57 protein-coding genes, 1 pseudogene and 1 other annotated feature (2 of these 59 cut by a window edge) are annotated in these 56204 nt (G+C 57.0%); of the genes and pseudogenes, 35 read left to right on the top strand and 23 right to left on the bottom strand.

Annotated features, from left to right (window positions below; genetic code table 11):
* The 4 genes in view from yidC to rpmH are tightly spaced (at most 16 nt apart) and all read right to left on the bottom strand, a layout consistent with a single transcriptional unit that may run on beyond the window.
* On the bottom strand, positions 1 to 1452 hold the 5' portion of the coding sequence (gene yidC, locus SK47_RS01385) for a membrane protein insertase YidC (RefSeq protein ID WP_003861138.1). 192 nt of this gene lie to the left of the window's left edge; only the first 1452 of its 1644 coding nucleotides appear in the window; it begins with the start codon at positions 1450 to 1452; the stop codon falls past the left edge of the window.
* Positions 1453 to 1454: 2 nt separating this feature from the next.
* Positions 1455 to 1712: a membrane protein insertion efficiency factor YidD gene (yidD, locus tag SK47_RS22805; protein ID WP_001307474.1), complete on the bottom strand. Its 258-nt coding sequence runs from the start codon at positions 1710 to 1712 to the stop codon at positions 1455 to 1457.
* Positions 1676 to 2035: a ribonuclease P protein component gene (gene rnpA, locus SK47_RS01380; RefSeq protein WP_003861126.1), complete on the bottom strand. Its 360-nt coding sequence runs from the start codon at positions 2033 to 2035 to the stop codon at positions 1676 to 1678. The genes yidD and rnpA overlap by 37 nt, the downstream gene beginning before the upstream one ends.
* 16 nt (positions 2036 to 2051) lie before the next feature.
* Positions 2052 to 2192 (bottom strand): 50S ribosomal protein L34, encoded by a 141-nt coding sequence (rpmH, locus tag SK47_RS01375; protein ID WP_000831330.1) that lies wholly within the window; start codon positions 2190 to 2192, stop codon positions 2052 to 2054.
* Positions 2193 to 2829: 637 nt separating this feature from the next.
* Here rpmH and dnaA point away from each other — a divergent pair.
* The 4 genes from dnaA to gyrB are packed head-to-tail and all read left to right on the top strand — an operon-like array spanning position 2830 to position 8842.
* Positions 2830 to 4224 (top strand): chromosomal replication initiator protein DnaA, encoded by a 1395-nt coding sequence (gene dnaA, locus SK47_RS01370; RefSeq protein WP_003861124.1) that lies wholly within the window; start codon positions 2830 to 2832, stop codon positions 4222 to 4224.
* A gap of 4 nt (positions 4225 to 4228) precedes the next feature.
* Positions 4229 to 5329, top strand: a complete 1101-nt coding sequence (gene dnaN / locus SK47_RS01365; protein WP_048243374.1) for a DNA polymerase III subunit beta — start codon at positions 4229 to 4231, stop codon at positions 5327 to 5329.
* On the top strand, positions 5329 to 6402 hold the full coding sequence (gene recF, locus SK47_RS01360; protein ID WP_022646527.1) for a DNA replication/repair protein RecF: 1074 nt from the start codon (positions 5329 to 5331) through the stop codon (positions 6400 to 6402). Before dnaN ends, recF begins: the two co-directional genes overlap by 1 nt.
* 28 nt (positions 6403 to 6430) lie before the next feature.
* Entirely contained in the window at positions 6431 to 8842 is a 2412-nt protein-coding gene (gene gyrB, locus SK47_RS01355; RefSeq protein ID WP_045336045.1) for a DNA topoisomerase (ATP-hydrolyzing) subunit B, read from the top strand.
* Between the two features lie 33 nt (positions 8843 to 8875).
* Here gyrB and SK47_RS01350 read toward each other — a convergent pair whose 3' ends face one another.
* Positions 8876 to 9811 (bottom strand): LysR family transcriptional regulator, encoded by a 936-nt coding sequence (locus SK47_RS01350; protein ID WP_003861115.1) that lies wholly within the window; start codon positions 9809 to 9811, stop codon positions 8876 to 8878.
* A 113-nt stretch (positions 9812 to 9924) separates the two neighbouring features.
* On the opposite strand from SK47_RS01350, the gene SK47_RS01345 reads away from it, so the two are divergent.
* The 8 genes from SK47_RS01345 to SK47_RS01310 all read left to right on the top strand — a co-directional run bounded on the left by SK47_RS01345 (position 9925) and on the right by SK47_RS01310 (position 18213).
* A complete protein-coding gene (locus tag SK47_RS01345) occupies positions 9925 to 10950 on the top strand; it encodes a zinc-dependent alcohol dehydrogenase family protein (protein ID WP_048243372.1) in 1026 nt (341 codons plus the stop codon).
* 113 nt (positions 10951 to 11063) lie between these two features.
* Positions 11064 to 11876, top strand: a complete 813-nt coding sequence (gene yidA / locus SK47_RS01340; RefSeq protein WP_023295661.1) for a sugar-phosphatase — start codon at positions 11064 to 11066, stop codon at positions 11874 to 11876.
* 226 nt (positions 11877 to 12102) lie between these two features.
* Positions 12103 to 12792, top strand: coding sequence for a D-galactonate utilization transcriptional regulator DgoR (dgoR, locus tag SK47_RS01335; RefSeq protein WP_003861109.1), 690 nt, complete (start codon positions 12103 to 12105; stop codon positions 12790 to 12792).
* The gene (locus SK47_RS01330) at positions 12789 to 13667 is read left to right on the top strand and encodes a 2-dehydro-3-deoxygalactonokinase (protein ID WP_048243370.1); all 879 of its coding nucleotides are present in this window, start codon (positions 12789 to 12791) and stop codon (positions 13665 to 13667) included. The genes dgoR and SK47_RS01330 overlap by 4 nt, the downstream gene beginning before the upstream one ends.
* A complete protein-coding gene (locus tag SK47_RS01325) occupies positions 13651 to 14268 on the top strand; it encodes a 2-dehydro-3-deoxy-6-phosphogalactonate aldolase (RefSeq protein ID WP_048243368.1) in 618 nt (205 codons plus the stop codon). The genes SK47_RS01330 and SK47_RS01325 overlap by 17 nt, the downstream gene beginning before the upstream one ends.
* On the top strand, positions 14265 to 15413 hold the full coding sequence (dgoD, locus tag SK47_RS01320; RefSeq protein ID WP_003861103.1) for a galactonate dehydratase: 1149 nt from the start codon (positions 14265 to 14267) through the stop codon (positions 15411 to 15413). Before SK47_RS01325 ends, dgoD begins: the two co-directional genes overlap by 4 nt.
* 181 nt (positions 15414 to 15594) lie before the next feature.
* The gene (locus tag SK47_RS01315) at positions 15595 to 16932 is read left to right on the top strand and encodes an MFS transporter (protein WP_162184034.1); all 1338 of its coding nucleotides are present in this window, start codon (positions 15595 to 15597) and stop codon (positions 16930 to 16932) included.
* A 51-nt stretch (positions 16933 to 16983) separates the two neighbouring features.
* A complete protein-coding gene (locus SK47_RS01310) occupies positions 16984 to 18213 on the top strand; it encodes a DUF3748 domain-containing protein (RefSeq protein WP_072203066.1) in 1230 nt (409 codons plus the stop codon).
* Here SK47_RS01310 and SK47_RS01305 read toward each other — a convergent pair.
* Complete coding sequence (locus SK47_RS01305) at positions 18210 to 18542, bottom strand: YceK/YidQ family lipoprotein (RefSeq protein ID WP_003861096.1); 333 nt, start codon at positions 18540 to 18542, stop codon at positions 18210 to 18212. The genes SK47_RS01310 and SK47_RS01305 overlap by 4 nt on opposite strands.
* 247 nt (positions 18543 to 18789) lie before the next feature.
* Positions 18790 to 18864, top strand: a sequence feature (ROSE (Repression Of Heat Shock gene Expression) occurs in the 5'-region of heat shock genes and acts as an RNA thermometer to modulate expression.).
* Here SK47_RS01305 and ibpA point away from each other — a divergent pair.
* The 3 genes from ibpA to SK47_RS01290 all read left to right on the top strand — a co-directional run bounded on the left by ibpA (position 18858) and on the right by SK47_RS01290 (position 21684).
* A complete protein-coding gene (gene ibpA / locus SK47_RS01300) occupies positions 18858 to 19268 on the top strand; it encodes a small heat shock chaperone IbpA (RefSeq protein WP_003861094.1) in 411 nt (136 codons plus the stop codon). (Overlaps the previous feature by 7 nt.)
* A gap of 136 nt (positions 19269 to 19404) precedes the next feature.
* Entirely contained in the window at positions 19405 to 19833 is a 429-nt protein-coding gene (gene ibpB, locus SK47_RS01295) for a small heat shock chaperone IbpB (protein ID WP_003861091.1), read from the top strand.
* A 189-nt stretch (positions 19834 to 20022) separates the two neighbouring features.
* A complete protein-coding gene (locus SK47_RS01290) occupies positions 20023 to 21684 on the top strand; it encodes a putative transporter (RefSeq protein ID WP_032608144.1) in 1662 nt (553 codons plus the stop codon).
* Here the strand turns inward: SK47_RS01290 and SK47_RS01285 are convergent.
* Positions 21664 to 22398, bottom strand: a complete 735-nt coding sequence (locus SK47_RS01285; protein WP_003861087.1) for a GntR family transcriptional regulator — start codon at positions 22396 to 22398, stop codon at positions 21664 to 21666. The two genes, SK47_RS01290 and SK47_RS01285, sit on opposite strands and share 21 nt — an antisense overlap.
* 222 nt (positions 22399 to 22620) lie before the next feature.
* Here SK47_RS01285 and SK47_RS01280 point away from each other — a divergent pair, with 222 nt between their 5' ends.
* The 4 genes from SK47_RS01280 to SK47_RS01265 all read left to right on the top strand — a co-directional run bounded on the left by SK47_RS01280 (position 22621) and on the right by SK47_RS01265 (position 26339).
* On the top strand, positions 22621 to 24243 hold the full coding sequence (locus tag SK47_RS01280) for an alpha-glucoside-specific PTS transporter subunit IIBC (protein ID WP_022650091.1): 1623 nt from the start codon (positions 22621 to 22623) through the stop codon (positions 24241 to 24243).
* Complete coding sequence (locus SK47_RS01275) at positions 24240 to 25562, top strand: 6-phospho-alpha-glucosidase (RefSeq protein WP_003861082.1); 1323 nt, start codon at positions 24240 to 24242, stop codon at positions 25560 to 25562. The genes SK47_RS01280 and SK47_RS01275 overlap by 4 nt, the downstream gene beginning before the upstream one ends.
* A gap of 92 nt (positions 25563 to 25654) precedes the next feature.
* Positions 25655 to 26002, top strand: coding sequence for a YidH family protein (locus SK47_RS01270; RefSeq protein WP_003861080.1), 348 nt, complete (start codon positions 25655 to 25657; stop codon positions 26000 to 26002).
* Positions 25992 to 26339 carry a DUF202 domain-containing protein gene (locus SK47_RS01265; RefSeq protein ID WP_022650092.1) on the top strand — a complete coding sequence of 116 codons (348 nt, stop codon included), beginning with the start codon at positions 25992 to 25994 and terminating at the stop codon, positions 26337 to 26339. Before SK47_RS01270 ends, SK47_RS01265 begins: the two co-directional genes overlap by 11 nt.
* 32 nt (positions 26340 to 26371) lie before the next feature.
* Here the strand turns inward: SK47_RS01265 and dsdA are convergent, their stop codons facing one another.
* Positions 26372 to 27658 (bottom strand): D-serine ammonia-lyase, encoded by a 1287-nt coding sequence (gene dsdA / locus SK47_RS01260; protein WP_048243366.1) that lies wholly within the window; start codon positions 27656 to 27658, stop codon positions 26372 to 26374.
* A 17-nt stretch (positions 27659 to 27675) separates the two neighbouring features.
* The gene (dsdX, locus tag SK47_RS01255; RefSeq protein ID WP_032660886.1) at positions 27676 to 29013 is read right to left on the bottom strand and encodes a D-serine transporter DsdX; all 1338 of its coding nucleotides are present in this window, start codon (positions 29011 to 29013) and stop codon (positions 27676 to 27678) included.
* A 204-nt stretch (positions 29014 to 29217) separates the two neighbouring features.
* Between dsdX and dsdC the strand changes: the two genes are divergently transcribed.
* Together dsdC and SK47_RS22790 are read left to right on the top strand one after the other, a co-directional pair.
* Entirely contained in the window at positions 29218 to 30144 is a 927-nt protein-coding gene (gene dsdC / locus SK47_RS01250) for a DNA-binding transcriptional regulator DsdC (protein WP_048241919.1), read from the top strand.
* An 84-nt stretch (positions 30145 to 30228) separates the two neighbouring features.
* Positions 30229 to 31314, top strand: a pseudogene (locus tag SK47_RS22790) (cellulase family glycosylhydrolase); the annotation flags it as partial.
* Here SK47_RS22790 and emrD read toward each other — a convergent pair.
* The 4 genes from emrD to tisB form a co-directional block, all read right to left on the bottom strand.
* Complete coding sequence (gene emrD / locus SK47_RS01245) at positions 31220 to 32404, bottom strand: multidrug efflux MFS transporter EmrD (RefSeq protein WP_048245027.1); 1185 nt, start codon at positions 32402 to 32404, stop codon at positions 31220 to 31222. The pseudogene SK47_RS22790 and the gene emrD sit on opposite strands and share 95 nt — an antisense overlap.
* 175 nt (positions 32405 to 32579) lie before the next feature.
* Positions 32580 to 33413: a DMT family transporter gene (locus SK47_RS01240; RefSeq protein ID WP_048243364.1), complete on the bottom strand. Its 834-nt coding sequence runs from the start codon at positions 33411 to 33413 to the stop codon at positions 32580 to 32582.
* A gap of 62 nt (positions 33414 to 33475) precedes the next feature.
* Positions 33476 to 33922, bottom strand: a complete 447-nt coding sequence (locus SK47_RS01235) for a GNAT family N-acetyltransferase (protein WP_003861064.1) — start codon at positions 33920 to 33922, stop codon at positions 33476 to 33478.
* Between the two features lie 64 nt (positions 33923 to 33986).
* On the bottom strand, positions 33987 to 34076 hold the full coding sequence (gene tisB, locus SK47_RS22785; protein WP_022646551.1) for a type I toxin-antitoxin system toxin TisB: 90 nt from the start codon (positions 34074 to 34076) through the stop codon (positions 33987 to 33989).
* 486 nt (positions 34077 to 34562) lie between these two features.
* On the opposite strand from tisB, the gene SK47_RS01225 reads away from it, so the two are divergent.
* The 10 genes from SK47_RS01225 (at position 34563) to SK47_RS01185 (ending at position 43918) form a co-directional block, all read left to right on the top strand.
* Positions 34563 to 34877, top strand: a complete 315-nt coding sequence (locus SK47_RS01225; protein WP_023302825.1) for a type II toxin-antitoxin system HigB family toxin — start codon at positions 34563 to 34565, stop codon at positions 34875 to 34877.
* Positions 34874 to 35293: a helix-turn-helix domain-containing protein gene (locus SK47_RS01220; protein ID WP_156172551.1), complete on the top strand. Its 420-nt coding sequence runs from the start codon at positions 34874 to 34876 to the stop codon at positions 35291 to 35293. The genes SK47_RS01225 and SK47_RS01220 overlap by 4 nt, the downstream gene beginning before the upstream one ends.
* Before the next feature lie 146 nt (positions 35294 to 35439).
* Positions 35440 to 35538: an ilvB operon leader peptide IvbL gene (gene ivbL / locus SK47_RS23810; protein WP_057979964.1), complete on the top strand. Its 99-nt coding sequence runs from the start codon at positions 35440 to 35442 to the stop codon at positions 35536 to 35538.
* Positions 35539 to 35767: 229 nt separating this feature from the next.
* Complete coding sequence (gene ilvB, locus SK47_RS01215; RefSeq protein WP_003861056.1) at positions 35768 to 37456, top strand: acetolactate synthase large subunit; 1689 nt, start codon at positions 35768 to 35770, stop codon at positions 37454 to 37456.
* 3 nt (positions 37457 to 37459) lie between these two features.
* Entirely contained in the window at positions 37460 to 37747 is a 288-nt protein-coding gene (gene ilvN / locus SK47_RS01210; RefSeq protein WP_003861055.1) for an acetolactate synthase small subunit, read from the top strand.
* An 82-nt stretch (positions 37748 to 37829) separates the two neighbouring features.
* A complete protein-coding gene (uhpA, locus tag SK47_RS01205; protein WP_003861054.1) occupies positions 37830 to 38423 on the top strand; it encodes a transcriptional regulator UhpA in 594 nt (197 codons plus the stop codon).
* The gene (uhpB, locus tag SK47_RS01200) at positions 38420 to 39925 is read left to right on the top strand and encodes a signal transduction histidine-protein kinase/phosphatase UhpB (RefSeq protein WP_003861052.1); all 1506 of its coding nucleotides are present in this window, start codon (positions 38420 to 38422) and stop codon (positions 39923 to 39925) included. The genes uhpA and uhpB overlap by 4 nt, the downstream gene beginning before the upstream one ends.
* The gene (locus SK47_RS01195; RefSeq protein WP_045342659.1) at positions 39918 to 41228 is read left to right on the top strand and encodes an MFS transporter; all 1311 of its coding nucleotides are present in this window, start codon (positions 39918 to 39920) and stop codon (positions 41226 to 41228) included. The genes uhpB and SK47_RS01195 overlap by 8 nt, the downstream gene beginning before the upstream one ends.
* Before the next feature lie 132 nt (positions 41229 to 41360).
* The gene (gene uhpT / locus SK47_RS01190; RefSeq protein ID WP_023315092.1) at positions 41361 to 42752 is read left to right on the top strand and encodes a hexose-6-phosphate:phosphate antiporter; all 1392 of its coding nucleotides are present in this window, start codon (positions 41361 to 41363) and stop codon (positions 42750 to 42752) included.
* 161 nt (positions 42753 to 42913) lie between these two features.
* On the top strand, positions 42914 to 43918 hold the full coding sequence (locus SK47_RS01185) for an alpha/beta fold hydrolase (RefSeq protein ID WP_048209834.1): 1005 nt from the start codon (positions 42914 to 42916) through the stop codon (positions 43916 to 43918).
* Here SK47_RS01185 and SK47_RS01180 read toward each other — a convergent pair.
* Entirely contained in the window at positions 43906 to 44808 is a 903-nt protein-coding gene (locus SK47_RS01180; RefSeq protein WP_003861044.1) for a LysR family transcriptional regulator, read from the bottom strand. The two genes, SK47_RS01185 and SK47_RS01180, sit on opposite strands and share 13 nt — an antisense overlap.
* 99 nt (positions 44809 to 44907) lie before the next feature.
* Between SK47_RS01180 and SK47_RS01175 the strand changes: the two genes are divergently transcribed.
* The 3 genes from SK47_RS01175 to nepI all read left to right on the top strand — a co-directional run bounded on the left by SK47_RS01175 (position 44908) and on the right by nepI (position 47241).
* Entirely contained in the window at positions 44908 to 45360 is a 453-nt protein-coding gene (locus tag SK47_RS01175; protein WP_003861042.1) for a DUF1198 domain-containing protein, read from the top strand.
* Between the two features lie 97 nt (positions 45361 to 45457).
* Positions 45458 to 45985, top strand: coding sequence for an SRPBCC domain-containing protein (locus SK47_RS01170; RefSeq protein ID WP_003861040.1), 528 nt, complete (start codon positions 45458 to 45460; stop codon positions 45983 to 45985).
* A gap of 65 nt (positions 45986 to 46050) precedes the next feature.
* Positions 46051 to 47241, top strand: coding sequence for a purine ribonucleoside efflux pump NepI (nepI, locus tag SK47_RS01165; protein WP_048243362.1), 1191 nt, complete (start codon positions 46051 to 46053; stop codon positions 47239 to 47241).
* Between the two features lie 48 nt (positions 47242 to 47289).
* Here nepI and SK47_RS01160 read toward each other — a convergent pair whose 3' ends face one another.
* The 6 genes from SK47_RS01160 to SK47_RS01135 form a co-directional block, all read right to left on the bottom strand.
* A complete protein-coding gene (locus SK47_RS01160; RefSeq protein ID WP_023315096.1) occupies positions 47290 to 48195 on the bottom strand; it encodes an EamA family transporter in 906 nt (301 codons plus the stop codon).
* 144 nt (positions 48196 to 48339) lie between these two features.
* On the bottom strand, positions 48340 to 49719 hold the full coding sequence (locus SK47_RS01155) for a carbohydrate porin (RefSeq protein ID WP_022650103.1): 1380 nt from the start codon (positions 49717 to 49719) through the stop codon (positions 48340 to 48342).
* A gap of 138 nt (positions 49720 to 49857) precedes the next feature.
* Positions 49858 to 50160, bottom strand: a complete 303-nt coding sequence (locus SK47_RS01150; RefSeq protein WP_014168006.1) for a PTS lactose/cellobiose transporter subunit IIA — start codon at positions 50158 to 50160, stop codon at positions 49858 to 49860.
* A 5-nt stretch (positions 50161 to 50165) separates the two neighbouring features.
* Positions 50166 to 51542, bottom strand: a complete 1377-nt coding sequence (locus SK47_RS01145; RefSeq protein WP_022650104.1) for a glycoside hydrolase family 1 protein — start codon at positions 51540 to 51542, stop codon at positions 50166 to 50168.
* Between the two features lie 17 nt (positions 51543 to 51559).
* Entirely contained in the window at positions 51560 to 52888 is a 1329-nt protein-coding gene (locus tag SK47_RS01140; RefSeq protein ID WP_023293713.1) for a PTS sugar transporter subunit IIC, read from the bottom strand.
* 11 nt (positions 52889 to 52899) lie between these two features.
* Positions 52900 to 53214, bottom strand: coding sequence for a PTS sugar transporter subunit IIB (locus SK47_RS01135; RefSeq protein ID WP_003861034.1), 315 nt, complete (start codon positions 53212 to 53214; stop codon positions 52900 to 52902).
* Between the two features lie 293 nt (positions 53215 to 53507).
* Here SK47_RS01135 and SK47_RS01130 point away from each other — a divergent pair, with 293 nt between their 5' ends.
* Positions 53508 to 54458, top strand: coding sequence for a LacI family DNA-binding transcriptional regulator (locus SK47_RS01130; RefSeq protein WP_003861033.1), 951 nt, complete (start codon positions 53508 to 53510; stop codon positions 54456 to 54458).
* A 48-nt stretch (positions 54459 to 54506) separates the two neighbouring features.
* On the opposite strand, the gene SK47_RS01125 is transcribed toward SK47_RS01130, so the two are convergent.
* From SK47_RS01125 to SK47_RS01115, 3 genes are all read right to left on the bottom strand, one after another.
* A complete protein-coding gene (locus SK47_RS01125) occupies positions 54507 to 54803 on the bottom strand; it encodes a YicS family protein (protein WP_003861030.1) in 297 nt (98 codons plus the stop codon).
* An 82-nt stretch (positions 54804 to 54885) separates the two neighbouring features.
* Positions 54886 to 56043 carry a multidrug effflux MFS transporter gene (locus SK47_RS01120; protein WP_023315099.1) on the bottom strand — a complete coding sequence of 386 codons (1158 nt, stop codon included), beginning with the start codon at positions 56041 to 56043 and terminating at the stop codon, positions 54886 to 54888.
* 49 nt (positions 56044 to 56092) lie between these two features.
* Positions 56093 to 56204, bottom strand: the 3' end of a protein-coding gene (locus tag SK47_RS01115) for an efflux transporter outer membrane subunit (RefSeq protein WP_048243360.1). It continues 1253 nt past the right edge of the window; only the last 112 of its 1365 coding nucleotides appear in the window; its start codon lies beyond the right edge, outside the window — the gene reads right to left on this strand; it ends in the stop codon at positions 56093 to 56095.

The following is a 56204-nucleotide window of genomic DNA, read 5'->3' as shown; positions in this document are numbered from 1 at the left end:
GGTGGTCGGAGACATCTTCTGAATGAAGAACATCGTCACGCCCATCAGGATCGGCAGGATGTAGTACGGGTCCTGTGCGGACAGGTCATGGATCCACAGGGCGAACGGCGCGTGGCGCAGCTCAACGGAACCCATCAGCATGTAGTACAGCGCAAGGAAGATTGGCATCTGAATCAGCAGCGGGAAGCAACCACCCAGTGGGTTCACTTTCTCTGCTTTATACAGGGCCATCATCTCCTGGCTCTGACGCTGTTTGTCATCGCCCAGACGCTCACGCATAGCCTGAATCTTCGGCTGTAGCATACGCATCTTCGCCATGGAGGTGTACTGCGCTTTAGTCAGCGGGTACATGATGCCACGAACGATAAAGGTGATAACGATGATGGAGAAGCCCCAGTTACCCAGGAAGCTGTGGATGAACTTCAGCAGCTTAAACAGCGGCTGAGAGATGAACCACAACCAACCGTAATCCACGGTCAGATCCAGGTGCGGCGCAACGGCAGCCATTTTGTCCTGGATTTCCGGGCCAACCCACAGGGTGCTTGCCAGTTTACCGGTTTGACCCGGCTGCACCAGAACCGGCTGAGATTTGTAGCCGATGGCTGCAATACCGTTGCCGAGGTTCGCGGTGTAGAAGTTGTTGGTACCGTCGTTATTCGGTACCCACGCCGTCGCGAAATACTGTTGCAGCATTGCGACCCAACCGCCTTTAGAGCTGACGTTCAGGTTTTCGTTATCGGCAATGGTGTCGAATTTGTATTTCTCGTACTTGGTATCTGGCGTGGAGTAAGCCGCGCCACGGAAGGTATGCAGCGCAAAGTTGCTGCTTCCGGTATCACGGTGAGACGGCAGATTGATGGACTGCTTCAGCTGACCAAAGGTAGAGATTTCCAGCGGTTTCGCACCGGCGTTCTGTACGCTGTAGCCCACGTTCACCGCATACTCACCGCGTTTCAGGGTGAAGGTTTTGGTGAAGGTGTTGCCTGCCGCGTCGGTGTAGGTCATCGGGATAACCAGTTCGTTCTGACCATCAGCCAGTACAAACGTGTCATTCTCGACGTTATACAGTGGACGCGCACCGTTAGCCGGATTATCCGGGCCGTCACGACCGGTCAGGCCGCTCTGCGCCTGGTAGATAAATTCAGGCGTGGTTTCCAGTAACTGGAACGGTTCGGTAGACTTCAGTTCTTTCGGGTAGGTCAACAGCAGCGCCTGCTCAACATCACCACCACGGGTGTTGATAGTCAGCTCAAGCACATCGGTCTTAACCGTAATCTGTTTCCCCTGGCCACTGGCCGGTACGCCCTGGTCGGCGGCGCTACCCGCTGCGGTGGTCGTGGTCTGCGTGGTCTGCTGCTGGGGTTGAGGATTTTTATCCTGCTCCCATGCCTGCCAGATCATGAAAGACACGAACAACAAAGCGATGATAAGAAGATTGCGTTGCGAATCCATCGTTAGTGTTCTCTGGTATCAAAAGGTCCTGGAGGGACGGGGTCGTCTCCACCTGGGTGTAAAGGGTGGCATTTTAATACGCGTTTCACCGTCAACCAACTGCCTTTTATCACTCCAAACCTGCGCAATGCCTCAATTCCGTAGCTTGAGCATGTTGGCGTGAAACGGCAGTGTGGCCCGAGTAGCGGACTAATCAGGCGTTGATAGACCCGAATGAGGGCTATCAGGACCCGCGAGCCAGGCGACAGTGGCGGCGCCATAATTTTTCCAACGCTTCCGAGAGAGCACGGTTATCGAGGTCGGCAACCCCTTTTTTCGCCACCACCACGAAATCCATTGAAGGCAGTTCGTGCTGACGTAAACGGAAACTTTCACGCGTCAGACGTTTAATCCGGTTGCGTTCATGCGCACGCTTAACGTTTTTCTTGGCGACTGTGAGACCGATGCGGGGATGCCCCAGCGAATTTTGGCGGCCGAGGATGGTGATTTGCGGCGTGCCAGCCCGTTGTGGCTGCTGGAAGACGAAAGTGAAATGAGTGGGAGTTAACAAACGTAACTCCCTGGGAAATGCGAGCTTAACCACTCAGGGGTTAGCTTTATTACTTGGAAACGGTCAGACGAGCGCGGCCTTTAGCACGACGACGTGCCAGAACCTGACGACCATTTTTAGTAGCCATACGAGCACGGAAGCCGTGAGAACGGTTGCGCTTCAGTACAGACGGTTGAAAAGTGCGTTTCATGGCGATTTCTACCTAAACTTGAATAAATTCACTGACTTTTGCGTATACCCGAACGAGATTCGAACGACTAACGCCTCAGCGTGGGTGATTAAAGAGGCCGGATTGTAATAATTGTACACTCCGGAGTCAATTCTCTTTCCTTATTTCCCGCGTATTTCCGCACGATTTCGCGTGGAAAATGAGCAACGGACGACGCAGGAAGATGAGCATCACGCGCCGGGTCGAGGATTATACGGGCTCGCCAACAAAGCGCAAGGATCGTCCCGGATCTTCGTTAGATCATTTAAGCCAAAAATTGTCTGTGCTCATTAAATTTTCCAATATGCGGCCTAAATCGCGAGGCACTCGCGTCAGGATCGTTTACACTTACCCGATTCCGGATCTTCCTGTGGATAAATCGGGAAGAATCTGTGAGAAACAGAAGATCTCTGGCTCAGTTTAGGCTATGATCCGCGGTCCCGATCGGGATCCAGCGATCCTGGTCGGGCATAAACACAACATCGTTCAGGCTGTATCAACGATAGCGTGTATAACCGCAGATAGCGGTTCGCACATCACCCTGATGGGGTCATGTCGATGTGCGCCAACAATCATGAATATTCAATAGTTTTCTTTTATTGTTCGAGTGGAGTCCGCCGTGTCACTTTCGCTTTGGCAGCAGTGTCTTGCCCGATTGCAGGATGAGTTACCAGCCACAGAATTCAGTATGTGGATCCGCCCGTTGCAGGCGGAACTGAGCGATAACACGCTGGCTTTGTATGCGCCAAACCGTTTCGTGCTCGATTGGGTAAGGGATAAATACCTTAATAACATCAATGGACTGCTGAACGATTTCTGCGGGTCAGATGCCCCACAGCTGCGTTTTGAAGTGGGCACAAAGCCGGTCACCCAAACCGTTCGTGAAGTTGTCAATGTGGCAGCCCCTGCACAGGCGGCGCCCGCTCCAGCGCCTCGCGTTGCACCGGCTCGTCAGGGCTGGGATAACGTTCCGGCCCCCGCTGAGCCTACCTACCGCTCTAACGTTAACGTGAAACACACGTTCGATAACTTCGTTGAAGGTAAGTCGAACCAGCTGGCGCGCGCGGCGGCTCGCCAGGTTGCCGATAACCCCGGTGGCGCTTACAACCCGCTGTTCCTGTATGGCGGCACGGGTCTCGGTAAAACGCACCTGTTGCATGCGGTGGGCAACGGCATTATGGCGCGTAAGCCCAATGCCAAAGTAGTGTATATGCACTCCGAACGCTTCGTTCAGGACATGGTAAAAGCCCTGCAAAACAATGCGATCGAAGAGTTTAAACGCTACTACCGTTCCGTTGATGCGCTGCTGATCGATGACATTCAGTTCTTTGCCAATAAAGAACGATCGCAGGAAGAGTTTTTCCATACCTTTAACGCCCTGCTGGAAGGCAATCAGCAGATCATTCTGACCTCGGATCGTTATCCAAAAGAGATCAACGGCGTTGAAGATCGTCTCAAATCCCGCTTCGGCTGGGGCCTGACCGTGGCGATCGAGCCGCCGGAACTGGAAACCCGCGTCGCGATCCTGATGAAAAAAGCCGACGAGAACGACATTCGCCTGCCGGGTGAAGTGGCGTTCTTTATTGCCAAGCGCTTGCGTTCCAACGTGCGTGAGCTGGAAGGGGCGCTGAACCGCGTTATCGCTAACGCCAACTTCACCGGTCGTGCGATCACCATCGATTTTGTGCGTGAAGCGCTGCGCGATTTATTGGCTTTGCAGGAAAAACTGGTCACTATCGACAATATTCAGAAGACGGTGGCTGAGTACTACAAGATCAAAGTGGCAGATTTACTGTCTAAACGTCGTTCCCGCTCGGTGGCGCGTCCGCGTCAGATGGCGATGGCGCTGGCAAAAGAGCTCACCAACCACAGCCTGCCGGAAATCGGTGATGCGTTTGGTGGCCGTGACCATACGACCGTGCTGCACGCCTGTCGCAAGATCGAGCAGTTACGCGAAGAAAGCCACGACATAAAAGAAGATTTTTCCAATTTAATCAGAACATTATCATCGTGACGCTATGAAATTTACCGTTGAACGTGAACATTTATTAAAACCGCTGCAACAGGTGAGTGGCCCATTAGGCGGCCGCCCTACGCTGCCTATTCTTGGAAACCTGCTGCTTCAGGTCGCGGACGGTACGCTGTCGCTGACCGGCACAGATCTGGAAATGGAAATGATCGCGCGCGTTACGCTGACTCAGCCGCACGACGCGGGCGCGACCACGGTTCCGGCACGTAAATTCTTTGATATTTGCCGTGGGCTGCCGGAAGGCGCTGAAATCGCCGTGCAGCTGGAGGGCGACCGCATGCTGGTGCGCTCTGGCCGCAGCCGTTTCTCCCTCTCCACGCTGCCCGCTGCGGACTTCCCGAACCTGGACGACTGGCAGAGCGAAGTTGAATTTACCCTGCCGCAGGCGACGATGAAGCGTCTGATTGAAGCCACGCAGTTCTCCATGGCGCATCAGGACGTTCGTTACTACTTAAACGGCATGCTGTTCGAAACCGAAGGTGAAGAGCTGCGTACCGTGGCGACCGACGGTCACCGTCTGGCGGTCTGTTCCATGCCGATTGGCGATTCACTGCCAAACCATTCGGTGATCGTACCGCGTAAAGGCGTAATTGAACTGATGCGCATGCTCGACGGCGGCGATACCCCACTGCGCGTGCAGATTGGCAGCAACAATATTCGTGCCCACGTGGGCGATTTTGTCTTCACATCGAAGCTGGTAGACGGTCGTTTCCCGGATTATCGCCGCGTATTGCCGAAGAATCCGGACAAAATGCTGGAGGCGGGTTGCGACATCCTCAAGCAGGCGTTTGCGCGTGCCGCTATTCTCTCGAACGAGAAATTCCGCGGCGTACGTCTGTACGTGAGTGAAAACCAGATCAAAATCACCGCCAACAACCCGGAGCAGGAAGAGGCAGAAGAGATACTGGACGTCACCTACGCCGGGGCTGAGATGGAAATCGGCTTCAACGTCAGCTACGTGCTGGATGTGCTGAATGCACTGAAATGCGAGAACGTTCGCATCCTGCTGACTGACTCCGTTTCGAGCGTACAGATTGAAGATGCCGCATCACAGTCGGCTGCTTATGTTGTCATGCCAATGAGACTGTAATGTCGCTCACCCGTCTGTTGATCCGCGACTTTCGCAATATCGAAAGCGCGGATCTCGCTTTATCCCCTGGCTTTAACTTCCTGGTTGGCGCGAACGGCAGCGGCAAAACCAGCGTGCTGGAAGCCATCTATACGCTCGGCCACGGCCGGGCGTTTCGCAGTTTGCAGATTGGTCGCGTGATTCGCCACGAACAGGATGCGTTTGTGCTGCATGGGCGTTTGCAGGGCGCAGAGCGGGAAACCGCCATCGGCCTGACCAAAGACAAGCAGGGCGACAGCAAGGTGCGCATCGACGGCACCGATGGCCACAAGGTGGCGGAGCTGGCGCTGCTGATGCCGATGCAGCTGATTACGCCCGAGGGGTTTACTTTACTCAACGGCGGCCCCAAATACAGAAGAGCGTTCCTCGACTGGGGATGCTTTCACAATGAAGCCGGTTTCTTTAACGCCTGGAGCAACCTGAAGCGTCTGCTTAAACAGCGTAACGCCGCATTGCGCCAGGTCACGCGCTACGCCCAGCTGCGTCCGTGGGACATGGAACTCATCCCTCTAGCGGAACAAATCAGCCGCTGGCGTGCCGAATACAGCGCAGGTATCGCCGAAGACATGGCCGACACCTGCAAACAGTTTTTACCCGAGTTCTCTCTCACCTTCTCTTTCCAGCGTGGCTGGGAAAAAGAGACGGACTATGCCGAGGTGTTAGAGAGAAGCTTCGAGCGCGATCGCATGTTGACCTACACCGCGCACGGCCCGCACAAGGCGGATTTCCGCATTCGTGCCGACGGTGCGCCGGTGGAAGACACGCTGTCGCGCGGGCAGCTCAAGCTCCTGATGTGTGCGCTGCGCCTGGCGCAGGGGGAGTTCCTCACCCGCGAAAGTGGGCGACGCTGCCTGTACCTGATAGATGATTTTGCCTCGGAACTTGACGACGCGCGGCGCGGGCTGCTTGCCAGCCGCTTAAAAGCCACGCAGTCGCAGGTTTTCGTCAGCGCCATTAGCGCTGAACACGTTATGGACATGTCGGACGAAAATTCGAAGATGTTTACCGTGGAAAAGGGTAAAATAACGGATTAACCCAAGTTGAAATGAGCGAGAAACGTTGATGTCGAATTCTTATGACTCCTCCAGTATCAAAGTCCTGAAAGGGCTGGATGCGGTGCGTAAGCGCCCGGGTATGTATATCGGCGACACGGATGACGGCACCGGTCTGCACCACATGGTATTCGAGGTGGTAGATAACGCTATCGACGAAGCGCTCGCGGGTCACTGTAAAGACATCGTGGTCACCATCCATGCGGATAACTCCGTCTCCGTCACCGATGACGGCCGTGGCATCCCAACCGGTATTCACCCGGAAGAGGGCGTCTCCGCGGCGGAAGTCATCATGACCGTTCTGCACGCAGGCGGTAAGTTCGATGATAACTCCTATAAAGTTTCCGGCGGTCTGCACGGCGTAGGTGTATCCGTAGTAAACGCCCTGTCGCAGAAGCTGGAGCTGGTTATCCAGCGCGAAGGCAAAATTCACCGTCAGATCTACCAGCACGGCGTGCCTGAAGCGCCGCTGGCCGTCACGGGCGATACCGAGAAAACCGGTACCATGGTGCGTTTCTGGCCGAGCCTTGAAACCTTCACCAACGTCACCGAATTCGAGTACGACATTCTGGCGAAACGCCTGCGTGAACTGTCGTTCCTGAACTCCGGCGTGTCGATTCGTCTGCGCGACAAACGCGACAACAAAGAAGACCACTTCCATTACGAAGGTGGTATCAAGGCGTTCGTTGAGTATCTGAACAAGAACAAAACGCCAATTCACCCGAATATCTTCTACTTCTCTACTGAAAAAGACGGTATCGGCGTGGAAGTGGCCTTGCAGTGGAACGACGGTTTCCAGGAAAACATTTACTGCTTCACCAACAACATTCCACAGCGCGACGGCGGTACGCACCTTGCGGGCTTCCGCGCGGCGATGACCCGTACCCTGAACGCTTACATGGACAAAGAAGGCTACAGCAAAAAAGCGAAAGTCAGCGCCACCGGTGACGATGCCCGTGAAGGCCTGATTGCCGTGGTCTCCGTGAAGGTGCCGGATCCGAAGTTCTCCTCACAGACCAAAGACAAGCTGGTCTCTTCTGAGGTGAAATCGGCGGTTGAACAGCAGATGAACGAACTGCTGAGCGAATACCTGCTGGAAAACCCGTCCGACGCGAAAATCGTGGTGGGTAAAATTATCGATGCGGCGCGTGCCCGTGAAGCGGCGCGTAAAGCGCGTGAAATGACCCGTCGTAAAGGCGCGCTGGACCTGGCAGGCCTGCCGGGCAAACTGGCTGACTGTCAGGAACGCGACCCGGCGCTGTCTGAACTGTACCTTGTGGAAGGGGACTCCGCGGGCGGTTCTGCAAAGCAGGGCCGTAACCGCAAGAACCAGGCGATTCTGCCGCTGAAGGGTAAAATCCTCAACGTTGAGAAAGCGCGCTTCGACAAGATGCTCTCTTCTCAGGAAGTGGCGACGCTCATCACCGCGCTCGGCTGCGGCATTGGTCGCGACGAGTACAACCCGGACAAACTGCGTTATCACAGCATCATCATCATGACCGATGCGGACGTCGACGGCTCGCACATCCGTACGCTGCTGTTGACCTTCTTCTATCGTCAGATGCCGGAAATCGTTGAGCGCGGCCACGTCTACATTGCGCAGCCACCGCTGTACAAGGTGAAAAAAGGCAAGCAGGAACAGTACATTAAAGATGACGACGCGATGGATCAGTACCAAATCGCGATCGCCCTTGATGGTGCGACCCTGCACGCAAACTCCAGCGCGCCAGCGCTGGCCGGTGAGCCGCTGGAGCGTCTGGTCTCCGAGTTCAACGCCACGCAGAAAATGATTGGCCGTATGGAGCGTCGCTATCCGAAAGCGCTGCTGAAAGAGCTGATTTATCAGCCGACCCTGACCGAAGCCGATCTGAGCAACGAGCAGAACGTCACCCGCTGGGTGAACACCCTGGTGAGCGAGCTGAACGAGAAAGAGCAGCACGGCAGCCAGTGGAAGTTCGACGTTCAGCAGAACGCTGAGCAGCAGTTCGAGCCGATCGTGCGCGTGCGTACCCACGGCGTCGATACCGACTACCCGCTGGAGCACGAGTTTGTTACTGGTCCGGAATACCGCCGTATCTGCACCCTGGGCGAGAAGCTGCGCGGTCTGATCGAAGACGATGCGTTCATCGAACGTGGCGAGCGCCGTCAGCCGGTGGCAAGCTTCGAGCAGGCGCTGGAATGGCTGGTGAAAGAGTCCCGTCGCGGCCTCTCTATTCAGCGTTATAAAGGTCTGGGCGAAATGAACCCGGATCAGCTGTGGGAAACCACCATGGATCCGGAAAGCCGCCGCATGCTGCGCGTTACCGTTAAAGACGCGATTGCAGCGGATCAGCTGTTCACGACCCTGATGGGCGATGCGGTTGAACCACGTCGCGCCTTCATCGAAGAGAACGCCCTGAAGGCGGCGAATATCGATATTTAATCGTCGCTTTACGACAACATAACTGGCCGCGCTTTAGCGCGGCTTTTTTATGGACGCAGGAAACTCCAGCGACATCACTGCCGGTAAACGTTTGACCAGCATATCTATGGCAATTCTTACCCTTAGCGGCAGGTGTGGCGTCTGCTGCCAGACGGCATGAACGTCGAAGCGTACATCCGGGGCCTGCTTAAAGAGCGGGACAAGATTTCCCTGATGAATTTCTTTGATGACCATCCAGCAGGGTAACCATGCAATACCGTGGCCGGCCAGCGCCGCGTCGCAGATCGCCTGCAAATCATCCATATTGAGGGATGAGCGGGGAATAAACGTGCGCGACGTGCCATCGTAATCCATCAGCTGCCAGGGTAAGACTCTGCCCGCACGCGTGTAGTTAATGGCCGTATACTGGCGTAAATCATCAACGCTTTGCGGCTGGCCATTCTTAATCAGATAATCCGGCGCGGCACACAGAACCATTCGGTGCACCCCCAGCCTTCTGGCGACCAGCACGGCGCTGTCAGCCAGGGTGCCATTGCGCACCGCCATATCAAACCCTTCTTCCACAAGATCCACGATGCGGTCGCTAAAGGACATTTCAAGCTCAAGCCCGGGATGCTCCTGCGCCAGCTCTATTAGCAGCGGGGCGATACACTGGCGACCAAACAGCACCGGCATGGCAACACGCAGCCGACCGCTGACCTGATGTTTTCCGGTTTCAAGCTGCGATTCAGCGCCACGGATCTCTTCCAGCGCGCGCAGGCAGCGTTCATAAAAAAGCGCGCCGTTATCGGTCAGCCTCTGGCTGCGGGTGGTCCGATGAAACAGACGAACCCCCAGCCTCTCTTCAAGACGAGCAATGCTTTTTCCTACCGCCGAGCGCGACAAATGCAGACGGACGGCGGCCTGGGCAAAACTTCCTGCCTCAACGGAGGCAACGAAAACGGGAATATCTTTCAGCGTATCGGTCATGGATGAATTGTATCAATTTGGTCATCAATGATGGGAAAACTTATCGCCACTGGTGACGCTGAGTCAACGGTAGACTGTCAGAACTGAAAATCATCTGATGACAGGAGAAAAAAATGACAGCAACAATGCAACGCTGGTCAATGGATGCCCTTGGTCGTGAAAGCCTCAGGCTCGTTCAGGAGCCTGTTCCACAGCCAGGCCCGGGAGAGGTTCGCGTACGGGTAAATGCCGTTGCGCTCAACTACCGGGATAAAATGGTGATTGAAGGCACGATGCCGATTCCGCTTTCCTTCCCGTTTACCCCAGCATCTGACATGGCAGGCGTGGTGGACAGCATCGGTGAAGGCGTTACGCGTTTCAAACCCGGCGCACGCGTCATCTCAACCTTCTTCCCGGAATGGATCGACGGCAAGCCGCAGGCAGACGCGCGCGATTTGCCCTATAAAACGTCCGGTGGATACTTCCAGGGCATGCTGGCCGAATATGTGATTGTGAGTGAAAACGCGCTGGTGGCGTCCCCGGAAAGCCTGGATGACGCTGAGGCCAGTACGCTTCCTTGCGCGGGGCTTACCGCATGGTTCGCGCTGGTGGAGCGCGGTCATTTACGCGCCGGGCAATCGGTGCTGGTACAAGGGACGGGCGGTGTGGCGCTATTCGCTTTGCAGATAGCAAAAGCGCACGGCGCAGAGGTGTTTGTCTCCTCGGGAAGTGATGAAAAACTGGCGCGGGCCAAAAAGCTGGGGGCCAGCCATGGCATCAACCGACTGAAAGGCGACTGGGCTGAAAATACGCTGGCACTGACGCAGGATCGCGGCATCGACCATATTATCGAAACCGTGGGTGGGGAGAACCTGAGACATTCCCTGCGCGCCGTTGCCGTTCATGGGCGGATATCGGTCATTGGCGTGCTGGCCGGGACAGAAATTTCTCTGCCTGCAAGCGAGCTGTTGCTGAAATCCCCCGTCATTCAGGGGATTGGGGTTGGACACCGCCGGGCGCTGGAAGATTTTGTCCGTGCTGTTGATGTCACGGAGTTAAAACCGGTGATTGAGCATCGCTACCGCTTTGACGAGCTGGAACAGGCGCTTGAGCATCTGGATCGCGGTGCGTTTGGCAAAATCGTTCTCACCCGCGAGTGAGTTCCCGTTCCCGGGATAAACGTAAAAGGGGCTTTTTGTTGCGCAAGGTAGCTCTATTTTTGTGTGCTTAATCGCGTTAGCATGAGGTAGCACTCATTTATCCCGGGGACCCCATGGCCATCAAACTCATTGCAATCGATATGGACGGCACGCTGCTGCTGCCAGACCACACTATCTCTCCTGCCGTTAAAAATGCGATCGCCGCCGCACGCGAAAAAGGCGTGAACGTGGTGCTCACCACCGGACGCCCGTATGCCGGGGTGCACAGTTACCTGAAAGAGCTGCACATGAACCAGCCTGGTGATTACTGCATCACCTATAACGGCGCGCTGGTGCAAAAGGCAGCCGATGGCAGCACGGTGGCGCAAACGGCACTGAGCTATGATGACTACCGGTTCCTGGAAAAACTCTCCCGCGACGTGGGCTCTCACTTCCACGCGCTAGATCGCAATACGCTTTACACCGCCAACCGCGATATCAGCTACTACACGGTGCACGAGTCCTACGTTGCAACCATTCCACTGGTGTTCTGTGAAGCGGAGAAAATGGATCCGGCAACCCAGTTCCTGAAAGTGATGATGATTGATGAACCTGCGGTTCTCGACAAAGCCATTTCACGCATTCCGGCTGAGGTAAAAGAGAAATACACCGTGCTGAAAAGTGCGCCGTACTTCCTCGAAATCCTCGATAAACGCGTCAATAAAGGCACGGGCGTCAAATCGCTTGCCGATGCGCTGGGCATCAAGCCTGAGGAGATCATGGCGCTGGGCGACCAGGAAAACGATATTGCGATGATCGAATATGCTGGCATGGGCGTGGCGATGGATAACGCCATCCCGTCGGTAAAAGAAGTGGCGAACTTCGTGACCAAATCTAACCTGGAAGACGGCGTTGCCTGGGCGATCGAGAAATTTGTCCTCTCCTAGCAGCTGTCTGTAATCATCAGCCTCGGTTATCTACCGGGGCTTTTTTTGGCCCTGAATTTATCGAATTGTTCTTTTTGTGATCTGGATTGTAGTACAACATTAACTGATTGTACTACATTGTCGCCACGGCAAAGACGAAAGGCCTCACGTTTGTACTGCAAAAGTGAGGCGAAATTCAGCGGTCGCGGTAAAGTAGTGATGGACTTACAGAGCACAAGGACTCTCCATGACACTCAATAAAACCGATCGCATTGTCATCACGCTGGGCACTCAGATTGTGGGTGGCAAATACGTTCCCGGTTCGCCGCTGCCAGCAGAGGCGGAACTGTGCGAGGAGTTTGAAACCTCGCGCAACATCATCCGGGAAGTGTTCCGCTCGCTGATGGCGAAGCGGCTGATTGAAATGAAGCGCTATCGCGGCGCGTTTGTGGCGCCGCGTAACCAGTGGAACTACCTCGATACCGATGTTCTGCAATGGGTACTGGAAAACGACTACGACCCACGGCTTATCGGCGCGATGAGCGAAGTCCGAAATCTGGTGGAACCGGCCATTGCCCGCTGGGCGGCTGAGCGCGCAACGTCAGGTGACCTGGCACAGATTGAGTCGGCTTTAAACGACATGATCGCCAATAACCAGAATCGGGAGGCGTTCAACGAAGCGGACATTCGTTACCACGAAGCGGTATTGCAGTCGGTGCATAACCCGGTTTTACAGCAGCTTAGCGTGGCGATCAGCTCACTACAGCGAGCAGTATTTGAACGTACCTGGATGGGCGATGAGGCCAACATGCCGAAAACGCTTCAGGAACATAAAGCGCTGTTCGATGCGATACGGCATCAGGACGGCGATGCGGCAGAGCAGGCGGCGCTGACCATGATCGCCAGCTCGACACGAAGGTTGAAGGAAATCACATGACATCACGCTACATCGCAATTGACTGGGGATCGACCAATCTGCGCGCCTGGCTCTACCAGGGTGAGCAGTGCCTGGAAAGCAGGCAATCAGAAGCAGGTGTGACGCGCCTGAACGGTAAATCCCCAGCAGCGGTGTTAGCAGAGGTGACACAAAACTGGCGCGACGGTACTACGCCAGTGGTGATGGCCGGAATGGTCGGCAGTAACGTAGGCTGGAAGGTTGCGCCTTATCTGTCGGTTCCGGTGTATTTCACTGCCGTTGGCGAGCAGTTAACGTCCGTTGGCGACAATGTCTGGATTATCCCCGGTTTATGCGTCTCTCGCGACGATAACCATAACGTGATGCGCGGTGAAGAGACGCAACTGCTCGGGGCGCGCACGCTTTCTCCTTCTTCTGTCTACGTCATGCCCGGGACGCACTGCAAATGGGTCCAGGCGGATGCTGAGCAAATTCATGACTTTCGCACCGTAATGACCGGCGAATTGCACCACTTGCTGCTTAAGCACTCGCTGGTGGGGGCCGGTTTGCCGGAGCAGACCCCTTCGCCGGAAGCGTTTGCCGCCGGGCTGGAGCGCGGGATCGCATCCCCTGCCGTTTTGCCGCAACTTTTTGAGGTTCGCGCCTCGCACGTGCTGGGAAATCTTCCGCGCGAACAGGTCAGCGAATTTCTGTCCGGCCTGCTGATTGGCGCAGAGGTCGCCACCCTGAGCGACGCGTTCGCCGGGCAGCAGGCCATCACGCTCGTCGCGGGTTCATCGCTGACGTCTCGTTACCGCCAGGCGTTCCACGCTATCGGACGGGATGTTGCTGCGGTGGAAGGCGACACGGCATTTCAGGCAGGCATAAGGAGCATCGCTCATGCAGTGGCAAACTGAACTTCCCCTGATCGCGATTTTGCGCGGTATCACGCCCGGTGAGGCCTTAGCGCACGTTGGCGCGGTGATCGACGCCGGGTTCGACGCGGTGGAAATCCCGCTCAACTCCCCGGAGTGGGAAAAAAGCATTCCGGCAATTGTGAAGGCGTTTGGTGATAAGGCGCTGGTTGGCGCTGGTACCGTATTACAGCCGGAGCAGGTGGATGAACTGGCGAAGATGGGCTGCAAGCTTATCGTCACACCGAATATCAACCCCGAGGTGATCCGCCGGGCGGTGGAGTACGGCATGACCGTTTGCCCGGGTTGCGCCACGGCTACAGAAGCCTTTGCCGCCCTCGATGCAGGCGCACAGTCTCTCAAAATTTTCCCGTCGTCGGCCTTTGGTCCGGATTACATCAAAGCGCTGAAAGCGGTCTTACCCGCCAGCGTGCCGGTCTTTGCCGTGGGCGGCGTCACGCCGGAAAACCTGGTGCAGTGGATAAAAGCGGGCTGTGTGGGCGCCGGGCTGGGCAGCGATCTCTATCGTGCCGGACAGCCCGTTGAGCGTACCGCACAGCAGGCGGCAGCATTTGTGAAAGCGTATCGAGAGGCAGTGCAATGAAAATAACCAAACTCACCACGTACCGTTTACCCCCGCGTTGGATGTTCCTGAAAATCGAAACCGACGAAGGCGTGGTTGGCTGGGGCGAGCCGGTGATTGAAGGCCGTGCGCGCACCGTTGAAGCCGCGGTTCACGAGCTGGGCGAATACCTGATTGGCCAGGATCCGGCGCGCATCAACGACCTGTGGCAGGTCATGTACCGGGCGGGATTTTACCGTGGCGGTCCGATCCTGATGAGCGCCATCGCCGGTATTGATCAGGCGCTGTGGGATATCAAAGGCAAAGTGCTGAATGCCCCGGTCTGGCAATTAATGGGCGGCCTGGTGCGCGACAAAATCAAAGCCTACAGCTGGGTGGGCGGTGACCGCCCTGCGGAAGTGATCGACGGTATCCGGCAACTGCGCAACATCGGTTTTGACACCTTCAAACTCAACGGCTGCGAAGAGATGGGCGTTATCGACAACTCGCGCGCGGTAGACCGGGCGGTGAACACCGTGGCGCAAATCCGCGAGGCTTTCGGCAACGAGATTGAGTTTGGCCTGGATTTCCACGGCCGCGTCAGCGCGCCAATGGCCAAAGTGCTGATTAAAGAGCTGGAGCCGTATCGCCCGCTGTTTATCGAAGAGCCGGTGCTGGCCGAGCAGGCGGAATACTATCCGAAACTGGCTGAACAGACGCACATTCCCATCGCGGCGGGTGAACGCATGTTCTCGCGCTTCGAGTTTAAACGCGTGCTGGAAGCGGGCGGCATTGCGATCCTGCAACCGGACCTCTCCCACGCGGGTGGCATCACCGAATGCTACAAAATTGCCGGAATGGCAGAAGCCTACGATGTGGCGCTGGCCCCGCACTGTCCGCTTGGGCCAATTGCGCTTGCGGCCTGTCTGCACGTCGACTTCGTCTCGCGCAATGCGGTGTTCCAGGAACAAAGCATGGGCATTCACTATAACAAGGGCGCGGAGCTGCTCGACTTTGTGAAAAACAAGGAAGACTTCAGCATGGAAGGCGGTTTCTTTAAACCGTTAACGAAGCCGGGCCTTGGCGTGGAGATCGACGAAGCCAAAGTCATTGAGCTGAGTAAAAGTGCGCCGGACTGGCGTAACCCACTGTGGCGTCATGAAGACGGTTCCGTAGCCGAGTGGTAAATGCGCGTCATACTTCGCGCTGGTGATGCGTTGGCTGCGTTTTCTTACCCCGGTCACATACTTTTGTATGCTCCCGGGGATGCGAAAACTTGCCGCCTTCCCCCAGCACGAATTATTTAGCGTATTCCGTTTACGTTTTTAATTAAAAAAAACCAAATACACCCTCTGTAAATTACAGGGCATGGTGAGCGGCTTCGCTATGCCCAAAATCTGGAGACAGATTGCGATGGATATTCCAGTTACTGCTGCAAAAACCGGGCGTCGTCGTTACCTGACGCTGATCATGATCTTTATTACCGTGGTCATCTGTTATGTCGACCGCGCCAACCTTGCCGTGGCATCGGCTCATATTCAGGAAGAGTTTGGCATCACCAAAGCGGAAATGGGCTACGTCTTCTCGGCGTTTGCCTGGCTGTATACGCTCTGCCAGATCCCGGGCGGCTGGTTCCTTGACCGCGTGGGGTCGCGTCTGACCTACTTTATCGCTATTTTTGGCTGGTCCATGGCGACCCTGTTCCAGGGCTTCGCCACCGGGCTGATGTCACTGATTGGCCTGCGCGCCATCACCGGGGTGTTTGAAGCGCCCGCGTTTCCGACCAACAACCGCATGGTGACCAGCTGGTTCCCGGAACACGAACGCGCTTCCGCTGTTGGTTTTTACACCTCCGGGCAGTTTGTTGGCCTGGCATTTCTGACGCCGCTGTTAATCTGGATCCAGGAGCTACTGAGCTGGCACTGGGTGTTCATCGTCACCGGCGGGATCGGCATTATCTGGTCGTTAATCTGGTTTAAGGTTTATCAGCCGCCGCGCCTGACCAAAAGCATCACCAAAGCCGAACTGGACTACATCCGCGACGGCGGTGGCCTGGTGGACGGCGATGCGCCCGTGAAAAAAGAGGCGCGCCAGCCGCTGACCAGAGCGGACTGGAAGCTGGTCTTCCACCGTAAGCTGGTGGGCGTTTATCTGGGTCAGTTCGCGGTGACTTCCACGCTGTGGTTCTTCCTCACCTGGTTCCCGAACTATCTGACCCAGGAAAAAGGGATTACCGCGCTGAAGGCGGGCTTTATGACCACCGTACCCTTCCTTGCGGCGTTTTTCGGCGTCCTGCTCTCGGGCTGGCTGGCGGACAAACTGGTGAAAAAAGGCTTCTCACTGGGCGTTGCGCGTAAAACGCCTATTATCTGCGGCCTACTGATCTCTACCTGCATCATGGGAGCGAACTACACCAACGATCCGGTGTGGATCATGACCTTGATGGCGGTAGCGTTCTTCGGGAACGGTTTTGCCTCCATCACCTGGTCGCTGGTGTCGTCGCTGGCGCCGATGCGTCTGATTGGCCTGACCGGCGGCGTGTTTAACTTCGTTGGCGGCCTAGGCGGGATCACCGTGCCGCTGGTCATCGGTTACCTGGCGCAGGACTACGGCTTTGGTCCGGCGCTGGTGTATATCTCTGCCGTGGCGCTGATCGGGGCGCTCTCCTATATCCTGCTGGTCGGCGACGTGAAACGAGTAGGCTAATCCCTTCGGATGTTTTACCCTGATGCGATAACCGCGCATCAGGGTATTTTCATGAAACAAATCACCTTCGCTTCCCGCAACCACCAGCTCACCAACATCAACACCTGGACGCCAGACAGCCAGTGGCTTGTCTATGATGTCCGCCCGTCCGGCGCGTCGTTTACCGGTGAAACCATTGAGCGGGTCAATGTTAGTACGGGCGAGGTTGAGGCGATCTACCGTGCGACTGACGGCGCGCATGTTGGCGTGGTAACCGTTCATCCGGCGCAGGACAAATATGTTTTTATCCACGGCCCGAAAAACCCGGATGCAGACTGGCAGTATGATTTTCACCATCGTCAGGGGGTGATTGCGCACAATGGTCAGGTGAGCAATCTTGATGCGATGGATATCACCGCGCCTTACACGGCAGGTGCGCTGCGTGGCGGCACCCACGTTCACGTTTTTAGCCCGAACGGGCAGTTCGTCAGCTTTACCTATAACGACCATGTGCTGCACGCGCGCGATCCGCAGCTGGATTTGCGTAACGTCGGGGTGGCGGCGCCTTGTGGTCCGGTAAACCCACAGGGGAACCATCCGCGGGAATATGCCGGAACCTTCTGGAGCGTACTGGTAAGCCGGACAACGCCGAACCCGAAACCGGGCAGCGATGAGATCAACCGCGCCTATGAAGAGGGCTGGGTGGGCAACGACAGGCTGGCGTTTATCGGCGATACGGTGTCTGCGAAAGGCGAGAAAGTGCCCGAACTGTTTATTGTCGATCTTCCCAAAGACGAGCAGGGCTGGAAACGAGCGGGCGATGCGCCGTTGCAGGGAACGCCGGATACAATGCCCGCGCCGCCTGCGGGCGTCATGCAACGCCGCCTTACCTTCACCCATCAGAAGGCGTATCCGGGGCTGGTGAACGTGCCGCGCCACTGGGTGCGCAGCAATCCACAGGGGACGCAGGTCGCGTTTTTAATGCGGGACGATAACGGCGTTGTGCAGCTGTGGCTTATCTCCCCTGAGGGCGGCGAGCCGCGCCAGCTGACCCACACTGAGCGTGATATTCAGTCGGCTTTTAACTGGCATCCTTCTGGCCGCGCACTTGGGTTTGTGCTCGAAAGCCGCATTGCCTGCTGCGATGCGCAGACCGGTGAGGTGACGTTTTTGACCTCCGATCATGGCAATCCGCCGTCTGCTGACGCTGTGGTGTTTTCCCCGGACGGACGATTTATTACATGGATGGAAGAGAAGGACGGTTTCCGCCAGCTGTGGCTAACGGAAACCGCACAGAATTAGCGTGGAGGCATCGCTGCGGGCGGGATGACGGAGTTGGTTGCCAGCGTCTCCTGCTCGCTTTTCTCAACGCGCGAACGCACTGAGCTGTCGGTGCGGAACATATCCCACGGCAGCAAAAGCGTATCGGCAACCGCCGTAAACGGCATATCAAGAATCGCCAGAGATTTGGTACCCCAGTTTGTCTCATCATCAGAGATCATTGCGGCACTGGCGCGCGTCCCCGGATATGTTCCTTCTTTACCGCCGGTGTGCGACATCACGCTCGAACACCCGCAAAGTAAAACAACCCCGCTGAACGTCGCCAGCTTAATCAGAACATTTCTCATCATCACTCAGTCATCATTAGTAGCACGGCATTGACCTGCAACTCAGGGTTATAGCGAGGCGCGTCCAAAATGGATAGCTCCAAACTCCCGCACTGTGGTCGCCATCGCAATTTAACCCTTTGTGCTGTGCCCCTGAGTCTATGCGACAACCAGCAAAGTGCAAAAAAATCTCACATCAACAGGCTTGAAAAGGCCGTATCCATACCCATTTTAAGAATGTAACCCGATAACGGACACGCCTGATGGGTGTTCGGGGAAGCAGAAGCCTGTCCATGGTGGAAGGCTACATTTTCTCGCTGATTTCAGGAGCATTTATCTATGCGTAATTTCGATCTCTCTCCGCTATACCGTTCTGCCATTGGTTTTGATCGTCTGTTCAACCACTTAGAAAACAACCAGAGCCAGAGCAACGGCTATCCTCCTTACAACGTTGAACTGGTTGACGAAAACCACTATCGCATTGCGATTGCTGTTGCCGGTTTCGCGGAGAGCGAACTGGAGATCACCGCGCAGGACAATCTGCTGGTGGTGAAAGGCTCCCATGCGGGCGAGCAGAAAGAACGAACCTACCTCTACCAGGGTATCGCAGAGCGTAACTTTGAACGCAAGTTCCAGCTGGCTGAGAACATCCACGTCAAGGGCGCGAACCTGGTGAACGGCCTGCTGTTTATCGAACTGGAACGTGTGATTCCGGAAGAGAAAAAACCGCGTCGTATCGAAATCAATTAATTAAGCGGGTCGCGGCTGCGGCCCACCTGAAATTGCTTGCCGTAAAGGGAGCATATGCGAATCCGCAAGGGTTTGCAGGTACAACTGTGCACAAAATTAAACTGTGCCGAACTCGCTTCTTAGAAGGAGATTTAGTATGCGTAACTATGATTTTTCCCCCCTGCTGCGTCAGTGGATCGGTTTTGACAAACTGGCTAACGCGCTGCAAAGCGCAACCGAACAGCAGACCTTTCCGCCGTACAACATCGAAAAAAGCGATGATAACCACTACCGCATCACGCTTGCGCTGGCCGGGTTCCGCCAGGAAGATCTCGACATCCAGCTTGAGGGTGCGCGCCTGACCGTGAAAGGGTCACCGGAAAAACCAGACACCGAGACCAAATGGCTGCATCAGGGGCTTGTCACTCAGCCGTTTAGCCTGAGCTTTACCCTGGCAGACCATATGGAAGTTTCTGGCGCGACGTTCACTAACGGGCTGCTGAACATTGACCTCACCCGTAACGTGCCGGAAGCCATTGCGCCTCAGCGCATCGCCATTAGCGAACGCCCGGCGTTGAATAGCTAATCGTGTGCGGGCTGGTGCCCTCACCCCGACCCTCTCCCTGTGGGAGAGGATGCAAACATTAAAAACGGTCACCTTCGGGTGACCGTTTTGCGTTTACCTTCGGCTTTTATGTGCGCCATCGCCCATACAACCGCCGCCAGTTCTGAGAGAATCCTTATCATAACTAAGGTTATACACAGGATGTGGAACATGAGTGATATCGCGTTAACCGTCAGCGTGTTGGCCCTTGTCGCGGTAGTGGGGCTATGGCTGGGGAATATCAAAATCCGCGGCGTCGGGTTTGGGATTGGCGGGGTGCTGTTCGGCGGGATTTTTGTCGGCCATTTTGCCGACCAGCTTGGGTGGGTGCTCAGCGCCGATATGCTGCATTTCATCCAGGAGTTCGGCCTGATCCTCTTTGTGTATACCATCGGTATTCAGGTGGGGCCGGGCTTCTTCGCTTCCCTGCGCGTCTCCGGTTTACGCCTTAATCTCTTTGCCTTCGGCATTGTTGTGATGGGTGGGCTGGTCACCGCGATCCTGCATAAACTCTTCGCTATTCCGCTGCCCGTCGTGCTGGGCATCTTCTCCGGCGCCGTCACGAATACGCCCGCGCTCGGGGCGGGCCAGCAAATTCTGCGCGATCTGGGTATCCCTGCTGATGTCGTCGATCAGATGGGGATGAGCTACGCCATGGCCTATCCGTTTGGCATTTGCGGTATTTTGCTCTCGATGTGGCTGGTGCGCGTGCTGTTCCGCGTTAACGTCGAGCAGGAGGCAAAAGAGCATGAAAGCACGCTGACCAACGGCCATGCGCTCATTAAAACTATCAATATTCGCGTCGAAAACCCTAATCTGAACAATATGGCGATTCAGGATGTTCCCATTCTGAACAGCGCGACCATTATCTGTTCCCGCCTGAAACGTGATGACACGCTGATGGTGCCTTCACCGGATACCCTTATTCAGCACGGCGATCTCCTGCATCTGGTAGGGCAACCGGCGGATTTAAACAATGCCCGGCTGGTGATCGGTCAGGAGGTGGATACCTCACTCTCAACCCGTGGAACGGACATGCGCGTGGAGCGCGTGGTAGTGACCAATGAGAAGGTTCTGGGCAAGAAAATACGCGATTTGCAGGTTAAAGAGCGTTATGACGTGGTGATCTCCCGGCTTAACCGCGCCGGTGTCGAGCTGGTGGCCAGCCAGGATGCCAGCCTGCAATTCGGTGATATTCTCAACCTCGTCGGGCGTCCTTCATCTATTGATGCCGTAGCAGACATGGTGGGCAACGCCCAGCAAAAACTCCAGCAGGTGCAGATGCTGCCGGTCTTTATCGGCGTCGGGCTTGGCGTCATGCTTGGCTCCATCCCCCTGTACGTGCCCGGCTTCCCGGTAGCACTGAAGCTGGGTCTGGCAGGCGGGCCGCTCATTATGGCGCTTATCCTCGGGCGTATCGGCTCCATCGGTAAGCTCTACTGGTTTATGCCGCCGAGCGCTAACCTGGCGCTGCGGGAGTTGGGCATCGTGCTGTTTCTGGCGGTGGTGGGGCTGAAATCCGGCGGCGATTTTGTCGATACTCTGGTGAACGGCGAAGGGATGAGCTGGGTAGGATACGGCATATTTATTACCGCTATCCCACTGATAACTGTCGGATTATTGGCGCGTATGTTCGCTAAAATGAACTATCTCACGCTGTGCGGCATGCTGGCCGGTTCCATGACCGATCCGCCCGCGCTGGCGTTCGCCAATAACCTGCACGCCACCAGCGGCGCGGCGGCGTTATCCTACGCCACGGTTTATCCGCTGGTGATGTTTCTGCGCATCATCACCCCGCAGCTACTGGCGGTGCTATTCTGGGGGATGGGCTAATAAGTCTTCCGGGTGGATACGCCGCAGATGGTAGTCCACCTGGTAATCGCTGGTGTTCCGGAACATCACGGAATAATTGAGGAACTCGCCGCTGTCGCTGTAGGAAAGGGAAGTGATGCGCAGCAGCGGCGTCTGTTCCGGCACATTCATATAACCGGCCAGCTGTTTATCAGCCAGCACCGGCGTCAGGCTCTCGTAGTTGCCGCTGATGGTGATCCCACACTCCTTCTCGATGTAATCAAACTTAGACCCTTCGAGATGCGCCAGGGAAAGATTGCGGAACAGCTTCACCGGCATAAAGCTGTCCTCCAGCATCAGCGGTTTTCCGTCCACGTAACGCACCCGCCTTGAAAAATAGATCCGCTCATCAACCTGAATCCGCAGCTGGCTGGCGATGGCGGGCGGCGCGGGCATCACTTCAAACTGCAACACCTTGCTTTGCACTTCTTTCCCCTGCTGGCGCAATACCTCCACCAGCCCAGTCAGGTTAGTCGTTTCATGATGAACGTCTTTGCGCGCCACGAACGTCCCGCTACCGTGTCGACGTTCAACCAGCCCCCAGCTTACCAGCAGATCCAGCGCTTTGCGGACGGTCATCCGGGCTACGCCAAACTCCTTTGCCAGCGCTTTTTCTCCGGGTAACGGACTGCCAATGTTGTAGTCCGAAGAATTCAGCCGCAGCCGTAGCCGATCGGCAATTGATTTGTAGATCACCAGTAGACCTCTCTGCGCACATCATGGCGTGGAATACGTCTTAACTTGTCCATGTTTAGTTTAAAAAGTAGACCTGATTGGTCAAATTAAAACCATGAATGCGATCACGAATCGCAGCGGCACGCCATGTTCCCGCATCAGTAACTTCTTATGCTCACCTCAGGCCAGTAAAAAACCATAAAGGCCTCTATCCCCTACAGGTTGTTTCATGAGGATTTAAAAATGCTCAGTCAAATACAACGTTTTGGCGGCGCCATGTTCACCCCGGTTTTGCTGTTTCCCTTTGCCGGGATCGTGGTTGGGATCGCCATCATGCTTCGCAATCCGCTGTTTGTCGGTGAGGCCTTAACCGCGCCTGATAATCTGTTCGCGCAAATTGTTCACATCATCGAAGAGGGCGGCTGGGCGGTGTTCCGTAATATGCCGCTGATTTTTGCTGTCGGCTTACCGATTGGCCTGGCAAAGCAGGCGCAGGGCCGCGCCTGTCTGGCGGTGCTGATTAGCTTCCTGACCTGGAACTATTTTATCAACGCGATGGGGATGACCTGGGGCCACTTCTTTGGCGTCGACTTCTCTGCTGAACCCACTGCCGGCAGCGGGCTGGCGATGATTGCCGGAATCAAAACGCTTGATACCAGCATCATCGGGGCGATTATCATTTCCGGGCTCGTCACCGCCATCCACAACCGATTTTTCGACAAGCCGTTGCCGGTCTTTCTGGGGATTTTCCAGGGCACCTCGTTTGTCGTTATCCTCGCGTTCTTCGTGATGATCCCCTGCGCCTGGCTGACGCTGCTGGGCTGGCCGAAAGTGCAGATGGGCATTGAGTCGTTGCAGGCCTTTCTACGTACCGCTGGCGCGCTGGGCGTATGGGTTTATACCTTCCTGGAACGCATTCTGATCCCAACCGGATTACACCACTTTGTCTACGGCCCGTTTATCTTCGGCCCGGCTGCGGTAGAAGGCGGCATTCAGGTCTACTGGGCACAGCACCTTCAGGAATTCAGCCAGAGCACTGTGCCGCTGAAAACGCTGTTCCCGGAGGGCGGATTCGCGCTGCACGGCAACTCTAAGGTGTTTGGCTCAGTCGGTATTGCGCTGGCTATCTGGTATACCGCGTCACCGGAGAACCGCGTCAAAGTGGCAGGTCTGCTGATCCCGGCCACGCTTACCGCCGTGTTGGTGGGCATTACCGAACCGCTGGAGTTCACCTTCCTGTTTATCTCGCCTTTGCTGTTTGCCATCCACGCCGTGCTGGCCGCAACGATGGCGACGGTGATGTATATCTTCGGGGTGGTGGGGAACATGGGCGGCGGTCTGCTGGACCAGTTCCTGCCGCAAAACTGGATCCCGATGTTCCATAACCACGCCTCGACGGTATTCACCCAGATTGGCATCGGCCTCTGCTTCACCGGGATCTACTTCGTGGTCTTCAGAACGCTTATCGAACGTCTGAATCTCAAAACGCCGGGCCGGGAAGAGAGCGAAATCAAGCTCTACAGCAAGGCCGACTATAAGGCCGCTCGTGGGCAAACCACCGCCCCGGCGGCAGCCAGCCAGCAGGTCGGACAGGCCGCTGGGTTCTTACAGGCGCTCGGCGGCGCAGCGAATATCGAAAGTATCAATAACTGCGCCACCCGCCTGCGTATCGCCCTGGTGGATATGACGAAAACCCAAAGCGATGACGTATTCAAAGCCCTGGGCGCACACGGTGTGGTGCGGCGCGGCAACGGCATACAGGTGATTGTCGGTCTGCACGTTCCTCAGGTGCGCGACCAGCTGGAATCGCTGATGAAAACCCCTTTAACAAACGAACAAACCACTCTGACAGAGGCTATATCATGAAAAAATTCTCAGTTGTTATTGCAGGCGGCGGCAGTACATTCACGCCTGGTATCGTCCTGATGCTGTTAGCCAACCGTGACCGTTTCCCGCTGCGTGCGCTGAAGTTCTATGACAATGACGGAGCACGTCAGGAGATCATCGCCGAGGCGTGTAAAATCATCCTTAAGGAGCAGGCGCCGGAGATTGAATTTAGTTACACCACCGATCCTGAAGCGGCCTTTACCGATGTGGATTTCGTGATGGCGCATATTCGCGTTGGCAAATATCCCATGCGTGAAAAAGATGAAAAAATCCCGCTGCGCCACGGCGTGCTGGGCCAGGAAACGTGCGGGCCGGGCGGCATCTCCTACGGCATGCGCTCCATCGGCGGCGTGCTGGAGCTGGTGGATTACATGGAGCAGTACTCCCCGAACGCGTGGATGTTGAACTACTCCAACCCGGCGGCGATTGTCGCGGAAGCCACGCGCCGCCTGCGTCCGAACGCGAAAATTCTCAACATCTGCGACATGCCGATCGGCATTGAAGGACGTATGGCGCAAATCGTGGGCCTGAAAGACCGCAAAGAGATGCGCGTGCGCTACTACGGTCTGAACCACTTCGGCTGGTGGACGTCGATTGAAGATCAGAACGGCAACGATCTGATGCCGAAGCTGCGCGAATACGTGGCGAAAAACGGTTATGTTCCGCCTTCGGAAGATGTGCATACTGAAGCGAGCTGGAACGATACCTTCGCCAAGGCCAAAGACGTACAGGCGCTGGATCCGGACACCATGCCGAACACCTACCTGAAGTATTACCTGTTCCCGGACTATGTGGTCGCCCATTCCAATCCGGAGCGTACCCGCGCCAATGAAGTGATGGATCACCGTGAGAAGCATGTATTCAGTTCATGTCGGGCGATTATCGAAGCCGGTCATTCTTCTGCCGGTGAACTGGAAATTGACGAACATGCGTCGTACATCGTCGATCTGGCGACCGCGATTGCCTTTAACACCCAGGAACGCATGCTGCTGATTGTGCCTAACAATGGGGCTATCCATAACTTTGATGCTGACGCGATGGTAGAAATACCTTGTCTGGTCGGCCACAACGGACCGGAGCCGCTGACCGTGGGTGATATTCCGCACTTCCAGAAAGGGCTCATGAGCCAGCAGGTGGCGGTGGAAAAACTGGTGGTGGACGCCTGGGAGCAGCGCTCGTATCAGAAACTCTGGCAGGCGATTACCCTGTCGAAAACCGTACCGAGCGCATCGGTGGCGAAGGCGATTCTGGACGATCTGATTGAAGCGAATAAGGATTACTGGCCAGAGCTGCACTAATCTTTCTGACCGGCATCGCCTGATGCCGGTCTCCTTGTCCTGGCTGAATTACGCTATGCTGAAGCCTGCATGCAGCACGACAAGGAACTTTCATGAACATTTCCCGCCTCGGTGAAGCACCGGACTACCGCTTCTCACTGGCTAACGAACGCACGTTCTTAGCGTGGATCCGCACCGCCCTGGGCTTTCTGGCCGCAGGCGTCGGCCTTGATCAGCTCGCCCCCGATTTTGCCACCCCGTTGATTCGCGAAGTGCTGGCCCTGCTACTGTGCCTGATTGCCGGCGTGCTGGCGATTTATGGCTATCTGCGCTGGCTGAGAAATGAAAAGGCGATGCGTCTGAAGCAGGATCTCCCCTACACGCGCGGCTTGCTCATTATCAGTACGATTTTGCTGATGGTTGCGGGCGTAGTGATGTTACTGGTGCTGTATGCCGGATAGCCGCAAAGCGCGGCGGGAAGCGGACCCCGGCCTTCAGCCAGAGCGAACCTCGCTGGCCTGGCTGCGCACGCTGCTGGGGTATGGCGCGCTGATCGCTCTTGCCATTAAGCACAACTGGCACCGCACGGGGGCGCCATTCTGGATCTCCATTGTTGTGCTGGCGCTGGTAGCCATCATTTTATGGCGCTACACCCGCAGCCGTAACCTGATGGACGTGTCGCAGAACGACTTTGCGCAGCCGAAAGCGGTGCGGGATAAGTTCCTCATCGCCCTGGCCGTGCTGTCGTTGTCACTGCTGTTTGCGGTAACCCACATTCAACAAATTTTGCACCTGTAGGCCGGGTAAGGCGCAGCCGCCACCCGGCATAATTACTTCCCTTTCGCTAAATATTTCGCCATCTCGTCTTCCGGCACCATGCCGCCGCCGGTCGCCCACACCAGGTGGGTAACGTTCTCATCGGCATCGACGCGCAGCGGCCCGGCCATCCCCGCCAGCGCCGACGGCTCCAGGCGAATCCTTTCCTCCTGCGCCAGCCAGCCGAGCATGTCGTACATGCTTTGATCGGAGAGGGTATAGAACCCGTCGAGCAGGCGCTCCATCGCGCGGCCCACGAAGCCGGAGGCACGTCCTACCGCCAGTCCGTCCGCCGCCGTCACGTTATCAATACCCAGGTCCTGCACGGCGATTTCATCGTGCAGCCCGGTATAAACGCCCAGCAGCATGCACGGTGAGTGCGTTGGCTCCGCAAAGAAGCAGTGGACGTTATCGCCAAAGGCCAGCTTCAGGCCAAAAGCCACGCCGCCGGGGCCGCCGCCGACGCCGCACGGCAGATAGACGTACAGAGGATGATCGGCATCCACCACGCGGCCCTGTTCGATAAACTGCGCCTTCAGGCGCTCGCCAGCAACCGCATAGCCCAGGAACAGCGTGCGTGAATTCTCATCGTCAATAAAGAAGCAGTTCGGATCGCTTTCCGCCGCTTTGCGTCCCTGCTCCACCGCCACGCCGTAATCCTGCTCATATTCAACGACGATCACGCCGTGGCTGCGCAGTTTGGCTTTCTTCCACTCGCGGGCGTCGGCGGACATATGCACGGTCACCTTAAAGCCAATGCGTGCGCTCATAATGCCGATGGACATCCCCAGGTTGCCGGTTGAGCCCACCGCGATGCTGTACTGGCTGAAGAAGTCCTTAAAGCGCGGCTCCAGCAGAACGCTGTAGTCGTCTTCAACGCTCAGCAACCCGGCTTCCAGCGCCAGTTTCTCCGCATGGGTCAGCACCTCATAGATGCCGCCGCGCGCTTTGATCGAGCCGGAAATCGGCAGATGGCTGTCTTTTTTCAGCAGCAGCGTGCCTGTAACAGGCTTCGCAGATTCTTTCTCCAGCCGCGCCTGCATCGCCGGGATCGCGACCAGGTCGGATTCGATAATCCCGCCCGCTGCCGCCGTTTCCGGGAACGCTTTCGCCAGATACGGCGCGAAGCGTTTCAGGCGCGCGTGCGCGTCGTCTACGTCGGCTTTCGTCAGCCCGACATACGGCAATCCTTCCGCCAGCGTCGTGGTGCGAGGGTTAAGCCAGGTGGTTTCTTTCAGGGCAATCAGATCCTCAACCAGAGGAAACTGTGCGGTTAAAGTAGTGATAGTTGCGTTTTCCATAATACGTCTCTTCGCGCTCAGATAATGAAAGAAAGCAGGAATGTGCCGCCAAGTGCAAGCACCGAGGCGATAAACGTCGCCGTCGTATAGTATTTGAAGGTCTCATTCAGGGTCGCGCCGCAGTACTGCTTCACCAGCCAGAAGAGAGAGTCGGTCACGATCGTGCAGCCAATAGCGCCGGACCCGATGGCAATGGTGATGATCTCCGGGCTTACGTTCGGGTAGAGCGGCAGCATCGGCGCCACTATCGCCGTGGCACCCATCATCGCTACCGTTGCCGAACCCACGGCGGCGTGCAGCACCAGTGCCACCAGCCAGGCGAGAAGGATAGGGTGCATATGCAGGTTCGAGAGAATATGCGCCAGCGTCTCCGCCAGACCACTGATTTTAAGGATGGCGTTGAACGCCCCGCCCGCACCGATAATCAGCAAAATGTTGGCGATAGAGCCAAAGCCGTGCTCCGTATGGATCAGCATTGCGCCCATGCCCATGTGCTGGCGGATCCCCAGCAGGTAGTAGGCGACAAACACGGCGATAAACATCGCGGTGATGGGGTTGCCGATAAACTCCAGCAGGGTATACAGCGAGCCTTCTTTTGCCATGTTCAGCTCGGCAATGGTTTTCACCAGCATCAGGGCAATCGGCAGCAGCACGGTGAACAGCGTGGCGCCCAGCGATGGCAGCGTGTGTTCTTCCCGCACCTTCAGGTCTGAAAATTCCGCCGGAACCGGCTTATAGGGCAGACGATCGCCGAGCAGCTTCAGGAACAGCGGGCCGCCAACCAGAGACGCCATCAGGCCCACCATCAGACCGTAGACAATCACCGTCCCGACGTCCGCCCCTAATTTATTGGTGACAAACAGCGCGGCCGGATGCGGAGGCACCACGCAGTGCACTGCCATTAGTGCGGTACAGAGCGGAATGGCCAGCTTGAGCAGCGACGTGTTGGTCTTTTTGGCGATGGAAAACGCCAGCGGGATCAGCAGTACCACGCCCACTTCAACAAACAGCGTAATGCCGCAGATCAGGCCGACCAGGACCATAATCACGTCCGCCGACAGCCAGCGGCAGCGCTGCAACGTAATCCCGATGCGCTCTGCCGCGCCGGAGACTTCCATCATTTTGCCGAGAATAGTGCCAAGACCGATAACCGCCGCCAGGAAGCCCAGCGTACCGCCAATCCCGCTCTCAATGGCGTTAACCATATCCAGCGGGCTCATCCCCATCATCGCGCCAACGAAAAAGCTTGCCAGCAGCAGCGCGAGGAACGGGTGAAACTTCAGTTTTACGATGGTTAAAACAATCAACACGATGCTGACAAGCAGCGTTGCCACAACCCAGACCTGAGATCCCATATCTCACCTCACCCTTATGTCATCTGGGGATATTGGACGAAAAAACGGCTTGGGCTGACAAACGATATAAATTGGCGTTCAGATGAGCCAGATTGGATCAACTGAGTGACTGGATTCTAAAAAGCGCACTTATTTTGCCGTTGGTTCACATAAATTCATTCTTGAGCGGTATGCTGAACGCAGAAATTACGTGTGGGAATTGTGATGACCGATGCGAATGAAGGCAGAAACCGGCTGTTAAACGGCTGGCAACTGTCGAAAATGTACACCTTTGAAGTGGCCGCCCGGCATGAGTCCTTCGCCCTGGCGGCGGCGGAGCTGTCGCTCAGCCCCAGCGCGGTGAGCCACCGCATTAACCTGCTGGAAGAGGAGCTGGGCATTCAGCTGTTTGTCCGCTCACACCGTAAAGTGGAGCTGACGCAGGAAGGCAAGCGCGTTTACTGGACGCTGAAATCGTCCCTCGACACCCTGAATCAGGAGATCCTGGACATTAAAAACCAGGCGCTGTCAGGTACGCTAACGGTGTACTCCCGGCCGTCGATCGCCCAGTGCTGGCTGGTGCCGATGCTGGGGGATTTTACCCGCCGCTACCCGTCGATTTCACTTACTATTCTGACTGGTAATGATTACGTCAACATGCAGCGAACCGGCATCGATCTGGCGCTCTATTTCGACGATACGCCGCCAAACCACCTTTCTCATCACTTTTTGATGGATGAAGAGATTTTGCCCGTCTGCTCGCCGGCGTATGCCCGGGAGCATGAACTGCTGAAAAACCCCCATAACCTCAGCCACTGCACGTTACTGCACGACCGTCAGGCCTGGAGCAATGATTCCGGTACGGATGAGTGGCTGAGCTGGGCGCAGCATTACGCGGTGAATATGCCGTTATCATCGGGTATTGGCTTCGATCGTTCTGATTTAGCCATTATCGCGGCCATGAGTAATGTCGGGGTGGCGATGGGGAGAAAGCGGCTGGTGCAAAAACGTCTCGAACGGGGGGAGTTGATCGCACCCTTTGATGGGGAAACCCTCAAGTGCCATCAGCATTATTACGTCTCAACGCTTCCCGGCCGTCAGTGGCCGAAAATTGACGCCTTTATCGGCTGGCTAAGAGAGCTGGCGGGTTGAAGAATTATTACGCTTTCGCTCTACACCAAATGTGAAAAAGCGTGCTAAATACAGGTAATGCTTTTGATTTTTCCAGGGTAAACCGTGTTAAAGCCTTTTATTGCCACTGCGATCTTACTCTCTTCCGGCTGGGCGACTGCCGCTGAGCCGCCGCTGACGGCTGCCCGTTATGCGCAGCAGCTGGGCGTCGGGATGGATGTGGACTGGGCACGCACCGAGCGCGGTATCCGCGAATTCGACCCGCTGGTGGTCCGTGATTTTCAGGCGAAAGGCATACACCATGTCCGTATTCGGGTGGCGGGCGAACCGACGGAAGCGCGGCTGATTCACCTGCGTAAGCTGGTGGAGGCCTGCGAGCAATACGGCGTCATCCCCATCATCGCTTATCAGGCCGATGAATATAAAAACGACCCGAAAGCGGATACCGAAAAAGAGGTGATTAACTGGTGGATTGCCGTGGCGCACTATTTTGGTCAGCGCTCGCCGTTGCTGGGCTTTGACCTGATCTACGAACCGGCGGACAAGCTCAACCACAACGTTGCTTCGCTCAACCGGGTGTATGAGAAAGCGATCAAAGACATTCACGCCATTGATGCCAGCCGCATGATTTTTATCGCCCCTCGTCTGCGCGCCGCGCCGGAGGATTTATCCAGCCTGAAGCTACCCGCGCACAGCCAGAATTACCTGCTGGCGGAGTGGCATATTTTCCCCTGGGGTCCGCTGAAAACGAACGGTAAATACCCGTGGACGTCCGGAACTGCGGCTGAGAAAGCGGCTATCCGTAACCGAATCAACGCCGCGCTGCACTGGCAACAAAAAACCGGGCATGTGAGCTGGGTTGGCGGCTGGGGGGTGGGCGAATCGAAAAGCCTGACGCCAACCGCCTCGCAGATGGCGTTTGCCACGTTTATGGCGTGCGAGATGCAACATGCCAACATCCCGTATGCGATAAACGCCGATGTTCAGTTTTATGACGGGGAAGAGGGGGCGTGGCGGCCTGCCCCAGAGCGGCTATTGCAGGCGATGATTGCGCCCGTCTGTGAAAAGCCCGGCGAGAAGCCGGGCCATCATGCGGTTAAACCGGCTGTTCGTGATGCGAGACACGCGACGCCAGCGGCAGCCAGCACAGCAAAATCAGCAGCCCCATCAGGGTCATCAGCAAGCCTAAACTCGCCTGCCCGGTCTGCGGCATCATAGCCGAAAGCCAGGCCAGCGCGCCGGAACCGATGTTCTGCAAACCGCCCACCAGCGCGCCTGCCGTGCCTGCGAGGAACGGGAACGGCTCCATCGCGCCGCTGGTGGCGAGGGGAAACAGCATGCCCGCGCCGAAGAAGAACAGCGCTGCCGGGATGAGCAACGTCCAGACCGACATCACGTCAAACAGCCCCGGGATCCACATCATCAGCCCGGCCAGCAGACAGCTGATCACCGACTGCCACATCAGGGTGGAGAAACGCTTGTTCGGACGTCCGGCGAACCATGCGCCGAAGAACGCCGCCGGGATCGGCAGAATAAACAGAATACTCACCACCATACTGCTCAGGCCAAGGCCCGCGCCCAGCAGCACGCCGGAACAGGCTTCAAACACCGCAATGCCCGCCAGGCCGCCGATTAGCATCAACAGATAACAGGTAAAGGACCCATTACCGAACAGCGTTTTGTAGCTGGCGATGAGCTTCGTGCGCGGCGCGTCTTTTGGGCGGGTTTCCGGCATCCAGCGCCCCATGCTGAAGGTGACAATAATGCACAGCACCAGCAGGAAGGCATAACAGGCGCGCCAGGACCAGACGGTGTCCAGCAGACCCCCAATCAGCGGGGCCAGCAGCGGGCTGACCAGAATACCCATATTTAACAGACTGTTGGCGTGGCGAAGCTGTGTGCCCTGGTACATATCACGCGGCAGGGTACGCGCCATAACCCCGCCGACGCCGGTGCCCACACCCTGAAGGGCGCTGGTGGCAATCAGGACGGTCAGGCTGTGAGTGGTAATGGCGATCATCGTCGCTACCATGAAAATGCTCATGCCCACCAGAATGACCGGACGACGCCCGACGCGATCGGACAGGGGACCATAAACCAGCTGTGAAACGCCATAGGTTAGCAGATAGGCTGCCATCACGCTCTGGACTGCACCTTCGCGGACGCTTAGATCTTTTGCCATATCGGCAATCGCCGGAATGTAGATGGTTTGCGCCATCTGCCCGACGGCCACCAGTAACACCAGCATCAACAATAAGTTCACGTTCCGTTGCTTTTTCATGTCGCTGAATACTTTTGCCAAAAGAGATAAATGAAGAATAAGTAACTATGCATTCCCATAAATGCGCGAGGAATCTACCACAGAGAGATGACAATTTAAGCATTACTGTGATGAATGACAGAAGACGTGAAGGCAGGATTTGTAAACAAGATCGGCAACTAATGTTGCCAGCGAATTACGCCAGGCGCAGCAGGATCGCACCGGCAGCAATACCCAGTGCCGCCGCGATGCGCAGGCCGGCAACCTTCTCTTTTAAAAGCACAAATGCGATTAATGCGCCGAAGAGAATAGAGGTTTCACGCATTGCGGCGACCACAGCCAGCGGTGCCTGGGTCATCGCCCAGAGTGCCAGACCGTAAGATCCCATCGTCCCGACGCCGCCGAGCAGCCCTTTTTTCCAGTGCAGGCGCAGGTAGCTGGACGCTTCGCGACGCCGCGCCACCATTGCCCAGCTCAGCAGACAGAAACCGTTCATGAAGAAGGTCCAGAGCGTGTAGCCCAGCGCAGTGTCCGAGAGTCGCACACCGGTGCCGTCCACCAGGGTATACCCGGCGATAAAACAGGCGTTCAGCAGCGCCAGCCAGATCCCCTTGCGTGACTGCATGCGGCCGTTCATCGCCATCGCCAGAATCGACAGACAAATGACCCCGATGCCGGACCACGCAAGCCAGGAGAGATGATCCCCGAGCACCATTACGCTGATCAGCGCCACCAGCAGAGGGGCCGTCCCGCGCATAAGGGGGTAGGTCTGGCTCATGTCGGAGACCTGATAAGTTTTTGCCACCAGTACCGTATACACCACCTGTAACGCACAGGAGACGAACAAATATGGCCAGCTTGCGGCAGTTGGCTGAGGAGAGAAGGGCAGTAAAATCAGGGCAATAAGCGCGGCTGAACCGCTGACGCCGATCGCCGAGTAGAGTTTATCCGTTCCGGCTTTAACGATGGCGTTCCAGCTGGCATGCAGCAGTGCGGCGAACAGTAAAATGCAGAAAACGGTGATGGTCATGGCGTATCGGTTGGTGAAATGTCATCCAACTGTAACATTCACCCGTCGATGCTGCCAGCCGCTTACACTGCGCAAAAAAGGCGGTGCGTCACCCGGGGTTCGTCTGACACCAGCCTGAAGCCCGCCCGATGGTAAAATCCGTACGCGGTTTCCGGCGCATGGGTATTAAGAAAATCAAACCAGATGCTGGCATCCGCCATCACCACGGTCAAAAGTTGTTTGCCAATGCCCTGTCCACGGCACTTTTCGCTGACGTAGAGATGACGAATACGTCCGGCGCGCGGCTGCTGGCTGAACGGATCGCGGTTGAGGCCGCACACGCCCACCAGCCTGCCGTTAAGAAACGCCCCCAGCAGCTTTTCACCCGGCGCGTTAAAGCGATTCTCACCGCGCTGCCAGTTCTCTTCCAGCCTGCGCAGCATATTGAAATTCAACGCGATACTCTCGGCCTTCAGGGCGATATAGCCCGGTTCATCAGGCGTAACAGGCTCAATTAACAGACGCGACATAGCATTCCCTCGTTATTAAAGAGGGGCGGTTGCCCGCCCCTCTCAGGTGCGACTTGAACCTGAATCACTTAACGTATTTCAGGACAGCATCAAGCAGTTGCAATACAGCAACAATGAGTTTGAGGACAAGTATGACCATATCCACGACGCTCATACGCGTCTCCTTTTGGTTAAAAGGAGCACGATGCTGGCGTACCTTTCCGCCGCCTGTGGCCAGCACCTGGATTGACGTAACACAGTGTGCTCACTTCAGGGGTTAAGGCACTGACGGCACCACCCGTTTCAGCCAGGACTTCGTTGCGCCGGTAAACTGCGGCCCCCTCGCTCACTGCGAACACCCTCAGTATAGATAAATACTGTATGCATGAACAGTATTTTATGGACAAATTTTGGAAGGCGATCCATACTCAAAAACGTCAAAATCCGTGCCGGAATTGCGCGTTCGTCTTCGATCGCGTATACTTTTCGCGTTGACGTAACACAGTGTGTTCTGCGGCAACCAACCGCAAAACCCTGATAAAAACCTCGCTTAGGCGGGGTTTTTTGTTTTCTGACGAAGTGAAAATAGTACCCTTCGTTGACTTATTGGCAACAGGTGTTATCGTTGCCATAATGGCAATGGACGCGGCAGGCAAGCAGGATGCATTTAATCTCAATGAAGGCAATTTTGGATGCGGTAAGCCAGTTCCCGCAACACAGAGAAGAGCTTCTCTTTTTAGGACGAGTTATTGAAAAGAGCCACTGCCCGACGCCCGCTGCACTGAGAAAACTTTTCCCAACGCTGGATAACTTCAAGTATCTTGATAAGCATTATGTTATTGATATTGCAAATAACAATCTCAGAGTAGTGGCTCTCATCTTCTTTGAAAGCCAAAAGTTTTATGTGCGCCATGTTTTTACTCATAAGGAATATGACCGTTTTACGGAGAAACATCGCACTAAGGGGAAGAAATGATGATCGTCGCTGATGCAATGAAAGCTACGCACGCCCTTGTTGCGGCCGTTCCTTTACTGGGTGAACAGCCGAGCGAGAAAGATTATAAGGATGCGCTTGAGCTGGTTGAGTATCTCCTTATGAACGAGCCCAATAGCCCCTTGCTGGATATTGTGTGCGCCAGAATTAGCCGTTACGAAGCTAATCGGCCAGAGATAGTCGCATTACGCAAGGAGATGGAGTCTGTTCCTGTCGGAATTGCAGTTTTAAGAACATTGATGGATCAATACAATCTGACGATATCGGATTTTCAGGATGAAATTGGTAGTAAATCGATGGTTTCACGGGTTCTGAATGGTCAGAGACAGCTTACGCTGAACCATATTAAAAAGCTGGCGGCCAGATTTGGGGTATCACCTGCGTTATTTATTGAGTGAGTAAAAACCCTTTATTGAGTGTCACCACCCAACAAACGAAACGTGATCCCTGACGCATTTTTGCGCAGATGAAAATATTTCCATTGTCACATCCGAAAACCTGTGTTTGTATAAATTCAATCAATGATTCCAAACACAGGTCCCCAATGACTTCATCCATCTTCACTTCGACCCTACTAAAAACTGCGCAACCTGCCGCAGTGGTCGTCGTGCGTGTGGTGGTGGTCGTCGGCAATGCGCCGTAGGGACTGGATCAACACACGAATCCAAAACCCCGCCGGCGCAAACCGGGCGGGGTTTTTCGTTTAGGACCCCTCCCGGATACGCTAAGTAGTTCGGGTTGCAGGAAGGCGGCAAGTGAGCGAATCCCCAGGAGCGTACATAGGTACGTGACTGGGGTGAGGGAACGCAGCCAACGCATCTGCAACCTGAACTACGACGCGTAAAGCTGGCTCAGAAGAAAAGGACTGGAGCATGGCAAGTTCGGGCACAACATCCACCAAGACGCGTTTTACAGGCGCGCAGCTGATTGTTCATTTACTGGAACGACAGGGCATCACCACCGTTGCGGGCATCCCGGGTGGGACCGTGCTGCCGCTGTATGATGCGTTAAGCCAAAGCACACAGATCCGCCACGTGCTGGCGCGCCACGAGCAGGGCGCAGGCTTTATCGCCCAGGGCATGGCGCGTACCCAGGGTAAACCAGCGGTCTGTATGGCCTGTAGCGGGCCGGGCGCCACTAACCTGGTGACCGCCATCGCCGACGCGCGTCTCGACTCCATTCCGCTGATCTGCATTACCGGCCAGGTGCCGTCCTCGATGATCGGCACCGATGCGTTCCAGGAAGTCGATACCTACGGCATCTCTATCCCCATCACCAAACATAACTATTTAGTTCGCGATATCAGCGAGCTGCCTCAGGTTATCAGCGATGCGTTCCGCATCGCGCAGTCTGGCCGCCCGGGACCGGTGTGGATAGACATTCCTAAGGATGTCCAGACCGCAGAGATCGAGATCGACATTCTGCCGGAGCCGGGCGAGCGTGCCCCCGCGCCGGAGTTCAGCGCTGAGAGCGTGCGCGATGCGGCGGCAATGATCAACGCCGCCAAACGCCCGGTGCTGTATCTGGGCGGCGGGGCGATCAACGCCGCGGATGAAATCCGCCAGTTTGCGGAAAAAGCCAACCTGCCGACCACCATGACCCTGATGGCGCTGGGTATGCTGCCCAAAGCGCATCCATTGTCTTTAGGGATGCTGGGCATGCACGGCGCGCGCAGCACCAACTACATCCTGCAAGAGGCGGATTTGCTGATAGTTATGGGGGCGCGTTTTGATGACCGGGCGATTGGCAAAACCGAGCAGTTCTGCCCGAACGCCAAAATCATTCACGTGGATATCGACCGCGCCGAGCTGGGTAAAATCAAGCAGCCGCACGTGGCGATCCAGGGCGACGTGGCCGAGGTGCTGGCGCAGCTGATCCCGCAGACGGTGGCAACCGACCGCGCCGACTGGCGCCAGCTGGTGGCCGATCTGCAACGCGAGTTCCCGGGCGCTATCCCAACCGAGGGCGACCCGCTGAGCCACTATGGTCTTATCAACGCTGTTGCCGCCTGCGTGGATGACAGCGCGATTATCACCACCGACGTCGGCCAGCATCAGATGTGGACTGCCCAGGCGTATCCGCTGAACCGCCCGCGCCAGTGGCTGACCTCCGGCGGCCTTGGCACCATGGGCTTCGGCCTGCCCGCAGCGGTTGGCGCGGCGCTCGCCAACCCGGACCGTAAGGTGATCTGCTTCTCCGGTGACGGCAGCCTGATGATGAATATTCAGGAGATGGCGACGGCGGCCGAAAACCAGTTAGACGTCAAAATCATTCTGATGAACAACGAGGCGCTGGGTCTGGTACACCAGCAGCAGAGCCTGTTCTATAAGCAGGGCGTGTTTGCGGCGACCTATCCGGGGATGATCAACTTCATGCAGATTGCCGCTGGTTTTGGCCTGCACACCTGCGATCTGAACGCCGAAGAAGATGCCCACGCGGCGTTGCAGGATGCGATTTCTCGCCCTGGCCCGGCGTTGATCCACGTGCGTATCGACCCTGAACAAAAAGTGTATCCGATGGTGCCGCCGGGTGCGGCAAATACTGAGATGGTGGGAGAATAAGCCATGCAGAAACAACATGATAACGTCATTCTGGAACTCACCGTCCGCAACCACCCTGGCGTCATGACCCACGTCTGCGGGCTGTTTGCCCGCCGGGCATTTAACGTTGAAGGCATTCTCTGCCTGCCGATTCAGGGCAGCGAGCACAGCCGCATCTGGCTACTGGTCAACGACGACCAGCGTCTGGAGCAGATGATAGCGCAGATCGACAAGCTGGAAGACGTCACCAACGTGGCGCGCAACCAGTCCGATCCCACCATGTTTAACAAAATTGCGGTGTTTTTCGAGTAAATCGCTTAAGGTAAGCGTCTTTCGCTCTTGTAGGCCGGATAAGCGCAGCGTCATCCGGCTTTTTCAGACCGCAGGAACACACATGACCACCATCGCCCTTATCGACGACCACCTTATCGTCCGCTCCGGCTTTGCCCAGCTTCTCAACCTCGAACCGGATTTCCAGGTCGTGGCCGAGTTTGGCTCCGGTCGCGAGGCGCTGGCGGGCCTGCCGGGACGCGGGGTGCAGGTCTGTATCTGCGACATTTCGATGCCGGATCTCTCCGGGCTGGAGCTGTTAAGCCAGCTGCCGAAAGGAATGGCGACCATTATGCTCTCGGTCCACGACAGCCCGGCGCTGGTCGAGCAGGCGCTCAACGCGGGCGCACGCGGGTTCCTCTCAAAACGCTGTAGCCCGGATGAGCTGATCGCCGCCGTGCGCACCGTCTCCACCGGCGGCTGCTACCTGACGCCGGATATCGCCATCAAGCTGGCGGCGGGACGGCAGGATCCACTCACCCGGCGCGAGCGTCAGGTGGCAGAGAAACTTGCCCAGGGCATGTCGGTGAAAGAGATTGCCGTAGAGCTGGGATTGTCGCCAAAGACCGTTCACGTTCATCGCGCCAACCTGATGGAAAAACTCAACGTCAGTAACGATGTCGAGCTGGCGCGCCGTATGTTTGACAGCTGGCAATGAACTCCCTTTTTTCGCGGCTGATCGCCGTTGTCGCCAGCTTTTTTATCTTCTCCGCCGCGTGGTTCTGCCTGTGGAGTATCAGCCTGCATCTGGTGGAACGCCCGGAGCTGGCGGTGCTGCTGTTCCCCTTTGGCCTGCGTCTGGGGCTGATGCTGCAATGCCCGCGCGGCTACTGGCCGGTGCTGCTGGGCGCAGAGTGGCTGATGCTGATATGGCTGGCGCAGGAAGTGGCGCTGGCGCATCTGCCGTTATTGATGACCGGAAGCCTGCTCACGCTTATCCCGGTCGCCCTCATTTCCCGCTATCGTCACCAGCGCGACTGGCGCACGCTGCTGCGTCAGGGGGCGGCGCTAATTGCCGCCGCGCTGTTGCAGTCTCTGCCGTGGGTGGGTGAAAAAGAGGTGCTTAACGCCCTGCTGCTGACCCTTACCGGCGGCCTGACGCTGGCCCCGACCTGCCTTGTGATCTGGCATTATCTTACAAGCACTGTCTGGCAGCCGCTCGGCCCGGCGCTGGTCTCCCAGCCGGTGAACTGGCGCGCCCGGCATCTCATCTGGTATCTGCTGCTGTTTGTGGTGAGCCTGTGGCTCCAGCTTGGTCTCCCCGCTGAATTATCACGCTTCACGCCGTTTTGTCTGGCGCTGCCGATCATCGCCCTTGCCTGGCACTACGGCTGGCAGGGCGCATTGATCGCCACGCTGATGAACGCCATCGCGCTGATTGCCAGCCAGACCTGGCACGATCATCCGGTAGATTTACTGCTTTCCCTGCTGGCCCAGAGCCTGACCGGGCTGCTGCTCGGCGCGGGCATACAGCGCCTGCGCGAGCTGAACCAGTCCCTGCAAAACGAGCTGGCGCGCAACCGCCGTCTGGCGGAGCGTCTGCTTGAGACGGAAGAGAGCGTGCGGCAAGAGGTTGCCCGCGAGCTGCACGACGACATCGGCCAGACCATCACCGCCATCCGTACCCAGGCGGGCATTGTTCAGCGCCTGGCGGCAGAAAACGCGGGCGTGAAGCAGGGCGGGGCGCATATCGAACAGCTTTCGCTGGGCGTCTATGATTCCGTTCGTCGCCTGTTAGGGCGGCTGCGCCCGCGCCAGCTTGACGATCTCTCCCTGGAGCAGGCGGTACGCTCTCTGATGCGCGAGATGGAGCTGGAAAGCCGCGGCATTGTCAGCCATCTCGACTGGCGAATTAACGAATCTGCGCTGAGCGAAGGCCAGCGCGTAACCCTGTTCCGCGTCTGTCAGGAGGGGCTGAACAATATCGTCAAACATGCCAGTGCCAGCGCGGTCACGATCCAGGGCTGGCAGCAGGACGAGCGCCTGATGCTGGTGATTGAAGACGACGGCTGCGGCCTGCCGCCGGGCTCCGGCCAGCAGGGCTTTGGCCTGGCGGGCATGCGCGAGCGCGTAAAGGCGCTTGGCGGCACGCTGAGCCTCTCCTGCACCCACGGGACGCGCGTCAGCGTCAGTTTGCCGTTAAGGACGCATCATGTTTAAAACCCCCGCCAGCGCCGCCCCGCTAAGCAACAAAGCGGAAATCGACTCCCGCTACCGCTACTGGCGTCGCCATATCCTGATTACCATCTGGCTCGGCTACGCGCTGTTCTACTTTACCCGCAAAAGCTTCAACGCCGCCGCGCCGGAGATCCTCGCGAGCGGCGTGATGACCCGCACCGATATCGGCCTGCTGGCGACGCTGTTTTACATCACCTACGGCCTGTCGAAGTTCTTCTCCGGCATCGTCAGCGATCGCTCCAACGCGCGTTATTTTATGGGCGTCGGGCTGATCGCCACCGGCGTGGTGAATATTCTGTTTGGCTTCTCCACCTCGCTCTGGGCCTTCGCCCTGCTGTGGGCGCTGAACGCCTTTTTCCAGGGCTGGGGCGCGCCGGTCTGCGCCCGCCTGCTGACCGCCTGGTACTCACGCAACGAGCGTGGCGGCTGGTGGGCGATATGGAACACCGCGCATAACGTCGGCGGGGCGCTGATCCCGATGGTGGTGGGTGCCGCGGCGCTGCACTACGGCTGGCGCGCGGGGATGATGATTGCCGGTGGCCTGGCGATTATTGCCGGGCTGTTCCTCTGCTGGCGCCTGCGCGACAGGCCGCAAACCGTCGGCCTTCCACCGGTGGGCGACTGGCGGCACGACGAGATGGAGATCGCCCAGCAGCAGGAGGGGGCCGGGCTGTCCCGCCAGGAGATCCTCACCAAATACGTGCTGAAAAACCCCTACATCTGGCTGCTGTCGCTCTGCTACGTGCTGGTCTACGTGGTGCGCGCGGCCATCAACGACTGGGGCAATCTGTACATGTCCGAGACGCTCGGCGTGGATCTGGTGACCGCCAACTCGGCGGTGACCATGTTTGAACTGGGCGGGTTTATCGGCGCGCTGGTGGCGGGCTGGGGCTCGGACAAGCTGTTCAACGGCAACCGCGGCCCGATGAACCTGATTTTTGCCGCCGGGATCTTGCTCTCCGTCGGCTCACTATGGTTGATGCCGTTCGCCAGCTACGTGATGCAGGCGGCGTGCTTCTTCACCATCGGATTTTTCGTCTTTGGCCCGCAGATGCTGATCGGCATGGCGGCGGCGGAGTGTTCCCACAAAGAGGCGGCCGGCGCGGCGACGGGCTTTGTCGGGCTGTTTGCCTATCTTGGCGCATCGCTCTCCGGCTGGCCGCTGGCGCGGGTGATCGACATCTGGCACTGGAGCGGGTTCTTCGCGGTGATCGCCATCGCGGCGGGCATCTCCGCCCTGCTTTTACTGCCGTTTTTGCACGCGCAGGCGCCGCGCGAAGCGTGACGCGCCTCACCTTTTGCTGCCGAGACGCGCAAAACTAAGAAATTTTCCCGGTTTCACCTGGACGCTGTCTCAGGCATCTCTCCTGGCTGGTTTTTACAATGCTGCAAAAATCAGCTCAGGAGTAAACCAACCATGCTGGCCTTCTTAAACCAGGTGCGCAAGCCGACCCTGGATCTGCCGCTCGACGTGCGGCGCAAGATGTGGTTCAAACCGTTCATGCAGTCCTATCTGGTGGTCTTCATCGGCTACCTGACCATGTATCTGATCCGCAAAAACTTTAACATCGCGCAGAACGACATGATCTCGACCTACGGGCTGAGCATGACGCAGCTGGGGATGATTGGCCTGGGCTTCTCCATCACCTACGGCGTGGGGAAAACCGTTGTCTCGTACTATGCAGACGGCAAAAACACCAAGCAATTCCTGCCGTTTATGCTGATCCTCTCCGCCATCTGTATGCTCGGCTTCAGCGCCAGCATGGGCGCGGGGTCCGTCAGCCTGTTCCTGATGATCGCCTTCTACGCCCTGAGCGGTTTCTTCCAGAGTACCGGCGGGTCGTGCAGCTACTCCACCATTACCAAATGGACCCCGCGCCGCAAGCGTGGTTCCTACCTCGGCATGTGGAACATCTCCCACAACCTCGGCGGGGCGGGCGCGGCTGGCGTAGCGCTGTTCGGCGCAAACTACCTGTTCGACGGCCATGTGATCGGCATGTTTATCTTCCCGTCGATTATCGCCCTGATCGTCGGCTTTATCGGCCTTCGCTACGGCAGCGACTCCCCGGAATCGTACGGCCTCGGCAAAGCCGAAGAGCTGTTCGGCGAGGAGATCAGCGAAGAGGACAAAGAGACCGAAGAGAACGAGATGACCAAATGGCAGATCTTTGTTGAGTACGTGCTGAAAAACAAAGTGATTTGGCTGCTCTGCTTCTCAAACATCTTCCTCTACGTGGTGCGTATCGGCATTGACCAGTGGTCAACCGTGTATGCTTTCCAGGAGCTGAAGCTTTCTAAAGAGGTGGCGATTCAGGGCTTCACCCTGTTCGAAGTGGGCGCGCTGGTCGGCACGCTGCTGTGGGGCTGGCTCTCCGACCTCGCCAACGGCCGTCGCGCGCTGGTGGCCTGCATCGCGCTGGCGCTGATTATCGCCACGCTCGGCGTTTACCAGCACGCCAGCAACCAGTACGTTTATCTGGCGTCCCTGTTCGCGCTCGGCTTCCTGGTGTTTGGCCCTCAGCTGCTGATTGGCGTGGCGGCCGTAGGGTTCGTGCCGAAAAAAGCGATCGGCGCCGCCGATGGGATTAAAGGCACCTTCGCCTACCTGATCGGCGACAGCTTCGCCAAGCTTGGCCTGGGGATGATCGCCGACGGTACGCCAATTTTCGGCCTCACCGGCTGGGCGGGAACCTTCGCGGCGCTGGATGCGGCAGCGATCGGCTGTATCGTCCTGATGGCGATGGTAGCGGTGCTGGAAGAACGTAAAATTCGCCGTGAGAATCGTGCGCAGAAATTAAAAGTAGCCTGAGTGTGCAGGTAACTTCTTTGCCCGGTGTGTGATGCCGGGCTTTTTTATTTGTACGCCACACCTTTACCCCGCTTTACACACTCACCCTTCTCCATGCTCTACAGTGTTTTTGCTGCCGCCTTTCGTGCAGCCTTAGCCCCTTTTGCTAACGGAGAGCTTGCATGTTAACCCGACGATTGTCCTGCCTGGCGCTGCTGATGGCGCTGGCCTCCCCCGCAATGGCCGCGAATGCACCTACCTACGGCGAGAAGCTGGAAGGTTTTGACTACGGCTGGCCGGTAAAACACTTTACCTTTACCTCGCAGAACCAGCCTCTGGATATGGCTTACCTGGACGTGAAGCCGGAAAAACCCAACGGCCGCACCGTGGTGCTGATGCACGGCAAAAACTTCTGCGCCGGTACCTGGGACGGCACGATCCGCGCGCTTTCAGCCAGCGGGTATCGCGTGATCGCACCCGACCAGATCGGCTTCTGCAAATCCACCAAGCCGGAGCATTATCAGTACACCTTCCAGCAGCTGGCGGATAACACCCACGCGCTGCTGAAAACGCTGGGCGTCGATCGCGTCACGGTTATCGGCCATTCGACCGGCGGCATGCTGGCGACCCGCTACGCGCTGATGTGGCCGCAGCAGGTGCAGCAGCTGGTGATGGTGAACCCAATAGGGCTTGAAGACTGGAAAGCGCGCGGCGTGCCGCATATTACGGTCGACCAGTGGTACCAGCGTGAGCTGAAGGTCAGTGCCGACGGCATTCGTCAGTACGAGAAAAACACCTACTACGCCGGGGAGTGGAAGCCGGAGTACGAGCGCTGGGTCACCATGCTTGCCGGGTTAAACAACGGGCCAGGCAAAGCGCGCGTGGCGTGGAACTCGGCGCTGCTCTACGACATGATTTATACCCAGCCGGTCGTCTATGAATTTAACGAGCTGAAGATGCCGGTATTATTGATGATCGGCACGAAGGACAACACCGCCATCGGGAAAGATCTCGCCCCGCCTGAGATCCGCAAAACGCTCGGCAACTATGCGGTGCTGGGAAAGGAGACGGCGAAGCGCATCCCGCACGCTACGCTGGTGGAATTTAACGACATGGGCCACGCGCCGCAGATGCAGGATCCTGAGCGCTTCCACGAGGCGCTGCTTAAGGGGCTTCAGGCCCGCTGACTGGTTTGCAGCAACAGCCCGCGCAGCCACGCCTGCGCGGGATTGCGGTGCGTTCTGCCGTGCCAGGCCATGCTCTTGGTAAAGCCTGGCACTGGAACTGGCGTCTCGCAGATGAACATCCCCGTCTGATTTTCCGCGATGCGTGACGGCACGACGGCAATCATATCGCTGAGGGCCAGCACGTCCGGCAGAACCAAAAAGTGGCTCACCGAGAGCCCCACGTGCCGCGTCCGGCCAATTTTCTCCAGCGCGCTATCGGTTACCCCGCGAAAGCCGTCTCCCTCGTAAGAGACCAGCACATGCTCAAGGGCGCAAAATCGGTCTAACGTCATTGGCTCTCCGGCGTTTGGATGATCGGCGCGCATCATGCATACGTACCGTTCTTCATAAAGCGCACGGCTGTGAAGCTCATCGGGCGTGGTGTGGGGGGTGATAAGCGCTACGTCAATAGCGCCCTGCTCAAGCTGGCTGACAAGGCTACCGGGGGTAACGGGCACCACGCGCACGCGTATGCCAGGCGCCTGTGTTTTAAGGGCGGCGATAAACGGCACAACAACCGCCCGAAGTGCATAATCCGTAGCGGCAAGAGTGAAGGTGAGGCGAGCGGTATTTGGGTCAAAGGCAACGGGCTGAAGCAGCACGTCGATATCCGCGAGAATGCGCTTCACCGGAGCGGCCAGCGCTTCCGCGCGCGTGGATGGCACCATGCCGTGCGGGGCGCGGATAAAGAGCGGATCGTCGAAGTAGTCCCGCAGGCGGTTGAGCATGCCGCTCACGGCGGGCTGGGTCAGAGCAAGACGCGCCGCCGCGCGGGTGACGCTGCGTTCATCCAGCAGAGCGTCAAGCGTTTTCAGCAGGTTTAGATCCAGCGTGCGCAGATCCGCTTTCATGATGTTTTGCTACCTCTTTTCCGTTCACTATTATGGCGCTGCCCGCTGTCGACGCGTTGCGTTTCCCGCTATGATGGGCGGCTAGTCTAAGGAGAACGCATGGTCTGGATAATGCTGGCAACGCTTGCCGTGGTGTTTGTAGTTGGGTTTCGTGTCCTGACCTCGGATTCCCGCCGCGCCATCAAACGCTTGAGCGAACGGCTGGGTATCACCCCGATGCCGGTAGAATCGATGATCGACCAGTTCGGTAAAACGCCGGGCAATGAGTTTATCCGCTACCTTGAGCGCCCAGACGAAGCGCACCTGCAAAACGCCGCCCAGGTCCTGCTTATCTGGCAGGTCTGCATCGTCGACGGGAGCGAAGAGAATCTGCATACCTGGCACCGCATGCTGCGTAAAGCCCGCCTGGCCGCACCGATCACCGATGCGCAAATCCGCCTCGCGCTCGGCTTCATGCGCGAGATAGAGCCCGATCCGCAGGAGCTTGACGCCTTCCAGCTGCGCTATAACCAGCTTTTCCTCCCGGAAGAGGGCGTGTTTTATCTGCACTGATATCACGAAACGTGATGAAGAGTATAAAGCATCGTCATTAGATTTATATCTGCCGCAGGCGCACCATCACTTCATCCACTCGCTGATGAGGTGAACCATGAAACAATCCGCCATTATCTGGCCAAACGACTACCTGCCAGGCACAACCGATAACTTTGCATCCAACGAAATCATCGTCGCCGGGCTGAGCGCAAAAGAGATTTGGGCGCAGCTTAACGACACTACCCTGTGGCCGAACTACTACAGCAACGCCGAAGATATTCGTTTTCACGACGGCAGCGGTCCGGAACTGAGCGCCAACGCCCGCTTCCGCTTTACGACCTTTGGCTTCCCGGTTGAGGCGCAGGTCACGGAGTATGTTCCGCCCGTTGACGGCGAAGCCGCACGGATCGCCTGGCACGGCTGGGTGGAGGGCGATGCCAGCTCGCGTCTGGATGTGATCCACGCCTGGCTGTTTGAAGACTTGCCGGGAAACCGCGTCCGTATTCTGACTCAGGAGTCGCAGAAAGGCGTTCCTGCACAGGAACTTGCTCGCACCGTGCCGAATCCGATGATCAACGGGCACCAGGAGTGGATCGTTGGGCTGGCGAATGCAGCGATGCAAGAAAAGTTGTCGAAACGTTAAATTCGTCACACTTTTGATGATAAACTGCGCGACTTTTCCGCACGTTTTTATCTTCAGGTGATGCCATGACAGAACATACCCAGCCCACGACCACACCGCAGCCCAAAGAGGTGTCGCGCCCCAACTGGTCGGCGGTTTTCTCCGTGGCGTTTTGCGTCGCCTGCCTGATCACCGTCGAGTTCCTGCCGGTGAGCCTGCTGACGCCGATGGCGCAGGATCTGGGCATTTCCGAGGGCGTGGCGGGGCAGTCTGTTACCGTCACCGCGTTTGTGGCGATGTTCGCCAGCCTGTTTATCACTCAGGCGATCGGCACCATCGACCGTCGCAAGGTGGTTATTCTGTTCAGCATGCTGCTGACGCTCTCCTGCCTGCTGGTCTCTTTCGCTGAAAGCTTCACCCTGCTGCTGCTCGGCCGTGCCTGCCTGGGGCTGGGATTAGGCGGCTTCTGGGCGATGTCCGCCTCGCTGACCATGCGCCTGGTGCCCGCGCGTACGGTGCCGAAGGCCCTGTCCGTCATCTTCGGCGCGGTCTCCATCGCGCTGGTGATTGCCGCGCCGCTGGGCAGCTTCCTCGGCGGGATTATCGGCTGGCGTAACGTGTTCAACGCGGCGGCGGTGATGGGCGTGTTGTGCATTATCTGGGTGTGGAAAGCGCTGCCGTCCCTGCCGGGGGAAGCGGCGCACCACAAACAGAACATGTTCGCGCTGCTGAAACGTCCGGGCGTGCTGGCGGGGATGACCGCCATCTTCATGGCCTTTGCCGGGCAGTTTGCTTTCTTCACCTATATCCGCCCGGTGTATATGACCATGGCGGGCTTTGACGTGGACGGCCTGACGCTGGTGCTCCTGAGCTTCGGTATCGCCAGTTTTGTCGGCACCTCACTGTCGTCTCAGTTCCTGAAGCGCTCCCTGAAGGTGGCGCTGGCGGGTGCCCCGCTGGTGCTGGCGATCAGCGCCGCGGTGCTGGTGTTGTGGGGTAGCGATAAGTGGGTGGCTTCGGCGATCGCGATTATCTGGGGCTTTGCCTTTGCGCTGGTGCCGGTGGGCTGGTCGACGTGGATCACCCGCTCGCTTGCCGATCAGGCGGAAAAAGCCGGGTCGATTCAGGTAGCGGTGATCCAGCTGGCGAACACCTGCGGCGCGGCGGTGGGCGGCGTAGCGCTCGACCATCTGGGGCTGACGTCACCGCTGGTGATTTCCGGCACGCTGATGCTGCTGACGGCGCTGCTGGTGGCGGGGAAGGTTAAGGCGAAGTAGTGCTTTTCTCCCTCTCCCGTGGGAGAGGGTTGGGGTGAGGGCATCAGGCTACGCCGATGCCTTAACCCTTCTGCGTGAATCCATCGAAATCAACACCACCGACGACACAATCAACAGCGTCCCCAGCCAGTCCGGCAGGGTGAATGCCACCCCCAGCAACACCACCGACAGCAGCGCGCTGCTCAGCGGTTCGGCGCAGCTCAGAATGCTCGCTTTCGGCCCGCCGATCATCTGTGCGCCTTTCAGATACAGGCTGAACGTCAGCGCGGTGCCAATCACCACCAGGTAGAAAAACGCCAGCAGCAGGCCGCCGTCGATCACAAAGGTGGTGCCGCGTCCGGCGTAGAACGGCGTCAGCATTAATCCCGCAATCAACATACTCCAGCCGACAATCGGCAGCGTGCCGTAGCGGGCAATCAGCGTCGATGGATAGGTGGTGTAAAACGCCGCAGCAAACGCTGAGGCGATACCGAAGAACAGCGCGGCAGGCGAGATGGAGAGCGACGTCGGGTCGCCGTGGGTGACCAGCAGGAAGGTACCCACAAGCGACGTGAAAATCGCGGATAAGACAAATATGCCGGGACGCGTTTTCCGCGCCAGCGCAAACCATGCCACGATAATGGTCGGCGACAGAAACTGGAGCACGGTGGCCGTAGCGGCGTTGGATTTTTCAATCGTCAGCAGGAAGGTGAGCTGCACGGTGAGCGCGCCAACCAGCGAGAAAAACAGCAGGCTGAGGGCGTCTTTGCGGTTTTTGATGACCGAGAAAATCTTGTCGCCGTGAACGAAGGAGAGCGTCAACAGGATCACGCCGGTAAACAGCAGACGAACCATGGTCAGGTAAGGCGAAGAAATGTGGCTTTTCTCCATGATGTACTGCGCGCAAACCCCGGAACTGCCCCATAAAACGGCGGCGATCAGGACGTTGAGCATCCCTTTGCGTGTGGAACCCATGTTCTCCCCTGTTATGTTGTCGTTAATTCGGTCAACAGCATAGCATGGTTGTGTGCGGCCTGATGCCCTCACCCCGGCCCTCTCCCACGGGGAGAGGGAGCGAACACTAAAAACGGCAACTTTCGTTGCCGTTTTGCTTTTACTTTAGAACCACGCCTCCCACATCGCGCCGACGTTGAAGTCGTCCAGCGTCTCATCTTTGGTGTTGTTCACGCGCGCGGTGCGTTCGTTATCCACCTTGCCGCCGGTCACGTAGAAGCGCAGCATCGGGCGGAACTCCGGCCCCATGGCGATAGACATGTTCTGCGACAGGGTCAGCTTCCAGCCCTTGTTGTCGCCGCCGTTGTCGTAATCCACGTGCTGCCAGCCCGCTTCCAGCCAGGTGGAGTGAACGTCGTTCCACCAGTGCATCGGGCGCACGATGGCATTGTAGTTCTTGCGGTTGTCGGTCTTATCGCGGCTATTGTCGTAATCGTGGAAGGCGAGGATGTACTCCACCTGCGTCGCCTGGGTGAATTTGTACAGCCCTTCGAAGCTGGCGTAGACCGTGGTCAGGTCTTCGGTTTTATTGAACACGCTGTTGTCCGAATTATCGGAGTAGCGGGCGATCACCTTGTTCACGCCGCTGTCGTTTGTGTGGCTCAGCACCACGCCACCCTGCCAGGCGTTAAGACGCTCGTCGCTCTCTACCGCTTTTGAATCAAAGCCGTAGTTGGCGTACAGCTCCAGATCCAGCGGACCGAGCTTCATGCCGTGGATTTTAGAGGTGGCCGCGTAGTTACCTTTGTCGCCCGTGCCGGACCCGCCGGTACAGGTGATGCGTGACGGGTTCGCTTCGTCTTCCATCACTTCCGGGCTACAGGATTCCACTGCCGCCACGGCAGCGACGTCAAACTGCACGCCGCCGATATCGAAGTTCTTCACCCCGGCGCCCTGGCCGTCGTGGTTCATCCAGAAGTAATCGTTGATACCCTGCTGCGGACGCTGGTGGAAGTCGCGACCGGCCCAGAAATAGGCGTTCGGGTTGGAGGCCATAATGTTGGTCACCCCCGCGTAGGCCTTTTTCAGGTTAACTTCGTCGCCCCAGTGGTCGATCATCACGTTGATGTCCCAGATGGCGCCGTTTTCGCCCTTGAAAGCTTTGGAGAGCTGGAACTCGCCGCCGTTGCCTTCGTTACCCAGACGACCGATCGCGGACGCGCCGTTGTAGGAGCCATCGACAGCCACGTATTTCTGATCGGCAGCCTGGAAGTGCGCGCCGTAGCGGGCGTAGCCGGTAAATTTAACCCCGAACGGGATCGCCATATCCGGGGATTGCGCCGCGCTCTGCGGCTCGGTCACCACGTCCGCTTTTTTCGCGACCGCCGCATCCATTTTAGCCTGACGCTCGGCCAGGGCTTTATCCACCGCTTTCGCCACAATGGCGTCGATTTGCTCCTGAGTGAATTCCTGAGCGAGGACGGAAATTGGGCAAAGCGCGGCGATAACCGCCATGGTTAATGGAAGTTTTTTAATCGTATTCATGGTTATCTCAATATAGTTTAATTTTATTCAGACAATAACCATCCCGCTCCGATCTGACAGAATATGTCGCTATCATCAGAACAAGTGGATTTCTAGTTTTAGGTACAGAGGTATTACATTAAATTATTTCGCCATAGACTATCTCTGATATAAATGAATAATCTCTTCAGATAATTCACGCGCTAATAGCGAATTCATTAAATGATCCTGCGCGTGCACCATAATTAATGTCATCGGCTGGCGGGCTTCGCCCGCGTCCTGCTCAATCAGTTTGGTCTGCATCTTGTGCGCCTGGCGCGCGTAGCCGTCGGCTTCGCGCAGCAGGCTTTTGGCCTCGTCAAGGTTGCCCTGGCGCGCCGCGTGCAGGGCTTCAAAGCACAGGCTGCGGGACTGCCCGGCGTTGACGATAATTTCCATTACGGCTTCTTCTAGTGCGATCATTATATTTACTCTTTATCAAAACTATTATTTAAGGCGGTGGCGGCAAACCACTCTCCGCTTTTTTTAATGGTGCGCTGCTGCGTCTCTACATCGAGCTGAATAAAACCGTAGCGGTTTTTATACGCATTACACCACGACCAGTTATCAATAAACGTCCACATATGGTAGCCAAGGCAATTGCAGCCTTCACTAATACCTTTGTGCAGCCACGATAAATGCTCAGAAATAAAATCAATGCGGTATTGATCGTTAATCTGGCCGTTTTCAATAAAGCGCTGCTCATTTTCGACACCCATGCCGTTTTCCGAAATAAAGCAGCGGGGGTTGCCGTAATGGTCGCGCAGGTTAACCAGAATATCGTAAATACCCGGCGCGTAGATTTCCCAGCCGCGGTACGGATTCATCTTGCGGCCCGGCATCTCGTAATTATCAAAGAACCACTCCGGCATAAACGGCGCCTGCGGGTTCACCGCGCTGTCGCGACACTTCACGCGACGCGGCTGATAGTAGTTAATGCCGAGCAGGTCGATTTTCCCTTCCGCAATCAGGAAGCCGTCTTCCGGCTTGCAGGCGGGCAGCTGATCGTAAGATTTCAGCAATGCCACCAGGTCGGCCGGATACTCCCCGCGCAGCACCGGGTCGAGGAAGCTACGGTTAAACATTAAATCCGCAATGTGCGCTGCCTTCACGTCTGCCGGGTTCCGGGAGCGCGGGTAAGACGGCGTCAGGTTCAGCACGATGCCGATCTCACCCGCGTAGTGCCCGGCGCGGTAGGCCTGAACCGCCTTCGCATGGGCCAGCACCGTGTGATACGCCACGGTGGCCGCCCGGCGGAAATCCACTACGTTGGGGTAGTGGAAGTCATACAGATAGCCGCCTTCCACCGGCACGATCGGCTCGTTGAAGGTAAACCAGTGCAGCACGCGGTCGCCGAACAGCTCGAAGCATATCTGTGCATAGCGGGCGTACGCGTCCACTACGTCACGGTTTTCCCAGCCGCCAATTTCCTGCATCGCCATCGGCATGTCGAAATGGAACAGGGTGATAAACGGCGTGATGCCCTGTTCATTCAGCTCATCAATGACCTGATTGTAAAAATCGACCGCGTCCGGGTTCACTTCACCGATGCCGTCGGGGATCAGGCGCGCCCAGCTAATCGAGGTACGAAAGCTGTTGTGGTTCAGCTGTTTTAACAGCTGAATGTCCGTTTTCCAGTGCTGATAAAACGTGGAGGTGTGCTGCGGCCCCACGCCGTTGTGAAAACGGTTCGGCTCGCGGGCAAACCAGTAGTCCCACGTGGTTTCACCCTCTCGTGTCCCTTCCGTCTGGAGAGCGGAGCTTGCGCTGCCCCACCAGAAGTTATCGGGAAATGCGTATTTCATGACCCTTCCTCTTTGACTTAATTGCTTGTGGCTTCAGCGGCACCCACGGTTGCAGCCTGGGCTTTCTGCTCTTCGTTTTTAATCAGCGTACGCTCATAGGCGCGCAGGAACGGCAGGTACATCAGCGCCGACATCACCATGCAGACGAGGCACATCACCACCGGGCTCAGCGCCCAGTTCGCCGCCCACGAGGCGCCAATCGGCGCGGGCGTGGTCCACGGGGTTAACGAAACCACCTGAGCCAGCCAGCCGAGTTTAGTTGCGCCGTACGCCAGGCAGGCGTTGACCAGCGGAACGAACACGAACGGGATAAACAGCATCGGGTTCATGATGATCGGCGCGCCGAACAGAATCGGTTCGTTGATGTTAAAGAAGCTTGGCACAACGCCCATTTTGCCGATGGTGCGCAGATGGGTAACGCGGCTACGCAGCAGGAGGAACGCCAGCGGCAGGGTCGAGCCTACGCCGCCAATCAGCAGGTAGTGATCCCAGAAACCTTGCAGATAAACGTGCGGCAGCGCCGCGCCCGCCGCCAGCGCCGCCTGGTTTGCCGAGAGGTTCGCCATCCAGAACGGGTTCATGATGCCGGTGACAATCAGCGACCCGTGGATACCCGCGAACCAGAAGATCTGGCACAGCAGCACGGAGAGCAGAATCGCGGGCAGGGAGTCAGACGCCGACACCAGCGGCTCCAGCAGGTGCATAATCGCCTGCGGGATGATCATCCCGGTCTGCGCTTCAATGAACAGGTTCAGCGGGTGCAGCGTTCCGATCACCACCATCACCGGGATCAGGATCTCAAACGAACGCGCCACGCCGGTCGGCACCTCTTTCGGCAAGCGGATGGTGACGTTGTTCTGCTTCAGCCACGCGTACACGCGGGTGGAGTAGATCGCGGTGATAAGCGCAGTGAAGATCCCCTGGCCGGAGAGATACTGGGTCGAAATTTTGCCATCGGCATAGGGTGCTGCGACCAGCAGGAAGGCCATAAAGGCCAGCAGGCCGGACATCACCGGATCGAGGTTAAACTGACGCCCCAGGCTCGCCCCAATCCCCACCGAGATGAAGAAGGTCATCACGCCCATGCTGAGGTTAAACGGCAGCATCAGCTGTTCTCGGTAGGTCTGGGAGAAATCCAGCCAGCCGCGGGCGAAGCTGTTAGTGGTATCCGCCGAGAACGGCGGGAAGATGAACACCAGCATAAACGAGCCGATGATCATAAACGGCAGCGCGGCGGTAAAGCCGTCGCGGATGGCAATCACATACTTTTGCTGACCCAGCTTCGCGGCCAGCGGGGTAATTGATTGCTCAATGACCGCGACCATAGATTGATATAACGAACTCATGTGAACACCTTTTAGTGTGCCGCTTCGATAAGCGACAGAGCATAGTCCAGTACTTTATCGCCACGCTGCATGCCGTAATCCATCATGTCGATGGGCTGCACCGGAATGCCTTGCGTCGCTGCCTTGTCTGAGAGTGTCTTTAACATGTATTTCACTTGCGGTCCGAGAAGCACCACCTGATAGTGCGGAAACTGCGTATCAAATTCGGATACGCCATACGCATCTATCTTCACGGGTAAGCCCCGTTCTTTTGCAACATCGATCATTTTGCTGACCAGCAGGCTGGTGGACATCCCGGCAGAGCAGCACAGCATAATCTTGAACATCGACAACCATCCTCAAAATGTAAAAAGTTATTGCGAGGATGATTGGACATGATACGGAAACCGGTTTCCATTTATAAAAGACAGAACTGTGACAACCATCAAGATCCAATACTTATGAGGCTAATTAACCGGATGTGGGTCACATAATTTGGCTGTTTTGGCATCAAATTGAGTGGAAACGGAAAATCGGTTTCCATGGAAAACGGAAACGGATATACTCCGTTCTGGCTATAATGTGAGCCGTAGCGGTGATGGAAATTACAGACGCCAGTTGCGTCTGACAGGGGAGAGAGATGTCTACAATCAACGATGTATCGCGTCTGGCCGGGGTGTCCAAAGCCACGGTATCACGGGTGTTGAGCGGGTCGCGTGGCGTTAAAGAAGCCAGCCGCCAGGCTGTTCTGAAAGCGGTGGACGAGCTGAACTATCGTCCCAACGTGATCGCCCAGTCGCTGCTCAGCCAGTCGACGGGCTGCATTGGGGTGATTTGCGCGCAGGAAAACATTAACCAGACCACCGGTTACCTGTACGCGCTGGAAAAACACCTCAGCCAGCATCAAAAACATCTGCTGCTGCGTTTCGCACACACGAAAACAGAAGTGATGAACGCCCTTGAAGAACTCTCCTGCGGCTTATGTGATGACATTCTGGTGATTGGCGCGCGTTTCCCGCTGGACGTGGACATGGACAACGTGATTCTGGTCGACTGTATGGAAGCCGATAACGCCAACAGCATTCAGTTCGATCACGCGTTCGCGGCTGAAACAGCCTGCAACTATCTCACCAGCCAGGGGCGTCGCCAGATAGCGCTCATCCACCCGCACGGCAGCGGCTTTGCCGATCAGGTGCTGTTGGGTTACAAACATGCGCTGGAGAAAAACTTCCTGCCCTTTAATCGCAACCTCGTGTTTATGGACGCAACTTCATCGTCCGTTGCGCTTCAGGAATTACTCAACAACGCGTCCACGCTGAACTTCAACGCGCTGCTGGTGGCGGATGAGCAGGAAGCCCAGCGGGTGATCCCGCAGTTACAGGCGTTTAATAAATCGGTACCGGAAGACATCATGGTCTTTAGCCTCGGCGGTTCGCTGCATCTGCCGGGTATCCCGGTGATCCCGGCCATTGAGTATTCCATGGACGCCATGGCGGCGCGTATCGTGAGCTGGCTGACAGAGAAAACGCAGATGCTGGGGTCCTACGTGCTGCGCGGGGATTTAATTATTCCGGATGTGCGGAAGCGTTAAACGTGTAATGTAGGCCGGGTAAGCGCAGCGCCACCCGGCGCTCAACCCTCAGTAATCTTCCATACAATCCACCTGACTGACTGCATCCCAGTAGGCGTCCAGGTTGTCACGCTTCACGGCGGTGATGGCGTTTTTGATCAGCAGCTGATTGGCCTCAGACGACAAAATCATCGCCTGCCAGGCCTTATCGCTCTGCTTTTTCTGCGGGGTACAGGTTTTCTTTACATCTTTCAGGACCTGCTGTTTTATCTGGGCCTCTTTCTCCGGAGCGCTCTTCTCCTGCGCGTGAACAAACGCAGCGAAAATCAGGCAAACGAGCAGGCAAACCAGGTGTGCAGATTTCATCGAAACCTCCTTTGAAAGTCACATGCTTCCCCTGAAATATATCGTTACATTCATCAACGCGATTCAAGCCAAAAGTATGAATTTACGCATTCTGCGTGCGGGATCCGATCGCCAGTGCAATGCCATAGCTTACTAACACCGCGAGACTCATTTTCAGCATCGTTTCTCCGCCGATACCCGCGAGAGGCGCTGCGATCCCGCCGAATAAAAACATCAGCATGCCCAGAATGGCTGACGCTGTGCCGGACTCCTTCGTGTCGACTGCGCTCATCGCTTCTGAACCCGCAATGGTGCTGATCCCGCTGTTAAAGGCGACGGTGAAAAAGAGTGCAACCAGTGCCGGAACGGAAAGCTGCATCCACGCAAAGAGCAATGTCAGCCCCGCGCAGGACAACGCCAGAACGAGGCCTGTTCGCATCAATCTTTCCGCCAGATGGCGGCGTGCCAGACGGGAGAAAATCAGCGCTGAGACGATCAGGCCGATACCGTTCACACCGAACAGCAGGCTGAACTGCATGGCGCTCAGGCCATACTCGTTTTGCATCACAAAGGAGGATGCCCCGATATAGGCGAACAGCCCCGCCAGCATGAAGGCCTGGATCAGGCAGTAGCGCATAAAGCGACGATTTTTAAGTACCGTCCTGGCTGTTTGCGTCAGCGATCCCCTGCCCTGTTTCTCTGTGAGGGACTCGCGGATAAAAAGCTGGCTGGCGATCAGCAGCGCCAGACCCGCCCCTGCCATTACCCAGAACAGCATCCGCCAGTCGAAATGCGACGCGATATAGCCACCGAGTACCGGGGACACCACGGGCGCGATGCCGTTGACCGTCATCAGTAGGGCAAAAAACTGCGTTAGCATCGTGCCATGATAGTTATCGCGGGCGATGGAGCGGGCAAGTACGGAGCCGCCCGCCCCGGCAACGCCCTGCACAAATCGCCAGCCGATCAGGGCGTAAATATTCTGCGTGCTGGCGCAAAGCACTGAAGCCAGTACAAACAGCAAAAGTGAGAACAGCAGCGGCGTTTTACGTCCGATGCGATCGCTTAGCGGGCCGAAAAAGAGTTGTCCCAGCCCCAGGCCAATCAGCGCCGAGGTGAGAGAAAGCTGCGTCAGCGTTGTGGATGTGTTGAGCTGGGTGGCGATCTCCGGCAGCGCCGGAAGATAAAAATCGGAACACAGCGGCCCGATCGCCGTCAGCAGGCCAAGGATGGCCGCGAAAGAAAAAGAGAGTTTTGCCATAGGTATTTACTCTGATGGCCGGGCAACGTTGCGCCGCCCGGCAGTGATGTTACTGTATCCCGCCGCCCAGCGACTGCCACAGCGTGATGCGGTTTTCCAGGTCGGTTTGCTGCAAGGCAATCAGTGATTCCTGCGCCGACCACAGCGACCGCTGCGCGGTG

The sequence above is a fragment of the Enterobacter sp. BWH52 genome (assembly GCF_001037565.1).
GTDB classification, from domain to species: Bacteria; Pseudomonadota; Gammaproteobacteria; order Enterobacterales; family Enterobacteriaceae; genus Enterobacter; species Enterobacter hormaechei_C.
Note: the sequence above shows the minus strand (reverse complement) of the source record. Positions and strands in the feature narration are given on the sequence as shown.

Bases quoted from the DNA above. Each gene is read 5' to 3' on its own strand.
- yidD (WP_001307474.1), bottom strand. From the start codon at position 1,712: ATGGCGCCGCCACTGTCGCCTGGCTCGCGGGTCCTGATAGCCCTCATT.
- rpmH (WP_000831330.1), bottom strand. From the start codon at position 2,192: ATGAAACGCACTTTTCAACCGTCTGTACTGAAGCGCAACCGTTCTCAC.
- dnaN (WP_048243374.1), top strand. From the start codon at position 4,229: ATGAAATTTACCGTTGAACGTGAACATTTATTAAAACCGCTGCAACAG.
- recF (WP_022646527.1), top strand. From the start codon at position 5,329: ATGTCGCTCACCCGTCTGTTGATCCGCGACTTTCGCAATATCGAAAGC.
- gyrB (WP_045336045.1), top strand. From the start codon at position 6,431: ATGTCGAATTCTTATGACTCCTCCAGTATCAAAGTCCTGAAAGGGCTG.
- SK47_RS01350 (WP_003861115.1), bottom strand. From the start codon at position 9,811: ATGACCGATACGCTGAAAGATATTCCCGTTTTCGTTGCCTCCGTTGAG.
- SK47_RS01345 (WP_048243372.1), top strand. From the start codon at position 9,925: ATGACAGCAACAATGCAACGCTGGTCAATGGATGCCCTTGGTCGTGAA.
- yidA (WP_023295661.1), top strand. From the start codon at position 11,064: ATGGCCATCAAACTCATTGCAATCGATATGGACGGCACGCTGCTGCTG.
- dgoR (WP_003861109.1), top strand. From the start codon at position 12,103: ATGACACTCAATAAAACCGATCGCATTGTCATCACGCTGGGCACTCAG.
- SK47_RS01330 (WP_048243370.1), top strand. From the start codon at position 12,789: ATGACATCACGCTACATCGCAATTGACTGGGGATCGACCAATCTGCGC.
- SK47_RS01325 (WP_048243368.1), top strand. From the start codon at position 13,651: ATGCAGTGGCAAACTGAACTTCCCCTGATCGCGATTTTGCGCGGTATC.
- dgoD (WP_003861103.1), top strand. From the start codon at position 14,265: ATGAAAATAACCAAACTCACCACGTACCGTTTACCCCCGCGTTGGATG.
- SK47_RS01315 (WP_162184034.1), top strand. From the start codon at position 15,595: ATGGTGAGCGGCTTCGCTATGCCCAAAATCTGGAGACAGATTGCGATG.
- SK47_RS01310 (WP_072203066.1), top strand. From the start codon at position 16,984: ATGAAACAAATCACCTTCGCTTCCCGCAACCACCAGCTCACCAACATC.
- SK47_RS01305 (WP_003861096.1), bottom strand. From the start codon at position 18,542: ATGATGAGAAATGTTCTGATTAAGCTGGCGACGTTCAGCGGGGTTGTT.
- ibpA (WP_003861094.1), top strand. From the start codon at position 18,858: ATGCGTAATTTCGATCTCTCTCCGCTATACCGTTCTGCCATTGGTTTT.
- ibpB (WP_003861091.1), top strand. From the start codon at position 19,405: ATGCGTAACTATGATTTTTCCCCCCTGCTGCGTCAGTGGATCGGTTTT.
- SK47_RS01290 (WP_032608144.1), top strand. From the start codon at position 20,023: ATGAGTGATATCGCGTTAACCGTCAGCGTGTTGGCCCTTGTCGCGGTA.
- SK47_RS01280 (WP_022650091.1), top strand. From the start codon at position 22,621: ATGCTCAGTCAAATACAACGTTTTGGCGGCGCCATGTTCACCCCGGTT.
- SK47_RS01275 (WP_003861082.1), top strand. From the start codon at position 24,240: ATGAAAAAATTCTCAGTTGTTATTGCAGGCGGCGGCAGTACATTCACG.
- SK47_RS01270 (WP_003861080.1), top strand. From the start codon at position 25,655: ATGAACATTTCCCGCCTCGGTGAAGCACCGGACTACCGCTTCTCACTG.
- SK47_RS01265 (WP_022650092.1), top strand. From the start codon at position 25,992: ATGCCGGATAGCCGCAAAGCGCGGCGGGAAGCGGACCCCGGCCTTCAG.
- dsdA (WP_048243366.1), bottom strand. From the start codon at position 27,658: ATGGAAAACGCAACTATCACTACTTTAACCGCACAGTTTCCTCTGGTT.
- dsdX (WP_032660886.1), bottom strand. From the start codon at position 29,013: ATGGGATCTCAGGTCTGGGTTGTGGCAACGCTGCTTGTCAGCATCGTG.
- dsdC (WP_048241919.1), top strand. From the start codon at position 29,218: ATGACCGATGCGAATGAAGGCAGAAACCGGCTGTTAAACGGCTGGCAA.
- emrD (WP_048245027.1), bottom strand. From the start codon at position 32,404: ATGAAAAAGCAACGGAACGTGAACTTATTGTTGATGCTGGTGTTACTG.
- SK47_RS01240 (WP_048243364.1), bottom strand. From the start codon at position 33,413: ATGACCATCACCGTTTTCTGCATTTTACTGTTCGCCGCACTGCTGCAT.
- SK47_RS01235 (WP_003861064.1), bottom strand. From the start codon at position 33,922: ATGTCGCGTCTGTTAATTGAGCCTGTTACGCCTGATGAACCGGGCTAT.
- tisB (WP_022646551.1), bottom strand. From the start codon at position 34,076: ATGAGCGTCGTGGATATGGTCATACTTGTCCTCAAACTCATTGTTGCT.
- SK47_RS01225 (WP_023302825.1), top strand. From the start codon at position 34,563: ATGCATTTAATCTCAATGAAGGCAATTTTGGATGCGGTAAGCCAGTTC.
- SK47_RS01220 (WP_156172551.1), top strand. From the start codon at position 34,874: ATGATGATCGTCGCTGATGCAATGAAAGCTACGCACGCCCTTGTTGCG.
- ivbL (WP_057979964.1), top strand. From the start codon at position 35,440: ATGACTTCATCCATCTTCACTTCGACCCTACTAAAAACTGCGCAACCT.
- ilvB (WP_003861056.1), top strand. From the start codon at position 35,768: ATGGCAAGTTCGGGCACAACATCCACCAAGACGCGTTTTACAGGCGCG.
- ilvN (WP_003861055.1), top strand. From the start codon at position 37,460: ATGCAGAAACAACATGATAACGTCATTCTGGAACTCACCGTCCGCAAC.
- uhpA (WP_003861054.1), top strand. From the start codon at position 37,830: ATGACCACCATCGCCCTTATCGACGACCACCTTATCGTCCGCTCCGGC.
- uhpB (WP_003861052.1), top strand. From the start codon at position 38,420: ATGAACTCCCTTTTTTCGCGGCTGATCGCCGTTGTCGCCAGCTTTTTT.
- SK47_RS01195 (WP_045342659.1), top strand. From the start codon at position 39,918: ATGTTTAAAACCCCCGCCAGCGCCGCCCCGCTAAGCAACAAAGCGGAA.
- uhpT (WP_023315092.1), top strand. From the start codon at position 41,361: ATGCTGGCCTTCTTAAACCAGGTGCGCAAGCCGACCCTGGATCTGCCG.
- SK47_RS01185 (WP_048209834.1), top strand. From the start codon at position 42,914: ATGTTAACCCGACGATTGTCCTGCCTGGCGCTGCTGATGGCGCTGGCC.
- SK47_RS01180 (WP_003861044.1), bottom strand. From the start codon at position 44,808: ATGAAAGCGGATCTGCGCACGCTGGATCTAAACCTGCTGAAAACGCTT.
- SK47_RS01175 (WP_003861042.1), top strand. From the start codon at position 44,908: ATGGTCTGGATAATGCTGGCAACGCTTGCCGTGGTGTTTGTAGTTGGG.
- SK47_RS01170 (WP_003861040.1), top strand. From the start codon at position 45,458: ATGAAACAATCCGCCATTATCTGGCCAAACGACTACCTGCCAGGCACA.
- nepI (WP_048243362.1), top strand. From the start codon at position 46,051: ATGACAGAACATACCCAGCCCACGACCACACCGCAGCCCAAAGAGGTG.
- SK47_RS01160 (WP_023315096.1), bottom strand. From the start codon at position 48,195: ATGGGTTCCACACGCAAAGGGATGCTCAACGTCCTGATCGCCGCCGTT.
- SK47_RS01155 (WP_022650103.1), bottom strand. From the start codon at position 49,719: ATGAATACGATTAAAAAACTTCCATTAACCATGGCGGTTATCGCCGCG.
- SK47_RS01150 (WP_014168006.1), bottom strand. From the start codon at position 50,160: ATGATCGCACTAGAAGAAGCCGTAATGGAAATTATCGTCAACGCCGGG.
- SK47_RS01145 (WP_022650104.1), bottom strand. From the start codon at position 51,542: ATGAAATACGCATTTCCCGATAACTTCTGGTGGGGCAGCGCAAGCTCC.
- SK47_RS01140 (WP_023293713.1), bottom strand. From the start codon at position 52,888: ATGAGTTCGTTATATCAATCTATGGTCGCGGTCATTGAGCAATCAATT.
- SK47_RS01135 (WP_003861034.1), bottom strand. From the start codon at position 53,214: ATGTTCAAGATTATGCTGTGCTGCTCTGCCGGGATGTCCACCAGCCTG.
- SK47_RS01130 (WP_003861033.1), top strand. From the start codon at position 53,508: ATGTCTACAATCAACGATGTATCGCGTCTGGCCGGGGTGTCCAAAGCC.
- SK47_RS01125 (WP_003861030.1), bottom strand. From the start codon at position 54,803: ATGAAATCTGCACACCTGGTTTGCCTGCTCGTTTGCCTGATTTTCGCT.
- SK47_RS01120 (WP_023315099.1), bottom strand. From the start codon at position 56,043: ATGGCAAAACTCTCTTTTTCTTTCGCGGCCATCCTTGGCCTGCTGACG.